General features: G+C 45.3%; 49 protein-coding genes (1 of these 49 running past the window's edge). 3 read left to right on the plus strand and 46 right to left on the minus strand.

Features of this window, described 5'->3' with window-relative positions; all coding sequences use genetic code 11:
* The 23 genes from H171_RS11740 to H171_RS11850 form a co-directional block, all read right to left on the minus strand.
* On the minus strand, positions 1 to 326 hold the beginning of the coding sequence (locus H171_RS11740) for an extracellular solute-binding protein (protein ID WP_207655189.1). Its footprint begins 1150 nt before the window's first position; only the first 326 of its 1476 coding nucleotides appear in the window; its start codon is at positions 324 to 326; its stop codon lies off the left edge, out of view.
* 62 nt (positions 327 to 388) lie between these two features.
* Positions 389 to 1276, minus strand: a complete 888-nt coding sequence (locus H171_RS11745; protein ID WP_100305313.1) for a carbohydrate ABC transporter permease — start codon at positions 1274 to 1276, stop codon at positions 389 to 391.
* A gap of 10 nt (positions 1277 to 1286) precedes the next feature.
* Positions 1287 to 2207 (minus strand): ABC transporter permease, encoded by a 921-nt coding sequence (locus H171_RS11750; RefSeq protein WP_100305314.1) that lies wholly within the window; start codon positions 2205 to 2207, stop codon positions 1287 to 1289.
* Between the two features lie 17 nt (positions 2208 to 2224).
* Entirely contained in the window at positions 2225 to 2545 is a 321-nt protein-coding gene (locus H171_RS11755; protein ID WP_100305315.1) for a DUF4387 domain-containing protein, read from the minus strand.
* A gap of 18 nt (positions 2546 to 2563) precedes the next feature.
* A complete protein-coding gene (locus H171_RS11760) occupies positions 2564 to 3928 on the minus strand; it encodes an acyclic terpene utilization AtuA family protein (RefSeq protein ID WP_100305316.1) in 1365 nt (454 codons plus the stop codon).
* A 122-nt stretch (positions 3929 to 4050) separates the two neighbouring features.
* A complete protein-coding gene (locus tag H171_RS11765) occupies positions 4051 to 4359 on the minus strand; it encodes a PTS sugar transporter subunit IIB (RefSeq protein WP_100305317.1) in 309 nt (102 codons plus the stop codon).
* A 301-nt stretch (positions 4360 to 4660) separates the two neighbouring features.
* Positions 4661 to 5482, minus strand: coding sequence for a BKACE family enzyme (locus H171_RS11770; RefSeq protein ID WP_100305318.1), 822 nt, complete (start codon positions 5480 to 5482; stop codon positions 4661 to 4663).
* A gap of 51 nt (positions 5483 to 5533) precedes the next feature.
* The gene (locus tag H171_RS11775; RefSeq protein ID WP_100305319.1) at positions 5534 to 6205 is read right to left on the minus strand and encodes an aspartate/glutamate racemase family protein; all 672 of its coding nucleotides are present in this window, start codon (positions 6203 to 6205) and stop codon (positions 5534 to 5536) included.
* Positions 6202 to 7647 carry a four-carbon acid sugar kinase family protein gene (locus H171_RS11780; RefSeq protein WP_100305320.1) on the minus strand — a complete coding sequence of 482 codons (1446 nt, stop codon included), beginning with the start codon at positions 7645 to 7647 and terminating at the stop codon, positions 6202 to 6204. Before H171_RS11780 ends, H171_RS11775 begins: the two co-directional genes overlap by 4 nt.
* Positions 7632 to 8996, minus strand: a complete 1365-nt coding sequence (locus tag H171_RS11785) for an apiosidase-like domain-containing protein (protein WP_100305321.1) — start codon at positions 8994 to 8996, stop codon at positions 7632 to 7634. The genes H171_RS11780 and H171_RS11785 overlap by 16 nt, the downstream gene beginning before the upstream one ends.
* Positions 8989 to 10254 carry an alpha,alpha-trehalase gene (locus H171_RS11790; protein WP_242976944.1) on the minus strand — a complete coding sequence of 422 codons (1266 nt, stop codon included), beginning with the start codon at positions 10252 to 10254 and terminating at the stop codon, positions 8989 to 8991. The genes H171_RS11785 and H171_RS11790 overlap by 8 nt, the downstream gene beginning before the upstream one ends.
* Positions 10255 to 10259: 5 nt before the next feature.
* Positions 10260 to 11090, minus strand: a complete 831-nt coding sequence (locus H171_RS11795) for a carbohydrate ABC transporter permease (RefSeq protein WP_100305322.1) — start codon at positions 11088 to 11090, stop codon at positions 10260 to 10262.
* 14 nt (positions 11091 to 11104) lie between these two features.
* Positions 11105 to 11983: a carbohydrate ABC transporter permease gene (locus tag H171_RS11800; RefSeq protein WP_100305323.1), complete on the minus strand. Its 879-nt coding sequence runs from the start codon at positions 11981 to 11983 to the stop codon at positions 11105 to 11107.
* 335 nt (positions 11984 to 12318) lie between these two features.
* A complete protein-coding gene (locus H171_RS11805; RefSeq protein ID WP_100305324.1) occupies positions 12319 to 13728 on the minus strand; it encodes an ABC transporter substrate-binding protein in 1410 nt (469 codons plus the stop codon).
* 142 nt (positions 13729 to 13870) lie between these two features.
* Positions 13871 to 14902 (minus strand): response regulator transcription factor, encoded by a 1032-nt coding sequence (locus H171_RS11810; RefSeq protein ID WP_100305325.1) that lies wholly within the window; start codon positions 14900 to 14902, stop codon positions 13871 to 13873.
* A 3-nt stretch (positions 14903 to 14905) separates the two neighbouring features.
* Complete coding sequence (locus H171_RS11815; protein ID WP_100305326.1) at positions 14906 to 16675, minus strand: sensor histidine kinase; 1770 nt, start codon at positions 16673 to 16675, stop codon at positions 14906 to 14908.
* An 84-nt stretch (positions 16676 to 16759) separates the two neighbouring features.
* Positions 16760 to 18775: a beta-galactosidase gene (locus tag H171_RS11820; RefSeq protein WP_100305327.1), complete on the minus strand. Its 2016-nt coding sequence runs from the start codon at positions 18773 to 18775 to the stop codon at positions 16760 to 16762.
* Positions 18776 to 18787: 12 nt separating this feature from the next.
* Entirely contained in the window at positions 18788 to 20791 is a 2004-nt protein-coding gene (locus H171_RS11825) for a glycoside hydrolase family 127 protein (protein WP_100305328.1), read from the minus strand.
* Between the two features lie 11 nt (positions 20792 to 20802).
* The gene (locus H171_RS11830; RefSeq protein WP_100305329.1) at positions 20803 to 23454 is read right to left on the minus strand and encodes an alpha-L-rhamnosidase; all 2652 of its coding nucleotides are present in this window, start codon (positions 23452 to 23454) and stop codon (positions 20803 to 20805) included.
* A 42-nt stretch (positions 23455 to 23496) separates the two neighbouring features.
* A complete protein-coding gene (locus H171_RS11835; protein ID WP_100305330.1) occupies positions 23497 to 24972 on the minus strand; it encodes an FGGY family carbohydrate kinase in 1476 nt (491 codons plus the stop codon).
* 1 nt (position 24973) lies between these two features.
* The gene (locus tag H171_RS11840; RefSeq protein WP_100305331.1) at positions 24974 to 25903 is read right to left on the minus strand and encodes a transketolase family protein; all 930 of its coding nucleotides are present in this window, start codon (positions 25901 to 25903) and stop codon (positions 24974 to 24976) included.
* Complete coding sequence (locus H171_RS11845; protein ID WP_100305332.1) at positions 25900 to 26727, minus strand: transketolase; 828 nt, start codon at positions 26725 to 26727, stop codon at positions 25900 to 25902. The genes H171_RS11840 and H171_RS11845 overlap by 4 nt, the downstream gene beginning before the upstream one ends.
* A gap of 1 nt (position 26728) precedes the next feature.
* Positions 26729 to 28129, minus strand: a complete 1401-nt coding sequence (locus tag H171_RS11850; protein ID WP_100307503.1) for an L-fucose/L-arabinose isomerase family protein — start codon at positions 28127 to 28129, stop codon at positions 26729 to 26731.
* A gap of 164 nt (positions 28130 to 28293) precedes the next feature.
* Here H171_RS11850 and H171_RS11855 point away from each other — a divergent pair, with 164 nt between their 5' ends.
* The gene (locus tag H171_RS11855; protein ID WP_100305333.1) at positions 28294 to 29301 is read left to right on the plus strand and encodes a LacI family DNA-binding transcriptional regulator; all 1008 of its coding nucleotides are present in this window, start codon (positions 28294 to 28296) and stop codon (positions 29299 to 29301) included.
* A gap of 74 nt (positions 29302 to 29375) precedes the next feature.
* Here H171_RS11855 and H171_RS11860 read toward each other — a convergent pair whose 3' ends face one another.
* From H171_RS11860 to hypB, 4 genes are all read right to left on the minus strand, one after another.
* A complete protein-coding gene (locus tag H171_RS11860; protein ID WP_100305334.1) occupies positions 29376 to 30428 on the minus strand; it encodes a DUF5692 family protein in 1053 nt (350 codons plus the stop codon).
* A gap of 81 nt (positions 30429 to 30509) precedes the next feature.
* On the minus strand, positions 30510 to 30851 hold the full coding sequence (locus H171_RS11865; RefSeq protein WP_100305335.1) for a hydrogenase maturation nickel metallochaperone HypA: 342 nt from the start codon (positions 30849 to 30851) through the stop codon (positions 30510 to 30512).
* 20 nt (positions 30852 to 30871) lie between these two features.
* Complete coding sequence (locus H171_RS11870; protein ID WP_166433616.1) at positions 30872 to 33562, minus strand: FAD-dependent oxidoreductase; 2691 nt, start codon at positions 33560 to 33562, stop codon at positions 30872 to 30874.
* A gap of 71 nt (positions 33563 to 33633) precedes the next feature.
* Positions 33634 to 34302 (minus strand): hydrogenase nickel incorporation protein HypB, encoded by a 669-nt coding sequence (gene hypB, locus H171_RS11875; RefSeq protein ID WP_100305337.1) that lies wholly within the window; start codon positions 34300 to 34302, stop codon positions 33634 to 33636.
* Positions 34303 to 34618: 316 nt separating this feature from the next.
* Here hypB and H171_RS11880 point away from each other — a divergent pair, with 316 nt between their 5' ends.
* Positions 34619 to 35320, plus strand: a complete 702-nt coding sequence (locus tag H171_RS11880) for a FadR/GntR family transcriptional regulator (RefSeq protein WP_100305338.1) — start codon at positions 34619 to 34621, stop codon at positions 35318 to 35320.
* A 306-nt stretch (positions 35321 to 35626) separates the two neighbouring features.
* Here the strand turns inward: H171_RS11880 and H171_RS11885 are convergent, their stop codons facing one another.
* The 7 genes from H171_RS11885 to H171_RS11915 form a co-directional block, all read right to left on the minus strand.
* Positions 35627 to 36631: a LacI family DNA-binding transcriptional regulator gene (locus H171_RS11885; RefSeq protein WP_100305339.1), complete on the minus strand. Its 1005-nt coding sequence runs from the start codon at positions 36629 to 36631 to the stop codon at positions 35627 to 35629.
* A 100-nt stretch (positions 36632 to 36731) separates the two neighbouring features.
* Positions 36732 to 38729 (minus strand): heparinase II/III domain-containing protein, encoded by a 1998-nt coding sequence (locus tag H171_RS11890; RefSeq protein WP_100305340.1) that lies wholly within the window; start codon positions 38727 to 38729, stop codon positions 36732 to 36734.
* Positions 38730 to 38801: 72 nt separating this feature from the next.
* On the minus strand, positions 38802 to 39611 hold the full coding sequence (locus H171_RS11895; protein ID WP_100305341.1) for a PTS system mannose/fructose/sorbose family transporter subunit IID: 810 nt from the start codon (positions 39609 to 39611) through the stop codon (positions 38802 to 38804).
* On the minus strand, positions 39601 to 40389 hold the full coding sequence (locus H171_RS11900) for a PTS mannose/fructose/sorbose/N-acetylgalactosamine transporter subunit IIC (protein WP_100305342.1): 789 nt from the start codon (positions 40387 to 40389) through the stop codon (positions 39601 to 39603). The genes H171_RS11895 and H171_RS11900 overlap by 11 nt, the downstream gene beginning before the upstream one ends.
* 28 nt (positions 40390 to 40417) lie before the next feature.
* Complete coding sequence (locus tag H171_RS11905; protein WP_100305343.1) at positions 40418 to 40909, minus strand: PTS sugar transporter subunit IIB; 492 nt, start codon at positions 40907 to 40909, stop codon at positions 40418 to 40420.
* Positions 40910 to 40931: 22 nt separating this feature from the next.
* Entirely contained in the window at positions 40932 to 42122 is a 1191-nt protein-coding gene (locus H171_RS11910; protein WP_100305344.1) for a glycoside hydrolase family 88 protein, read from the minus strand.
* Between the two features lie 47 nt (positions 42123 to 42169).
* On the minus strand, positions 42170 to 42604 hold the full coding sequence (locus H171_RS11915) for a PTS sugar transporter subunit IIA domain-containing protein (RefSeq protein ID WP_100305345.1): 435 nt from the start codon (positions 42602 to 42604) through the stop codon (positions 42170 to 42172).
* A gap of 373 nt (positions 42605 to 42977) precedes the next feature.
* Here H171_RS11915 and H171_RS11920 point away from each other — a divergent pair, with 373 nt between their 5' ends.
* Positions 42978 to 43868: a polysaccharide deacetylase family protein gene (locus H171_RS11920; RefSeq protein ID WP_100305346.1), complete on the plus strand. Its 891-nt coding sequence runs from the start codon at positions 42978 to 42980 to the stop codon at positions 43866 to 43868.
* A 194-nt stretch (positions 43869 to 44062) separates the two neighbouring features.
* On the opposite strand, the gene H171_RS11925 is transcribed toward H171_RS11920, so the two are convergent.
* The 12 genes from H171_RS11925 to H171_RS11980 all read right to left on the minus strand — a co-directional run bounded on the left by H171_RS11925 (position 44063) and on the right by H171_RS11980 (position 57593).
* Complete coding sequence (locus tag H171_RS11925; protein ID WP_100305347.1) at positions 44063 to 46021, minus strand: FAD-dependent oxidoreductase; 1959 nt, start codon at positions 46019 to 46021, stop codon at positions 44063 to 44065.
* Between the two features lie 88 nt (positions 46022 to 46109).
* Complete coding sequence (locus H171_RS11930; protein ID WP_100305348.1) at positions 46110 to 46877, minus strand: 3-ketoacyl-ACP reductase; 768 nt, start codon at positions 46875 to 46877, stop codon at positions 46110 to 46112.
* Positions 46878 to 47011: 134 nt separating this feature from the next.
* Positions 47012 to 48040 (minus strand): zinc-dependent alcohol dehydrogenase, encoded by a 1029-nt coding sequence (locus H171_RS11935; RefSeq protein WP_242976945.1) that lies wholly within the window; start codon positions 48038 to 48040, stop codon positions 47012 to 47014.
* 14 nt (positions 48041 to 48054) lie between these two features.
* Positions 48055 to 49425, minus strand: a complete 1371-nt coding sequence (locus H171_RS11940; RefSeq protein WP_100305350.1) for an oxidoreductase — start codon at positions 49423 to 49425, stop codon at positions 48055 to 48057.
* Positions 49426 to 49446: 21 nt separating this feature from the next.
* Positions 49447 to 50286 carry a sugar phosphate isomerase/epimerase family protein gene (locus H171_RS11945; RefSeq protein ID WP_100305351.1) on the minus strand — a complete coding sequence of 280 codons (840 nt, stop codon included), beginning with the start codon at positions 50284 to 50286 and terminating at the stop codon, positions 49447 to 49449.
* A 9-nt stretch (positions 50287 to 50295) separates the two neighbouring features.
* Positions 50296 to 51309, minus strand: a complete 1014-nt coding sequence (locus tag H171_RS11950; protein WP_100305352.1) for a LacI family DNA-binding transcriptional regulator — start codon at positions 51307 to 51309, stop codon at positions 50296 to 50298.
* A 106-nt stretch (positions 51310 to 51415) separates the two neighbouring features.
* Positions 51416 to 53074 (minus strand): dihydroxy-acid dehydratase, encoded by a 1659-nt coding sequence (gene ilvD, locus H171_RS11955; protein ID WP_100305353.1) that lies wholly within the window; start codon positions 53072 to 53074, stop codon positions 51416 to 51418.
* Positions 53075 to 53122: 48 nt separating this feature from the next.
* Positions 53123 to 53827 (minus strand): ABC transporter ATP-binding protein, encoded by a 705-nt coding sequence (locus H171_RS11960; RefSeq protein WP_100305354.1) that lies wholly within the window; start codon positions 53825 to 53827, stop codon positions 53123 to 53125.
* 3 nt (positions 53828 to 53830) lie between these two features.
* Positions 53831 to 54598, minus strand: coding sequence for an ABC transporter ATP-binding protein (locus H171_RS11965; RefSeq protein WP_100305355.1), 768 nt, complete (start codon positions 54596 to 54598; stop codon positions 53831 to 53833).
* On the minus strand, positions 54598 to 55464 hold the full coding sequence (locus tag H171_RS11970; protein WP_100305356.1) for a branched-chain amino acid ABC transporter permease: 867 nt from the start codon (positions 55462 to 55464) through the stop codon (positions 54598 to 54600). The genes H171_RS11965 and H171_RS11970 overlap by 1 nt, the downstream gene beginning before the upstream one ends.
* Positions 55465 to 55476: 12 nt before the next feature.
* Positions 55477 to 56349: a branched-chain amino acid ABC transporter permease gene (locus H171_RS11975; protein ID WP_100305357.1), complete on the minus strand. Its 873-nt coding sequence runs from the start codon at positions 56347 to 56349 to the stop codon at positions 55477 to 55479.
* Between the two features lie 26 nt (positions 56350 to 56375).
* On the minus strand, positions 56376 to 57593 hold the full coding sequence (locus H171_RS11980; protein ID WP_100305358.1) for an ABC transporter substrate-binding protein: 1218 nt from the start codon (positions 57591 to 57593) through the stop codon (positions 56376 to 56378).
* Positions 57594 to 57671 lie beyond the last annotated feature (78 nt).

Raw genomic sequence — 57671 nt, forward strand, 5'->3', positions numbered from 1 at the left:
TACATCAGATCCGGAATTTCGCCGCTTTGAAGCAAAAGACTCATGCTTTCTGAATAAGTACCATCAGAGATCGGAGCCAGTTCCAAATGTACTTCCCGGCCAAGCTCTTTTGATACACCGCTGCTTACTGCCTCCAGAAATTTTACAGAAACTTCATCATCTGCTGACAAATCCTTTATTACTGCCTTAATTGTTACAGATGAAGAATCATTCGTGCTGTCCTGAGTGCTTTGTACATTGGATCCGGAATCAATCTTTTTTCCGCAGCCAGCCAGGGACAGTACTGCCATTCCCATAACTAATAAATATGATATTGTTTTTTTCATTGCATACCCTCCATATGATTTATATAATTTTTTCTATGCCTTCCCGCAAAGCAAACGATTATCTACTCTTTCACACCTCCTGACATAACACCATTGGTATAGTATTTAAGAATAATTGGGTATAATAATAAAATTGGTACAACAGCCACTACAATGGTTGCTGCTTTTAAAGAAGCGTTATCCAGTTGTGCAATATTATTATTAGCTAATATATTGGATGCACCGACAATTACCTGTGAATCTGAATTAACAACAAATTGCCTTAAAAGCACCTGTAAGACCGTATGATTTTTGCTGGTTAAAAAGATACTGGATTTAAAAAATTCATTCCAGCGGAACACCGCATAAAACATTCCCACCGTAATTAATGGGATTCTGCATAAAGGTATCATGATCTTAAATAAGATGTTATAATGCCCAGCTCCATCAATTCTTGCAGCGTCCTGAATGGAAGCCGGAACCTCTTCCATAAATCTCATTAATATAATTAGATAATAGACATTTACACTTCTGTAAATAACCATGGAAAACAGGTTATCCAATAGATGAATATGTTTCATCAGAAAATATTCCTGTACAATGCCCGGCTCAAATATCATCATAATAATAAAGAAATACATAAAGACTTTTTTACCAACCAGTCCCGGCCTAGTTAAAACATAAGCCGCACTGGCTGTCAATATAATATTTAAAATTACACCGGCAACCGTAATAAATAATGAATTCAGTATACTTCTGATTACAATAGGCTGTCCTAAAATAACCTGGTAATTCACCGTGGAAAATCCTTTGGGCAGTATATCATATCCTTTCAGGCTATGAACTAAATCCGGTTGTGAAAGAGATCTTGCCAGGATATTCAATAATGGAACTAACATACATAACGCTAAAAGCATCATAATAAAGCCGCATAGAAGTTTACCAATTGATATCTTCTTTCTTCTTTTCATATCTTTCCTCCTACCATGCACCCTTACCAGTCAGCTTTTTAGAAAACAGATGGGTTGAAACAATTAAGAGTGTACCGATTACACCTTTAAACAGATTCGCTGCTGTTGCTAAGGAATACTGGGAATTTTGCAGACCTATCCGATAAACATAGGTGTCTATGATATCAATCTTAGAATTAACTGCAGCATTGGTAAAGTTCAGCACCTGATCCAGACCTGCATTCATAAAGAAACCAATATTCAAAATTAAAACGGTAACCATTGTTACAGCCAAAGCCGGCAAAACGATACTTCCAACAATCTGAAAGCGGTTAGCCCCATCTATTTTTGCAGCTTCATATAGAGTTGGGTCAATCCCCATAATTGCCGTTAGATATACAATGGAATCCCACCCAATGGATCTCCAGGATTCCGATGCCAGCAGAACCCATCTTATTGAACTTTTGCTTGTTAACAAATTTACTTTTTCGAAACCAAAACTGGTCAGAACGCTGTTTAAAATCCCGGTAGAAGGAGATAAAAATTCAAACCATATTCCTGCAATTACAACCCAGGAAAGGAAATGCGGCAGATAAGAGATCACCTGTACACCCTTTCGAAAAGGTCCTGCCTTAAATTCATTTAACATAATTGCAAAAATGATAGGCATCGGGAAAAACAGGAATATCTTCATCGCACTGATTATCAAAGTATTTTCCAGTATCTGAAAAAATACCGGAGTCGAAAATAACTTTTTAAAATATGTAAATCCTACAAATACATTATCACCCTTAATCCGGTAATCATAAAAGGCCAGTTTCATGCCAATGATCGGTATCATATGGAATACAAAGAAATATATTAAAGTAGGCAGTAAGGTAAGATATAAAACCCTGTCCCGCCAGATGCGCTTTAACTTTGATTGTGCCCCCCCTGCTTTTTGTTTTGCCATCACCCGACACTCCCTTTCTAAATGCTGACGATTAATTCACTTAAAGGTGCATGTTGTTGTGCCCCATAAACATCGGTATCGTAACAAGTACCTGATGATATTTTTCTCGCAAATGTAATTTTAAACCCCAATGCCTTGTCATAAAAAACAATTTGTGTGATCTTATCTTCAGTCAACCGGTACAGACTGCAAATCGTAGCTTTATTTATAATATTACTGTCTTTTATTTTTTGATAAATCACCGGATCATCAAAAAGCACATCCAACGTAATCTCAAAAGGTCCACTGTTCTTTGAACGTATTACTTTCGCACAATCATATAAACTGCATTCCGCCATTTTTATCTCCTCCTTCCATTACATATCAGGGTATTCAATGGGAAACATCTGACAACTATCTTCTACTTCCATTAAGTGGTAAACGGAAAATTCATATACTGGACCAAATGGAATATCACTTGGCGCGAATGGGAAAGCCAGATTTCCGGCAGTTGATTTTCTCCCGATATAACCATAATGAAGTAAACTGGAACGAAGCGAACCGCATACTGCATCGGCAAGTTCCTGGGATTTGGCAATTACCTCAAAAACGATTCCGACTTCATGGGGTAATTCCTTCGAAGGTTCCAGCTCTCCCATTACACCATTCATTCCATAATTAATAAAGTGAATCGTATAATCCTCCTCCGGTATATCCGAATAATACGTTCTGACCTGCTCTTCCGCAAGTCTCTCTATTTCCTCTAACCGTGATATCATTAGAGAATCTCTTACACCAGCTACCACAAAGGTTCTGTAGGCAACTTTCATGGCTCCCTCTAATTTAATACAGTAAGGATCTGATTGTTCAATCCTGCTTCCGGTTACAAATACGCTCTTTTCGTCAACCTGGTTAAATTCACAATCTTTTAAATTTAAAATTATTCCCGGACCATGAAGGATATATGGATGATCTTTTTCATAAAATGTGTGAGCTGCCACGGAAAGAGGAGTGCAGATTCTTTCATCAGATAATGGTGTAATCAAAAATCCTTCCTCTGTTATGGTTCCAAGCATACAGTCTTTTGTAGTTCCCGGTACGGCACAAAGGGCTGCGCACTCAAGAATCTTGCCGGCATGATATCCATAGCTCAGCGGAAATCCGTGATACACGGCTACTGCCGCAAAGGGAGATGGGTCATAGGCCCTTCCGCAGATTATGATATCAGCTCCCGATTCTAATGCTTTTACAATCGGTTCATGCCCCATCTGAGCCACAATACCATTGGTTAATTCCAGCCGTTCTTCCGTCAGTTCTTTTACAGAAAGACCCAACGGCTGAACTTTGCCATTATGTAATTTTTCTTTTACCACTTCCTTAGGAATATCCGCCCATATGATTGCTACTTTTTGTGATTGCAATGCATGTTCCTTAAGAATTTCTTTTATAATATTCCAGGTCCATTCAACATGAACGCTTCCCCCGCTTCCTCCGGCTGACCCGATGATTACCGGAATCTTAGCTTTTGCCCCCTCCGTAATCATGATTTCCAAGTCTTTTTTACAGGCTTTTTCACTTACAATTGCTACTCCGGCACCTAATTTATGCGGTCCTGCATCGGTACTTCCCGCATCAACAACGATTGCATCCGGTTTATAAGACATTCCTTTTAGAAAAGAGGACTTGGGATATCCATAACCAAGGATTCCACAGGGTGCCAGTATTTTTATTTCTTTCTTCATATGACCTCCAGAATTCAATGTACTATTAAAGCTCATAAGTTTATTAATCTAATTGTTTAACAATTAGATTATAGCACAATTATCCATCAAGTCAATCATTTTTGATCTTTTTATATCCTTATTTACCAACCAAATTTTTCTGCCATATCATTAAAGATTTTTTCACCGTTCATCATCCCATAGTCTTTCATATAAATAACCTCAACAGGAATATCCGGGTATTTTTTCACTATGGTATCCTTCATATAACTTACCTGAGGCAGTAAAATCACATCACTGCCCGGAGCTGCCGACTGCAAGCTATGAACAGAATAGGCTTCGCACTCTGTACCTGCATAGCCTTTCTTTTCTGATGCTGTGATAATTTTCTTGCACAGCATACTGCTTGACATACCGCCGGCACAGGCAAGTGTTATTTTAAGCTTTTTCATATTTCTACTCCCTTTCTTCTCTTTGATTCATGTCCTGTTTAATTAGTAATGCATTGACTTATCTCTATTATATCAGCACCCCCATGCTCTTTCAATTTTTCCATCAAGCTTATCACATTCGTTTACAAATCTGTGAAACAGCGATTCAACCGCAGAAGGAAGTATCTTAGTGTGAGTTTCATCGGTGAACTCCTTGATTAAATGTTTTAAAGGCAAAATAAATCCAGATGCTATAATTACCTGGCATCTGGATTTATACGTAAACCACTACTCCCACTAACTCCGGTTCTCAGACCTGTTGTTATAGGGAATGAATATTCAGCATGGCCCTTATTTCATCAGGGGAAGCAGGCAGCATTTTCTTCTCTCTCACGATGCCTGCTGCCGCCTCTACCAGCTGAAGATTCGTGTCGGCTATGATTTCCCGGCTTAAATACCTGCTGTCTTCAAATCCGATCCGCACCGTGGAGGCCCCCAGATCGAGTGCAGTTTTTATAATCTGGAAATCTGTCCGATGGGCATGGGTAATTCCCCACAGGATGTTCTCTTTCTCCGGAAAGAATTCGTCCAATGCTTCCAGCATGGACTTTAAGGTACGGACCGTGGCCGGAGCTGCTCCCATATGTCCCAGCACGATGCTGAACAGAATTGGGTCTGTAAATTCATACTTCATGGACAAATCCCTTGCGGTTTTAATCATGCCGATCTCAAAAACTTCTATCTCCGGAGTTTTATGATGATTAAGAATCTGCTCCACGCAATAATAAACATCTTTAATAGGATTGATATAAACCTGATCTCCCAAATTCACAGAGCCTACATTCAGGGAATTGGCTTCCACCCAGTCCGCAAATACAGGTGTGCAGCGCTCTTTTATGGTTAAATCCGATACCCCTCCCGTAGATACCTGGATGACAATATCGCTTTCCGAACGGATATACCGGACCGTTTCCTCCAACAGGGCTAAATCCGGTGTCAGCCTTCCATTCCCATCCCTTACATGCAGATGCACCATCCCGGCTCCTGCCCTGCTGCAGGCAATGACATCCTCTGCGATCTTCCTGGGATCGATCAACGTATCATCTGCAGACACCGGTGCAACGGATATCACTATTTTTTTCATACAGCTCTCCTGTTCCTTTGTTATAAAGTCATTGGTTATAAGGGGCATTGGTTATAAGGTTCCTTTTGAAATAAGGGCCGCCTTCAGGGCCTTTGCTCCAAATCCCGGGCTGGAAAGCACGGTTTTCCCATACAGGTCAGCAATATAGCTTTCACAATACGCCATGGAGCCCTGGGCAAACAGGATCACATCCGCCTCTTTCGCAGCCTTTCCGGCATGCTCTGCCATCAAGACCTTAAACTGCCCCTGATCCAGACCAAACGCACCATCCACCAGCACCTCCATCATCTCCACATGCTTCCCCATTTCTCTTGCAACCCGTAAAACAGTTCTTTTGGTAGGCTCCAGAGTGGTAGGAAGTGTTGCCATCACTGCGATTTTCCTGCCCAGTCTGACCGCTTCCCTGCACATCTCTTCATCCACTCTCACAATGGGCACCCCCAGATATCTGGCTGCATCCTGCACGCAGTCGGCAACCTCACCCACAGAAGAGCATAGGTTCAAAATTGCATCCGCCCCCTGCTCCACCGCCTTCATATACATCCCTATCAGCCTTGCCGCAGGTGCTGCTGTGACATAACCTTCTTTCCTCACCTCCGCCAGAATGGTGGGATCCTGAAAGCTTATGAGCTCCGCTTCGCTGCCTAACTGTTCCCTGACTTCTTTTTCCACAATTTCAACCAGCTCCGGAGTAGTGCTGGTATAAATCAAACCAATTTTCATAATGAATCCTTTCTTTGTATCATTAGCAGCTCCACAGCCTCACGGAGCGTAGTCACCTCTCCCACATTCCCCGGAAAAATGACATATGGCAATCCGGGAAACTTGCTCTCTTCTCCAATGCGCCATACCGGAACTCCCGGACGGATCTGCCCCAGAACCTGGGCACGTTTCACCCTGAGAGCTTTGGTTCCAATGTCACTGGAAGTAATGCCTCCTTTTGCAATGATAAATGCCGGTGTCACTTCCAGCTTCTCAACCAGGGACATCACCGCCTCCGATATCTTTAACGAACGAAGCAGTGCAGCTTCCTTTGTATCATTTTCTATGGAAAGCAGGCGGCGCTTTGTATAAACGACCACGGTTTTCCCTTCACGGACCGCATTTTCACACACAGTCCGTATCCGTTTAGCCTCCCGTTCCAGTCCTCCAGCCACCAGCACCAGATCAGAATCCATTTCAACAAACTGAAGACCAGCCGTCTTTTTTAATTCTTCCAGCTGCATGGTGGTTTTCTCCGTATGAGAGCCAATCACCACAATCCCTGCCGTCCTTCCGGCCTCAGTTATCATCTCATCTTTCGTAAGAAGGGGTTTGTCACTGATATTGCCAAACGCTTTTACAAAAGCCGCAGCCGTCCGGAAGATGTAATGCTTTCCCTTACCCATGGCACGGTAAAGAGCAATGCAGAAAACCTTAATATCATATTCATCCACCGCATTTACGATGATTTTCTGAAAACCCTTTACAGCAAGCAGCTGCTCCGTGATTTTATCCAGTTTCATTCCCCTTAAATCTTCCAACGAAACGCAGACAACGGAATCCGCCCGAAACCTTCCCTCTGTCTTCTCTTCGATATATTCGGAGAGGTTGGAAGACTGATATCCAAACGTCTTATCCCCGGCAAATTCCGTCTCTCCCGCCGGAACCAGTTCGTCCCCATATTTAACATAATGGACATTATCAATGGTAAAGCGTCCTCCTTCCGCAAAAAAAGGACACAAAATTTCACCGTCCACCTTCCACGGGTTCTGCTCTTCTAAAACCGCCTTCAACACTTCGGTCTCCAATGGATAATGACCGCGCAGGGTGGAATCCCCGCGGCTGACAATCAGATATTCCCGTCCCATCTCTTTTGCGGTCCGGTCTGCCCGCTTTCCAATTTCCTCATGGGCCTTTGCCGTCTGTTCTGCCGTAAATCCCCTTGAATTAGTCAAAATGAAAAATAATTTATTTTTTTCTTCAAAACCACGGCCTATGCTTTCCAGAGACCAGTCCGTGTAAACGGATAGATCATGGACTGTTTGTATCCCTGTGGGATCATCATCCAAAACAATAATTTTTCTGGTATCAGCATCGGCTTCTGCTGTCAGCAGATCATCCACCTTCCTCTTATCGTAACGGGGGTATGAATGTAATATCTCACTGCTTATTCTTTTTTCCATCCGTCTACTTCTCCATGTATATCTTTTTCTTCCTGCAACAGCAGCACAATATCCTTTGTTTCATCCCTGGCAGGCGGTGTTTCCGTAATTTCAGGCTGCCCGCTGACGGTCTTAATATAGCTCTTTCCTCCTGTCGCCGGACAAAACCAGAATACCATCATCCGTTTTTCCTTATAATCTTCCAGGGAAAGCTTTATTTCCCTTCCCGTATAAGAATAAGCCATTAAAAAGTCTTCTCCGGCAAATACACTGATCCGACCGTACTTTTCTCCCTGTTCGGACCGGAGCAGCTGCTGCGCCGGTTTCCCGTGAACAAAGCCGACCGACTCCATTAAATCTTTTAAATGCTTCATTTGTGAACTTCCGGTATGATGCAGGCCGTCTTCCCATAAAAAGTTTACGCCAAAGCTCCCTTCTTCTGATAAATCACGATGAAACTGCATCACCGCATTATGTCCGTAAGTATGGCCTGCTGCCCCGGCAAACACATCCCAGTAGGCGTAACGCCTGACGTCTGCAGCCTGCCAATAAGGCTGGGTCTTATCATGAAGTCCCTGCAGAATCCATTCATAAGAAGGCTCACCGTCCAGAACAGGTTTCACAGGCAGCCTGATATAGTCGCCTTCCACATAACGCCAGCAGTCTTCACCAAAACAGGTTTCTGAGGGCCGGTTGTCATCCCATGATCCTAACTGATCCTGGTCATATCTTCTGTGTCCTGACTGGAACAGATTAAAATCCAGCCACGCTTCATTGTGGAACCATTGGGAGGAATCCGTCCTCCCGAAGGGATGGTAAGTAACCAGACGGTCCGGCTCATCCTCTTTCATCATTTTTCCCATGGAACAGAAAAGCTCACGATTGACATCGCCTCTCACATCGCCGCCCACGATCCAGATCAGATTCGGGCAGTGGTGATAACGATCCAGCACGAATTTCATGAAACTCTTTAGGTTCCCCATATTTAAGGATCCGTTTTTTACAATATCGCTACCCCATACCGGCAGAATTCCCAGATATAATCCCAGCTCTTCTGCCATTTCCATTACCCGGTCAATATGTCTCCAAAAGGTTCCGCAGGTGTTGATTTTTGAGAAATCACCATCCATCAGCGCCGTATCTCCCCCCAGATTCCTTTGGTCAGCCGTATGCAGAAAGTCTGCTAAAATCACATTATATCCTTTTTCCTTCCGGTTTCTCAAATACCGGTATGTCTCCTCTAAGGTCAGCCGTTGAAACATGAGCCAGGCAGTATCGGCCAGCCAGAAAAAAGGCGTGTCCCCATTGGTAAAATACCGTTTGTTTTCATGCACCCGCAGAAGTCCGCTCTCCCAGGGTTTCTTATCCATGCTCTTTCTCCTTTTCCAAGTCAGCCAACATGTTAATCGCCAGGAGGTTCCAGTTTATAAAACCGCCGTTTACCACCGGATCTCCGTTGATCGGATTGTAATATTCATGCATACATCCCGTCTTTTCCAGATCCGTGCCCAGAAGCTTTAAAGAATTACGGCAGATTTCTTCTGCCTCTTCCCGGTATCCATAAGAGAGCATGGCCTGAAACACCACATAATTGGCTACCAGCCACACAGGGCCAAGCCAGTTGGAGGGATTATTGGTCGCTTCAAGATTAAACATCTTCTCATCCTTTGCCAAAGTGGCGATTCCAAAACTGCTGTGAAATGTATTCTCATCATGATAATGACTGACCAGGCTCTTTGCCTGTTCCTTTGTTGCAAAACCAGCATACATGGGAATAAATCCGGACCATACCCTTATTTTAATGGGAAGGGTCTTCCAGAACACCCCAAGGCCTTCGTGGAACCAGTCAAATTTTCTGGTCCTGATATCCACATCCACAGAATAGAAGAACTGATCCCTTTTATCCCAGCACTCCTCCTGTATGGACTGTATCAGGGCTTTCGCCCGGTCCTCCCACTCCAGGGCCTCACCGCTTTTTCCGGCGTTTTTCAGAACACACCCGTATGCCTGCATTTCCAGAACCATAAATGAATTCAGGTATATATTTGCTGTGGAAAATTTCGGACGTCCGAAGGAAGCGGGATCATTGTCCATCCCTATCATAATGTCATCGCACCAGACAAACAGCCCTTTATCTTCCATAAAATAATTTCGGTAATAGCAGTCAAAGTATGCTTTCAGCCCGTCTAAATACTCCCTTGACCAGGAATAATCCCCCTGGTATTCACTGATCAGACGCAACTGCTGGCAAAGAAACGGCTTATGCATGTTCATTTGCACGCCTTCCTTATGCTTCATGTTTAAATAGGGCTCCGGCCACCGGTCAACCTCGATCATCATGGGAATATAGCCATCCTCCAGCTGATGATCCATAAAATTCTTCACATTTCCTCTGGCATGGACCAGAATCTTTTCCTGTAGATCCTCTGAAAAAGAATCCATGATACCGAATAATCCGTAAACCGACCAGTAGGTATCCCAGTCCCATAAATTTCCGTCATAGACACTGCCCGGATCAATAAAGGGATGGCGGATAAATCCATGAGGCTCTTTTAAAAGCCCGTTTACATGACCTGCCACATAATCTTTTATCTCCTGCGCATAACGCATACTTTCCTGATCCATCATCCTGCTTATCCTTTCACCGCTCCTGCTGTCATCCCTTCGATTACCCTTTTGTTCAGAATCATATATAAGATCAGCATAGGAATCACACACATAGACACGGAAGCAAAAATCGCTCCCCAGTTTTTCGCTCCAAATTCATTCTGAAAATACAGAAGACCGGTTTGAACCGTCTTCAGCTTTTGGTCACTGATAAATGTCATGGAAAAAATCAGATCATTCCATTTAAAGAAGAACTGCAATACTAAAACCGTAACAATGGCATTCTTCATCAGCGGTACCACCACATACCACATCAATTTGTAGATACCGCATCCGTCAATCACCGCTGCTTCCATAATCTCATCGGGAAACGACCGAAGATAACCGGTGGTCAAAAGAGTCGACAGAGACAGGCCGAAAGCCGTGTATGTAATGATCAGGCAGAGCCTGCTGTTTAAAAGGCCCATGCCGGAATAAATCTGAAATAAGGGAATCAGGGCAGTTGCCACCGGAATCATGATGCCAAATTCAAAATATTTTCCAACGACCCCCTTAAGCTTCCATCTCATCTTTGTTACCGCAAAACTGACAGTTACCGTAAACAGTACAATAAAGAATAAGGAAACCACCGTACATATGAAGCTGTTTTTAAAAAAAACGTCCATATTTCCTCTTGTCCACGCCTCTATGTAATTCTGGATATAGAAGCCCGAGTTTAACGCATATGCCGGCTTGCTGGTCCACTCACTCTGCTGTTTTAAGGAAGCGGTCAGCATCCAGAACAGCGGATATACTTCGATCACCACAAGACAAACAATGACTAATTTAATTGCAATTGATTTAAATCCTTTTTTCATGCTCGATCTTCCTCCTATTCTTTTACATCAAACCTGCGGATGATGGACGATCCAAATACGCACAGCATGAATATGAACAGCGCAACCACACTTCCGTAACCCACCTTGTTATAGGTGAAGGAAACATTATACATATACATGGACAGGGATCTTGTGGCCGCTCCAGGTCCTCCGTTAGTCAGTGCTGTCGCGGATTCAAACATTTTCACCGTTCCGGAAAAACTGAAAATCAGACAGGTGATGATCATTGCATGCAGCAAAGGGGCCAGAATATGACGAAACAGCTGCAGTCCGCCTGCTCCATCAATTTTCGCCGCTTCGATTACGTCTCCCGGAATATCCAAAAGCGCCCCGTAGAAGATAACGGCATAAAATCCCATGGCCACCCAGATATCCATTACGCACAAGCTTCCCAGGGCCGTTGAAGCCTGGCCGATCCAGGGCTGTACCAGACCGGTCAGACCCAGGGTATCTAAAAGGCTGTTTAACAGTCCATAATTTGGCTGTATCTCGTAAATTTTCTGGAACAGCTGCCCCACTGCCACGGTGGGCAGCACAACCGGAAAAAATACCAGAGTACGGATCACATTCTTAAAACGTTTCAGCCAGAAATAAAACATCAGAGCTAATAAAAGCCCCATACCTACCTGCCCTACCATTACAATGGATATATATTTCAGATTCACAGCCATAGATGCTTTAAAGTTGCTGTCTCCCAGCAGACGCAGGAAGTTGTCAAACCCGCAGAACTCCCATTTCAGCCCCGGAGACCCGGAATAAAACGAGTAATACAAAGACCATATTACAGGCAGAATGACTATGACAGAATAGACGATCAATGCAGGTAATACGAAAATTGCAATTGCCGTTTTATTTTCCAATACCTTTTTCATAGAAAAACCTCCAATCCCTTTCCATTTGACGCTCCCGCATGCCAGACGGACTTAAACAATCCGTTTTGCTGCCGGATTCGGGCCAAGCGGATATTCGCAATCCGCTTCGCTACTTGCTTACAGTGTCCCCGATTTGCGGGGGAGGCCCTGCCCCGCTCCATCGGGCATAACCGAATAGAAGCTATCGCTGCTTATCAGGTGGTGCTTGTACTCCACCTGAATATCTTGATTCGGTTAAAAAAAGGGGTGCTGGATTCCTTTTCAGAACTTCACAGCACCCCGTATCTTATCTTACGGCTTATCAGGCCATCCGACTTATAGAAGTTAAATTCTTACTACTGGCTCATATCCCAGGCTTCCTGAATGGACTTCATGTAATCCTCTGCCGATAATTCACCGGTTAACAAGGTCTGGATTCCGTCTTTTGCCACATTCTGAACTTCATTGCCCATGGTTGCTTCAAACCATGTAAAAGCACTTTCCGCATTGTTGATGGTATCAAGAACCATTTGTGTATAACCACTGGCGCCTTCTGCAGAAACCGTATAATTATACCCCTTTACGCTCCCCTGCAGCTCCATGGCCAGATCGCCCATATTTTCTGCGAAATATTTCATAAACCAGCCGGTCGCCTCATCATAGTTCTTCTGGCTGAAGGAAAGAATATTGCCGCAGTTCATGGAATAACTGCTTTCATCGCTGACATAAGGATCTGCGACGGGCACGTTGAAGAATCCGATTCCGTCTTCTCCTGCCAAATTCTGGGAAGCATCATTTAAGTTGCTTGTAAACCATGAGCCGTTATAGAATATGGCTGCCTGTCCGGTCATGAGCATGGAGCCCGCGGTGTTCATGTCTACGGTATTGACACCTTCACCGAAATATCCGGCTTTTGCCCAATCCTGTATTTTCTGGGCGGCCTTCACGTAATCCTCATCCGTATATTTGGATATTCCTTCATCTGCTTTTGCCATGGCATCAGCTCCGGCAATTCTGACGAGATAAGAATTTAAAAGTCGGGTTGCACCCCATTTATCCGCAGCACCGCACGCGATCGGCTGGATTCCCGCTCCCTTCAGCTTTGCAAGCACAGACTCGAACTCCTCCCAAGTGTTCGGAACCTGGCAGCCTGCCTGTTCAAACAAAGCCTTGTTATACCAAAAGCCTTCCACATTCATTCCAAGAGGCAGATCATAAATATCGTCCGTTCCTGATAAACTTTTCAAAAGAGAGACTGCTGATGGATTCAATGCGTCTTCACAGTTAAAATCCTTCAGCACCTTTGAAACATTTACCAGCTTTCCTGCTTCGATCAGGTCTACAATCGGTTTGCCTGATTCGTATACAAACATATCCGGAAGATCATTGGAAGCCACCAGGGTAGACACCTTCTGTCTTAGGTTATCGGAAGACACCACTTCATAATCCCATGTGAAGTTAGGATTCACCTCTTTCTGGTATTTCTCACAGAGAGCCTTGATCAGCACGCCGTTATCATTGTCTTCCGCCCAGATCGATAAAATTTTCATGTTCTTTGTAAGCTTGGGGTCCTCCGCTGTGCTGGGTTTTACTGAGTCAGCCCCTGCAGCAGGTTCTGTTCCCGCTGCGGATTCCGTTTTTGCTGCGGATTCCGTTTCTGCCCCAGTCTGTCCGCCGCCATCGGATGCCTGTTTGTTTCCGCAGCCGGTCAATAAGGTCGTCATCATGGCTGCAGCCAGGATTCCTGCTAAAACTTTTCTCTTCATTTACTACCTCCCACATGCTTCATAGTTTTTTGTTTGATAGATACATTTTAACAAGGAACTTCTCCATATACTAGTCAGTCATTTCTTTGTTTTTGTACACTTTTTATATAATAATTATCATTTATATTTTCTTATTGTGTATTTAATCCCTTCTTCTGGTATGTCCTTTATATTCGTTCGGCGTTATACCCTGATACTTCTTGAATATCTCACAAAAATACCGGTAATTATAATATCCCACCTTTTCACTGACTTCCATCACCTTCATGCCCTCATCCAGAAGCTCTTTTGCCTTTTTAATCCTCAAATCCGTTAAATACTTAACATAACTCATGCCCACTTCATTGCGGAATAAAATGCTTAAATAAGCCGGATTCATGTTCACCAGCATGGCAAGCTCATTTAAGCCGATGTTGTCCGCATATTTCTCATCAATAAACTGCAGAAGCTTCTGAATGACACGGTGGCTGCTTCCAACCTTTTTTCCAAGAAAAAGCTCGCTCATCTTACGGATGAGGGACAGGCAGTACAGCCTGCATTCTTCCTCCCCATGGAGTTTTTCCACATCATGATGGGTAATCTGACAGACAGCATCCGGGTTCGTTTCCTTAAAAATCTGGACCAGCATGGACATGATCTTATATATCTCCTGTTTATACTGCTCAAAATCAGGGACCGTTTCCCTCATCACCCGTAAGATTCTATCCATTCCCTCTTCCAGCCCTTCCGCTTTTCCAATAAGCACCATATCCACAACACGGTCTGTCTCACGTATGATCCGGTTATATGCGTATTGGGGCGGATTGTTCCTTTTTTCCACTTCCTGCAGCACTTCCTCAATTTTCTGTATGGTAACCGGCTTATCTATATAATTCACCACGCCCAGGGTAATGGCCCTCCTGGCATATTCAAACTCCGTATAACCGCTGATCACCACATAACTGGCTTCCGGCAGAAATTCCTTGCAGCTTTCGATCAGGGAAAGCCCGTCCAACCCGGGCATCCTGATATCTGTAATGACAATGTCCGGCTTCTGCTCCTGTATGACGTCAAGAGCGTCGATTCCATTGTAAGCATATCCCACCACCTCGCACTGCAGCTTCTGCCGTTCCAGAATCGCTTTGATCCCCTCAACCACGATATATTCATCATCTGCAACCACCATTCGATACATCTGTTATTCCCCCTCTTTTTCTGCATAAAGCGGCACTCTTACGGTGACCTCCGTTCCCGCTCCCGCCTCACTTTCAAAACAGATACCTGCCTGATCCCCATAGAACAAGGACAGCCTCTCCCTTATATTCTTTACTCCGTAGCCTTCATCCAGAAGGTTCATGTCCACAATTCCAACCCCATTATCCTTGATTTTAAATACCATAACTTCCCCGTCAAGACAGCCGGATAAGTGGATGCTGCACCCACCGCCAAGCTTCGGCTCCAACCCGTGATACACCGCATTTTCCACAACCGGCTGCAGAATAAACGTAAGAATTTTCCGGCTGATCAGGGATTCCTCTATCTCAATCTTCAGTTCAAAACGGTTGTGGTAACGCATGTTCTGAAGCTTCATATACGCTTTTATTTTTTCAATCTCAGCACCGACCTCAATCAGCTTTTCTCCTCTGTTCAAGCTCAGCTTAAACGTATCCGAAAGTGCAAGCACCATATCCGCGATCTCATCCGCATGCTTAATTATCGCCATAAAATAAAGGGAATCCAGGGTGTTGTACAAAAAATGAGGGTTGATCTGCGACTGCAGAAGTAAAAGCTCCGCCTCCTTTTCCTTGATTTCAGAATGAAGGAGTTTTTCATGCAGGTCCAGATTATTGTTTACCGTGTTCTTAAACTGGGTGCCGATCTTTCCTATTTCCGTCTCGTCAAACTCCTCTTCAATGCGGAAAGTTCCTTTACTGACCACGTCAATATTCTTTTTCAGCTGTTCCAGAGGAAATGTAATGACCTTGGAAATCCCGTTGACAAACAGGCAGCATATAATCAGCATACCCATACATACCAGCATGGAAATCCAGGCGATATAATTGCTGTCACGGCTTAATTCCTCTCTGGCAATTACATTGACCACTTCCCAGTCACCCTTTTCATTGTGCACTTCACTGAATAAATACTTACCCGTCTCACCTGAAATATAATCCTCCAGAACCTCCTGCTTCACGTCCGTTCCTCCGTGGAAGTAGACGAGATTCCAGTCAGGTCTGCTTACAGACCGGTTCTCGTTCTTATCAAAAATCATATACCGGTTGGTTACATATCCCTCATCCCCTTTTCCAAACGCGGAAAGAAACATGCTTTTTTTAATGTTAAAGACCACATACCCCATGTCTTCCCCATGTTCCGTATTTTTTAAAGCTTTTACCATGGAAAATGTTTCATTGTTATCATCAAACAGCACATTGTACCCGTAAAATACCTCTTTCCCCATTTCCCGGTCCGCCACACCGACCCAGTCCATAGCTAAAATATCCTCATTCTTATGATACTTAAGCATCTTGCCATTCTGCAGGGTCAGCTTGCTGTAAAAATAGATATTTCCCCTTTTATGAATGGTTACCGCACTTTGAATGTATTTATTCTGCTCTGTCAAATCCCTCAGCGTATGATTTAAAACAACATCATCGCGGCTGGAAAAATAAGTACTTTTCTTTTGCTTCTTCGTCATAATTTTTTTAAAATTCTGATTGTTAAGCAGGGTCCTGGAAAGGTCGACTATATTCTGCAGCTGAATGTCGATGATGCTGCCGGATACCTCTAAATTGTATCTGTGGGAATTCTGGTAATTGCGCTCCATGGTCCTTTTTGAAAAAATAAAGGTCATGCTGCCAACCAAAGCCACTGCCAGGATTAGGCAAATCAGCATGGAAATCAAAATCTGATTCTTGATGCTTCTCTTTTTCCACATTTCCTCCAACCATAATTTCCACCGTTTCATAATTCCCCTCTCCGCTTGCTATGCAAAAATAAGGAAGAACCTTAAATCCGGTGCTCCCTTATTTCTCTTTTCTAATGCTTATCCTTACACAATGACCTTAAAATCATTCCGCCCTAAGATTATCTCCTGTTGAAGCTTCTCTTTTGTCAGAAAATCGGTTTTTCCTGCCGGAATGCTGACAGCTTTCTCCTGTCCGGAAAAATTAAACAGGAAATAGATCTGTTTCCCCTGCCAGATCCTGCTTAATACCTGCACTCCTTTTGGAGCTTCCATCTCATCCTTCCATCTGCAGACAGGACCTAACAGTGACTTGAAAAGTGTCCTCCATGCCGGATCTTCCAGATCCGTTCCCACATAACAGGCCGTTCCGTCCCCATAGGAATGTTGGGAAATCACCATAGAGTCCTTCTTATAAGTTTCCTTGTAAGTTCCCAGGGATTCTGCTTCCCCTGCCAGCAGCTCGCTCCACGCTTTGTCCCTAGTTTCCACCTCATCTTCCTCAGATGCCATACAGATGCCCAGTCTGGTCCGGTTGCTGTCAAATACCGGCTCAACCTCCTGCACCGTAACTCCGAATACTTCGTCAAGATGGGCTGGAAGAGGTATGGTATACCCCAGGTTATCCTCATTTTTAACACCGGTCAAAAAGGTGGCGATTAAAATTCCGCCCTGTTTTACATATTCCCTGAGCCTTCTTGCCGTCTCTTTTTTCAGAACAAAGGAGGCCGGAAGCACCAATGCCTTATACTCCTGGAAATCACGTTCAAGGGAAATCACATCGGAATGTATCCCAATACGCTCTAAATTATAATACAGCTTCCCGGCAAAATCCATATAAGAAAATTCAGGCTCATTGACAGGCTTTATCTTCAGTGCCCAATGGCTGTCATAATCCAGCAGAATCCCTACTTCCGAGCAGAAAGATGCTTCTTTTAAAGGTTTCAGCTGGTTTAACACAGCGGCAGTTTCCTTCATTTCATAATACCGTCTTCTAGGAGTCCCGTCTAAATCCACGATTGCATAGTTTAGCTGCTCTGCCCCCGCCGGAAAGCTGCGGAACTGATAGTGTAAAAGTAAATCGGCCCCATTGGCAAATGCCTGAACCACCGCCTGCTTCAATGCGCCGGGTCCGGGCTGCAGCCGCCCCGTCCCGCTCAGCCTGTGGCCTCCGCCGGACATAAATTCCATGACCCAGAATGGCAGGTCAGGCTTCACCCCTCTGCCAAATGCATAGGGGAAGGAATCCACCCAGGCGTCCCGCAGATTGGGATAATAATCAAAGGAATAGAAATCTAACTGTTCAAAGCCTTTAAAATAGTCAATGCTGTTGGTCACAAGTCCCGTTCCATTAGTGGTCACCGGATGGGAAGTAAAAGCCTTCAGAATATCAGCCTGAATGTTTTGAAACTCGATCTGGCATTCACTGGAAAACCGTTCAAACTCCAGACGAACCGTTGGGTTTTCATAAAAGTCCCGTATCTGGATCTGCGCCCCCGGCTCAATGGCATTGACCGGCGGGTTGATCTGTTCAAAGGACCGGTACTCCTGGGACCAGAAGATGGCACCGCTTCTCCTGTTAAAGGATTCGATCCCGCCGTATTTCTGCTTCAGCCAATTCTGAAACTTCTTCCGGCAGTTTTCGCAGGTACATCTTCCCGTTCCTTCCTGGGCCAGTTCATTGTCAATCTGGAATCCTGCCACATAGGGATTCCTGCCATATTGCTTTCCAATGGCTTTTGCGATGCCGGCACAGGCCTTCCTGTATTTTTCGTGATTATAGCATCCATGTCTTCTGCCTCCGAAAGGACGTCGAATCCTCCGGTTATCCTGATATAACATATCCGGCCATGCTTCCACCATCCACGCCGGCGGACAAGCCGTAGGCGTTCCTACGATCGTACGGATGCCTGCCTGTCCCAGTTCCTCAATCACCGGGTCCAGCCAGGAAAAATCATACTTACCTTCCTCGGGTTCCATCCGGCACCAGGAAAACTCCCCCATTCGGACCGTATTGATTCCCGATTCCTTTATCAGCTTTAAATCCCATTTAAGCTCTTCTTTGCTTTTATGTTCCGGGTAATAGGATACTCCATATAACATTGACCTGCCTCCTCATCCTTGCTTTTCGCTGCCGAATCTGTTTCTGACTACAGGCATCCAGATGCGCATCTCATCCAACCCCCGGTTATCCCAGGCAAAATAAGGAATCATGTGCACCGGGACCGGTTCATAGCCTTCCTCAGAATAATCCTGGTAAAGGGAATTTCTATCATATTCCGGTCCATGAATTTTCTTCAAAAACGTGGCCCCAAGCCCGGTCACCTTCCGGCCTTCTATCTCAATCTCCTCCGGCTTAAACCGTACGTCTGACGGAACAAACAGATCGTCAATGGTTTCCGTCGGAGCGTCCATGCCTTCCAGACAGTATACCAGTGGCCCCCGCTCCACAGCTACCTGATTGCAGTTTTCTTCCACCAGAGCATGGGAGCAGGTCAGACGGGGCTTCATCCCTAAATCCAGGCTGATCACGGTATGTTCCGGATCCTCTATTTCCACGGTCAGATAGCTTCCCCTGTCCGCGTTCAAAAGCTTCCTTTCCCAAATGGGCTTTTGCCCGTTTTCGGCCTTTTGCACCCCGCTTTCTCCCCGCATCCAGGACGGGATCCTCAAATGCAGCTTCACCGGCACATTCTTCTTCATGTCTTCAAAGCGAAAGGTTATCTTTCCGTCATATGGGTAGTCCGTTTCCTGAACCAGAACACCTTCAAAGCCATTCATGAGTTTCATATCCGACCGGCTGGCACCATATAATACCGGATAAATGCCAGTATCGTCTACGGTGTAAGCGTATTCACTCAGCTGGGCAATCAGCCTAGCCAGGTTAGGCGGACAGCAGTAGCTTAAAATATATTCCGTACGCTCCTGTCCCCAGATCAGCTCATAAGGGAGTTTTTTTGCCCGGCGCAGCATGTTCTCATAGAAGAATCTCTTCCCATCCAGGCTGACTGCCGCCAGGTTCCCATTTAAGACCATCCGTTCCAGAACCTCCGCATACTCCTCTTTTTTCTCCATGCAAAACATGCGGTATGCCCAATATACGCCTCCCACAGAGGCACAGGTCTCATTGTAAGCAGTCACATTGGGTAGCTGGTATTCATATCCATAAGCCTGATGGACCAGCTGGTGGGTGAAAAAGTTTCCATATGGCGACGCACCGTTATACAAAGCACCGCATCCTCCGGTTATATAGAGCTTCTGAGTCACAAGGCTGTGCCATACTTTATGAAGGACCTCCGTAAGTTCCGGATCTTCCTCTTCCAGGCATAAATCCGCCACTCCTGCATACAGGTAATTGGCTCTCACCGCATGGCCGATGATTTTATCATGCTTCTTAAGAGGAAGTCTGTCCTGGTTGTCATCCAGTCCTTCCTTTACGCAGTCACGCAGCTCCACTGCATCTTTCAGCAAATCCAGATACTCCTGCTTTCCCGTTGTCCGGTACAATTCGGCCAGCCCCATGTAATGGGAAGGACATACAGCAGTCTGCGCTTGCCTGCTCTTCCTGGCCTCTTCATACAGATGCTTTAAATATCCGGCGGCTTTCTCGGCAATCCCAAGAAAGCTGTCCCGACCTGTCACACGTTGATACAGACAGGCCGCAGTGAACAGATGGCCGAAATTATAGACTTCAAATTCATTTATATCACCAAGTCTTGCGGCCTTCCCCTTCTTCTCACTGATAATCTGTTTTGTGGAAATATATCCGTCAGGCATCTGTGCCCTGCCGATCAATCCAACATAATCCTCAAGCTCTTCCAAAAGCTGCCGGTCATCTCCCAGAACCGCTGTATAAACAGCAGATTCCATCCATTTATAAAAATCACCGTCACCAAATACAGTGCCGTCAAAATCACCGTCTGATTCACCCGCCGCTATCTTAAAATTTTCCGCCACATGGCTGATGTCTTTACTCTCAAACATTTTTCGCAGATGGGGGACCGTAGAGTTCATACAGGTGTCAAGCCGTTCCTTGTATAATCCGCCTGTCCATTTCACCGCGGGAAAGGGAAGACCGCAAACACGGGCAAAGGGTGATTTTTTTAAATCTGTCAGCATCGTTCTCCTCCTCACTGTTTTCTGTAACATATTTCAAAGCTGCCGGAGCCTGTTTCGGCCGTCATACATCCAGCCTCAAGCTGAAAAGCAAGACCAGCGGTTTCAGACGGCACCGCCCCTTTTTCCAGGCGTATTGTAACCGCTGCATTGGCAGGCACGGTAAATGCAAGCCTTCGCTCTCCCGGCGTCTGCGTTTTTTCCCAGCTGACCCGGATCATTCCAAGAGCACTTTTATATGATCCTTTTGCATATGCTAAGGCGTCACCTGTCTGGGGGCTGATGATGATACGCCGGTATCCGGAACAAGCCTCATCCGTTTCAATTCCCAGAACAGAGCGGTACAGCCATTCTCCCACCGCTCCATAGGCATAGTGATTAAAAGAGTTCATATCCGGACTCCACATGGTTCCATCCGGCTTTAAGCCGTCCCAATGCTCCCAAATAGTGGTCGCCCCCCTCTTGACCTGATACAGCCAGGAAGGAAAATCTTCCTTCAAAAGCAGCTCATAGGCCTTATCCGCATAACCATTTCCACTTAGTGCATGCAGGAAATAGGGCGTGCCCACAAAACCGGTCACCAGATGTCCTCCTTCTTTCTCAAGGAGTGTAACCAGCTGCTCAGCCGTCTTCTGCCTGTATGCTTCCGGAACAAGATTAAAATGCAGAGCCAGAATATGGGCGGTCTGGGTCATAGCCGTCATGCTTCCGTCACTTTTAAAAAATGTGCTCTGAAACTTCTTTACGATTTCCCCATACAATGCTTCATACTCTATAGCATCCTCTTCCCGCTGAAGAATCAAAGCTATTTTCGCAAACAGTCCTGTCGAGTATGCATAATATGCGGTACAGGTCAGATCATTGGGCGTTGCTCCGAAATAGCTGCCCTCCTCTGCATCAAGTGCCACCCAGTCTCCAAACTGCAGCTTATAATTCCAGATATGATCCCTGGTATGTTTTCTCATGAACCCGATCCATTGCTTCATGCTGTCATACTGCTCTTCCAATATGAACGTATCCCCATACATCAGATATAAGTTCCATGGGTTGATCACGGCCACATCAGCCCAGGCTGCCGCGGAATGGGTGCCCTTTGAAAGCAGCCAGTCGTCTTTTTCCCTGCCGCTTATGATGTCCGGCACAACATGGGGAACTCCCCCTTCCGGCGTCTGGTCCGCAGCCACATCTTTCAGCCATTTTCTGAAAAACGTATAGGTATTCATCAGATAACAGGATGTACGGCAAAAAATCTGTGCATCTCCCGTCCAGCCCATTCTCTCATCTCTCTGGGGGCAGTCCGTGGGAATATCCAGAAAATTTCCTTTCATGCTCCACTTAATGTTGCTGTGAAGCTGGTTTACCAAAGGATTGGAACAGGAAAATTCTCCGGTTTCTTCCATGTCCGAATGCAGGACGCAGGCCGCCACATCTTCTTCCTTCAGTTCCCCCGGCCAATCCAGGACATGAACATACCGAAAGCCCTGGAAGGTGAAATGGGGATGATAGTTTTCTTCGCCTTCTCCTCTGCAGATATAGCGGATTTCTTGTTTTGCCGACCTTAGATTGGCTGTATAAACATTACCTGAAGAATCCAGCATCTCAAAACATTGAAATCTTACCTCTTCTCCTGTCCTTCCCCGCACCTTAAACCGTACCCAGCCCGTTAAGTTTTGTCCGAAATCAATGACCCGGTCTCCCTGTGGAGTCTGAAAAATACTCCTTGCCTCCAGAGTCTCTATGACCCTCACCTTCGAACCTGCCTGGGCGGTCAGAGCACTCTTTGGAAACTCTGCCGTTTGTACCCCCTTCCAGCCGTCCGCGCGGTAACCAGGACAGTTCCAATTCTCAATTTCCATGCCGGCGTCATAAATCTCCCCGTCATAAATCTCAGAAAAAGTCACAGGACCCTCATGTCCCAGCCAGCTTTCTTCCGTAAAAAACGTCTCTTCTCTTCCGTCCCGGTAGCGGACCACCAGCTGCATCAGAAAAGACGCCTGGTCTCCGTAATTATTGCGCAGATGAAGAAAGCCCATTTTCCCTTTATACCATCCTGCACCAACCAAAGCTCCCAATGCATTGGCTCCCTGTTTCAGCAGATCCGTAACCTCATAGGTCTGATAACACAAATGCTTCTGATAGGAGGTCCAGCCAGGGGTCATCTCGTCCAGGCCCACCTTATGTCCGTTTATATAGAAATGATACAGCCCCAGTGCTGTGGTGCATGCATAAGCTTCCAGCACTTCACCGCTGATTTCGATCTCCTTTCGCAGATAAGTGCTTCCCGAGGAGTCTTTATCCTCCGGTCCTTCCGCAGTAATGAACTGCGCCTTCCACTGGTCTTGTTTTAAGACTGCAGTGACAAAAAACGCCGGTTCACTGAAGCTGCTTTCTTCCTCTCCATCCTGCACCTGTACCCGGACAAAATATTTTTTACAGGAAGCGGGACAAAACCCGGCCGCCTCCACATGGATGGACTCCCTGCTCTTAACCCAGCCGCTTTCGTAAACTATGGTTTCAAAGACATCATCCACGGCAATCTCCAGCCTGTACGCCTCCTGGTTTACATTTTTTTTGTCACTGCAAAGAATCCAGCCAAACCACGGCCTGCCGTCCAGACCCACCGGATTTTTCAAATATTCAATTGTTAATTCCGACACTTTCAGCATGCTTTCTCTCCCATTCCGTTATCGTTGTCCAGTCCACTGTGTTTAAGCCAGAATCTTCCTGACTGTTTCTCTCCAGCCCTCATATTTCTTAGCTCTAACTTCTGGCTCCATACATGGATTATATTGCTTTGCTTTCATTTTTTCAAATATATCTTCCTGATAGACGCCGAGGGAAAGGCCTGCGGCGAAAGCAGCTCCCATTCCGGAGAGCTCCTTTGTCTCGGAGACACGCACACTTGTCTCCAGAATGTCGCTTTGAAACTGCATCAGGAACTGGTTTTCCGTGGGTCCTCCGTCCACCCTCAGTTCTGGTATGATGCAGTTCATGTCCTCACACATAGCCTGGATTACGTCGGCAATCTGGTAGCCAATGCTTTCCAGTCCCGCCCTGACGATTTCCGCCCGGCCTGTGGTCCTTGTCATTCCGCTGATGGAAGCGGTGGCACGGCTGTTCCAATATGGCGCTCCTAAGCCGGTGAAGGCCGGGATTAAGTAGACCTTATCATTTTGGTCGGCAGCAGCTGCAATCTGCTCCGTCTCCTCCGGGGTGGAAATCATGTTCATCTTTTCTTTCAGCCAGGTAATCACCGCGCCCGTATAATTGATGTTACCTTCCAGAATATAGTTCACCTTTCCGCCCATGCGCCAGGCTAAGGAAGTCACTACTCCATGGGTACTGAACACCGGTTCGTTTCCCGTATTTATCATGATGGAAGATCCGGTTCCATAAGTTGCCTTTGTCATGCCTTTTTTTAAACAGCCCTGGCCAAACAGCGCGCCGTGGGAATCCCCCATCACGCTGTGTATGGGAATAGGTGCGTCAAACAATCCCTCAAAGTCCGTCATTCCAAAGCATGAGTCCGAATCGGAAATTTCCGCCAGCCACCGGCTTTTTAAACCGAATATTTTGCAGAGCTCCTGATCCCAGATCAAATCCCTGATATTAAAAAGCTGCGTCCGGGAAGCGTTTGAAAAGTCTGTTTTATAAGAAGTTCCGCCTGTCAGACGGTAAACCAGCCACGTATCCACAGTTCCGAAACACAGCTCCTCCTTCTCCGCCCGTTCCTTCAGACCATCAACATGTTCCAGAAGCCATTTAAATTTTGAAGCAGGAAAATAAGGGGAAAGGATCAATCCTGTCTTATTCCGTATGATTTCCGGATCAACGGTCTCTTCCATTCTTTTGCAGATGTCCCTTGACCTGGCGCATTGCCATACGATTGCCAAGGCTTGCGGTTTCCTTGTTTTCTTATCCCACACAAGAGCAGTTTCCCGCTGATTGCTGATTCCCAGACCGGCAATCTCATTTTTAGGAACCCCTGATGTTTCCATAAGCTTTCGTACCACTATTAACGTGTTTTGGTAGATTTCCTCCGGATCATGGGAAACGTAACCCTCTTCGCTTACGATCTGCCTGTGGGGCACATCCTCCCTTTTTACCAGTTTCCCATGCTCATCAAAAAGGAGAGCCTTCGTTCCCTGAGTGCTCTGGTCCACCGCCAGAATATATTTTGCCATATTAAATCAGCTCCCTTGCCTGTTTTGCGATTCCTTCTGCAGTAAGTCCGTAGTACTCGAATACTTCTTTAGAGGTTCCCGTGATGACAGGAGCGTCGGGAAGAGCCAAATTGATCACCTTCTTTGGGCAGTGGGCTGCGATTACCTGGCTGACCATGGAGCCCAGCCCTCCATATGGGGAATGCTCCTCCACAGTAATGATTGCTCCAGCATGTTCTGCCGCATGTAATACTGCTTCCTGGTCCAAAGGCTTTACACAGTACATATCAATAACGGATGCTGAAATTCCGCTTTTCTTTAACAGCTCTGCGGCCTCCAGCGCCGGCTTTACCATCTCCCCGCAGGCAATGACTGCAATATCCGTTCCCTGGGTAAGAACATTGGCCCGGTCCAGCTCAAAGGGGCAGTTCTCCTCCGTGTAAATGTCTTCCACCGCATTTCTCCCCACCCGTATGTAGGCAGGCTTCTGATCCTTTAACAATTCCTCAATCAGCCGTTTTGTCTGGAACCTGTCACTGGGCAGATAAACTCTCATATTGGGAATTGCGGCCATAGCTGCAATGTCTTGAGCGGAATGATGGCTCATTCCCAGAGCTCCATAACTGACCCCGCCGCTGATTCCGATTAAAGTCACGTTCGTGTCAGAATAGGCACAGTCTATCTTCGCCTGCTCATAACTTCTGGTAGACAAAAAGCAAGCCGGAGAAGCAGCAAATGCCTTCTTCCCGCATTTTGCCAGTCCGGCCGAAATGCTGACCAGATTCTGCTCCGCAATTCCTGTTTCCACAAACTGCTCCGGGTAAGCCTGGGCAAATGGGGCCAGGGATGCGCTTCCCCGTGAATCGCTGCACAAGACTATGATATCATGATCTTCCTTTGCCTGCGCTGACAATGTCTCACATATCGCCTGTCTGTTGGGTATTTGATTCATACTGCCGCCTCCCTTCTCATTTCCAAATCAGCCATAATGGTCTCATACTCTTCCCCAGTGGGCACCCTATGATGCCAGTCCGCCTTATTTTCCATAATCGGGGAACCACACCCCTTAACCGTGTTGGCAATCAGAACGCTGGGCCTTCCCTTTACTGTCTTTGCCTGTTCAAATGCGTCGTTCAGTTTCTCCACATCGTTTCCATCCGCCACGTCGATTACATGCCAGCCAAAGCTTTTAAAACGATCATCAAGGTCATCATGTCCCATGACCTCCTCTGTATTCCCGGAAATCTGGAGGCGGTTGCGGTCCACAACGGCACAGAGATTATCCAGCTTAAACTGGCTGGCAGCCATGGCCCCTTCCCATACTGATCCTTCCGCCAGCTCTCCGTCGCCCATAACCGTATAGACCCGGTAGGTCCTCCCGTCCATCTTTCCTGCCAGAGCCATTCCTACACAGACAGGCAGTCCGTGGCCCAGTGAGCCGGAATTCATCTCAATGCCCGGAAGCTTGTTGTTGGGATGCCCAATAAACCTGGAGCCGAATTTTGAAAAATTCTTTATAACTTCTTCCATAGGGAAAAAACCTTTTGCCGCAAGAACTGCATACAGAGCTTCCACGGAATGTCCTTTGCTAAGCACAAACCGGTCCCGGTTCTCATCTTTCATCTGCTCCGGGCTTATGTTCATCTGGCGGAAATACAGCACGGCCAATATATCCATGACGCTCATATCTCCGCCGATGTGGCCCCCTTTCCCTTCCATAATCATATCAACCACCGATTTTCTCAGTTCATAGGTCTTTGCCTTTAGTCCATCCATATCATTCTCCTCTTAAATAGGCCCTGATCTCTTCCTCGTTGTCATCGTATAAATCCGGTTTCACGCCTATGTACTTGCAGGCTTCGTACAAGACCGGAACAATGTCCTTATGGATTCCTACACAGTGATGAATATAAGGCCCTTCCACCAGCTTTGCTTCCAGCTTCTTTAAGTTCGCTACCTCTACCCATACATAAGTGCCTTTCGTATATGGACCATCAATTCCCTTCGCCTTTCCAAGTAAAAGAGAGTATTCCCCGTTATCCCCGTCGAACCGGCACAAGGTCATCTCACCATGCTTTGCCTCTGCCTCCACAGCTCCCGGATGATTAAATGCCAGGGGGTAGCCCAGGGTCGGCTTTTCTTTCGCAACGGAAATAGGCCATGGACCACAGTGCTGAAGCAATTCTCCATTTTCGTTATCCGGATGTCTTACGGTCCAGTCCGCAAAAAAGCTTCTGCATTCATCCATGCCCGCCGCCTCTGCCATAACTGCGGTAACCGCCCCGTGAATGTCTGTCTCACAAACCACCGGGATTCCTTCTTCATTTAACAGGGAATTGGCTCCGCAAGGCATAATGCCGATTTCTCCCTGAAGGGCATTCCAGCACTGAATGGCAATCGCATTGCAGCCGTACTTAACCGCCAGGTTTTTCATGGCGGCCTTTAATGCCGCGACATTTAACAGTGCCTCTTCACTGATTTTAATATTCATGGACTCTTTGCAGCCCTTTATTATCTTTTCAACTTCTGTCCTCTCCTCTTTTACCTGTCGTATCTCGGAGGTTAATTCAGGCATAGGAATAGGGGACAGCTGTATGTTGAACCGTTCCAGCAACTCGCCTTCGTTGCACATGGTGGTCCAGAAATCAAAAGGCCTGGGGGCTATCTGCAGGATTCTTGTATTTTTAAATACTTTTACTACGTTACAGACCGCCAGAAAATCACGGATTCCCCGCTCAAATTCCGGGTCCGTCAGGCGGCAGTTTGTCAGATAAGTAAAGGGAACCTTAAATCTTCTCAACACCTTTCCTGTGGCAAAGAGGCCGCATTGACTGTCCCGCAGGCGAATACCATTCTCGTCAGGCCTCTCGTCCCTGGGTCCCCAAATCAGGACCGGAACTCCAAGCTCCTTTGCCAGTCTCGCGCAAACGTATTCTGTTCCGAAGTTGCAATGAGGGAGAAACAGGCCATCGATTCCTTCATCCCTGAACTTTTCAGCTATGATTTTTACATGGCTGTCATCGTAGAGAAGCCCTTCTTCGTTCATATCCGTAATGTCCACGAAAGAAACTCCCAGTTCCTCAAGTCTTCCCGCCGTCAAATTCCTGTACTTTATTGCATCCGGGGCGCTGAAAATGCTCCTTCTTGTGGGGGCGAACCCCAGTTTTATAGTCGCCATAAAATCCATCCTTTCTGCTGAACAATCTTTTCATCTGTATAAATTATACAGATTACTTAACTTAATTTCATTATGATATTCAGTATTTATTAATGAATTTTTAACTTAATTATTGCCTTTTTCCACTTAATAGACCATAATAATATCTATCAGGAGGTACATGTATGGGAATTACCGCAAAAGAGCTGGCTAAAATATTAAACCTTTCAGCTGCCGCCGTATCCATGGCATTAAATAACAAACCAGGCGTCAGCACGGAAACAAGAAGGAGGGTCATCGAAACAGCCCAGAAGTATGACTACGATTTGACCCGTCACACATTTCGCCCAAGGGACGTGAGCAGCATTTACTTAATTATTTATAAAAAACACGGAGCTATCGTTGGAAGCAATCCTTTTTTTCAGGAGCTTTCCGAAGGAATCGCGGCCGGTTGCCAGAAAAACAATTACAAGATGGAAATCCGTTATTTATACGGAGAGGAAGGGAATATTGAAAATCGATTAAAAGATATGCTCTACTCCGGCTGTACAGGAATCATCCTTTTGGGAACCGAAATGACACCTGAAGATTTTCTTCCTTTTCGGGCGCTCACGATCCCGATCGTCTTACTGGACAGCTATTTTGAAACGGTTCCCTGCGACAGCATCATTATCAACAACATCCAGGGGGCTTTTCTTGCCGCTTCTTACTTAATAAAAACCACAGGAAAACAGCCTGGCTATCTCCATTCTTCTTACCCGATCGGAAATTTTGCAGAACGGAATTCCGGCTTCTTTAAGGCAATTCACACCTATGGAATGGCCGCCTCCAACAGCATTGTCCACTCGGTCACTCCTTCCATAGAAGGAGCTTATGCGGATATGCTGGAAATCCTTAAAAGTCAGGAACCTCTGGCTCCCTGCTACTTTGCTGACAATGATTTAATCGCCCTGGGCGCCCTTAAGGCATTGAAGCAGCATGGCTACCGGATACCGGAGGATATCTCTATCGTGGGCTTTGACAACATCCCTGCGGGAATTATTGTAGATCCAGCCCTCACTACCATTCATGTCCCTAAGCATTATATGGGAAAAATGGCTGCTAACAGACTCATCAGCCGCTTGGAGGAGCCTGATGCCACCTCCGTGAAACTGGAAATTGCCACGACTTTAATCCGGAGAAATTCTGCCTAAAGCAGAAGGAAAAAACAGCAGGAAACGATCAAATCCCTGATTATTCAGTGATTTTTCGTTTCCTGCCGTTTCATTTACTCTGCCAAAGCCTTAATCTCCTGATACTTCTTATGATCCGTATATAACTCTCCGGTATATGGATTTTTCCTTGTCTTATACATTCTGTGAATCATATATACAAATACTCCGATATTTGCAAGAAGAGCCAGTAAACTCATAATAAATAAAAAAGTAGTATCCGGTGATACCCCTGCCACCGGTTGGATTCCTGTTCCGGTCAAAACCGTATACCCGTCAGAGGAAAGCATTCCTTCCTGTATTGCTGCTTCTGCAATAGCCTTACTGGATCGGGAATGCACCAGAAAACTGCTGGCATCCTGAAATACCGGAAACGTCTGGGCAAACATACACCACAGTGCCAGCGTTTGGGCACGATGCTGCAGCCATGCCCCTTTTCCCACTGTAAATGCACAAATAGTAGGGGCCAGTAAAAGTGCTAATCCGCAATACCATGCATGAGTCGGAAGGCAGTTATAGGTATAAGCAAAATTCCACAAATCATAGGCGATTATCCAGAACCACATCATATCGGGCCAGAGCATATCCTGGCTTTTATCCCTACTGGTCTTCTTTCGGATACAGATTCCAAACCAGCCTGTAATGGTCACAATATTTAAAAGACCTGCGATCCCGTTCATGACATTCCATGGACCGCCGATATAGTACTGAACCTGATTGTTCATATACTCCATAACCGGTGTCACATACTGGCTTACTTCAAAATCGCGGAAACAGGCCTCCAGGATATTGATCGCCAGAATTAACGGCGGGAAACACAACGCAATTTTATTATGCTGCAGCTTTTTGATATGACGGATACACCAAAAACCAATACACCCCGCTGTTGAAGAGTAAACCTTTGCCAGATGAAACCAGTCCATATAAGATGTATCCTTTAACGTTGTCACCCATAAAACGGTTAAAACAACAGGAAGCACAACAAAGCAGCCAAACCCCACCCATTTAAAACGGCGGCTCAATTCATTTGCGGCAAACAATGATATAAACACCCCAAGCCATACCAGTAAAACCAATATTGTCGGAACACTTTCTGAAAACACAAACATTCCCATTCCTCCTTGTTTCACTCTTCTATTTCTTTACTATTCCTTTTTCCAAAGCCTCCGTCATTTCAACCTTAGAATCCTTTAGTTACACACGATTTCCTTAATTATCATGTCGTCGCCCTCCAGGATTTCCATATCCATACTGCCGCAGTCAGGGCAATTTAAATCACTGTAAACGGCGTTAAATACCCTGCCGCAGCCTTTGCATTTCACAATACCGGGAATGACGATAAGCTCCAGCTCTGTTTTTTCCATAAAAGTCTTATAGGAGGCTGCGGGCCAGCTTTGCTCTAAGTATCTGGGCACAATACCGGAAAGCTCTCCAACCTCGATGACAAGCTTGTGGACCTCTGTTACATTCTGCTCCTTTACAATACGCTCAATGGTGTGGACCATAGAGTTTAATACACCAAGCTCATGCATTGTTGCCTCTCCTTTTCTCGTTAGCTTCTTCTGCCAACGCTTTCTTTAAGGGTGGTTGCAGCAATTTTTCCGGTACGTACAATTGCGTTGGCGGCTATCTTGACAGGAAGTTTTTCATAGGTATTGGGGACAGTGTCATAGGTACGCTCCAGATGAATTGCATCAAATTTACATTTGGTCGTACACATGCCGCAGCCAATACACATATAACTGTCGATTTCTACCGCACCGCATCCAAGGCATCGCTCCGTTTCTTTCTTTAACTGCTCCTCGGTGAAGGTCATGCGTTCATCATGGAAGCTGCCTTTTTTCTCAGGAGAATGGCCTGGTCTCTGGCGGGGAGTCGTATCAAAATCCTGTAAACCGATGGCAACGTTATTTTTATCAAACGCATGGTATTCACGGCGGTCACGGCCATATACAAGAGACTGTCCCGGCTGTACATATCGGTGGATAGAGATTGCACCTTCTTTTCCGGATGCAATGGCATGGATAGCAAATTGAGGCCCGGTAAAACAGTCGCCGCCGACAAAAACGTCCGGTTCTGAAGTCTGTAAGGTCAGACTGTCCGCTTTGGCAGTACCGCCGCGTCCAAGTTCAACCTTACTCTCCGAGAGAAGTCCGCCCCACTCGATGGACTGGCCAATGGAAAGCAGTACGGTATCAGCTTTTACAGTGATCGTATCATTTTCATCGTACTTTGGAGCGAAATGCTGGTCATCATCGAATACACTGATGCAGCGCTTAAATTCTACACCGGTCACCTTTCCATCTTCTGTCAGGATGCGCTTAGGCCCCCAGCCATTATGAAAGGAAACGTTATCTTCCTCAGCCTCTGTAATCTCCTCCGGTAATGCCGGCATTTCACCGGGACTTTCCAGACAGTAAAGATTAACAGCAGCAGCCCCCTGTCTTACCCCTGTACGGGCTACATCAATTGCTACATTCCCACCGCCGATCACAACTACATTTCCGGAAAGCTCTGCCTTTCTTCCAAGGTTTACATTGCGAAGGAAATCAACGCCGGAGATAACCCCTTCTGCGTCCTCCCCCTCAATGCCAAGACTTCTGCCGCCCTGTGCGCCGATCGCCAGATAGAAGGCTTCGTAACCTTCTTTCCGAAGTTCATTAAGAGTAATGTCTTTTCCGACTTCAATTCCGGTTTTAAAGGTAACACCCATTTCGCGCAGAACGTCTATTTCGGCATTAAGAACCTCCTTTTCCAGGCGGAAGGAAGGAATACCAAGGGTAAGCATACCGCCGAGTTTTTCTTCCTTTTCAAATACGGTTACCTGATAACCATCAATTGCCAGGTAATATGCACAGGAAAGACCGGAAGGACCGGAGCCGACCACTGCAATTTTATTTCCAAGGTGATAACGCATAGGAGGGATATATCGGATCGAACCATCCAGCTCTTTATCCGCAATAAATTTTTTGATTTCATCGATGGAAACCGGTTCATCAATATCTCCGCGGGTGCATTCGCTTTCACAGCCGTGAGGACAGATACGTCCGCAGACAGCAGGGAAAGGATTTTCTTTCTTTATCAGCTCTAATGCTTCATGGTAGCGGCCGGAAGCAGCAAGCTTTATGTAACCCTGTACGGAAATATGAGCAGGACAGGCAGTTTTACAGGGAGAAGTTCCTTCTTCTGCAACATCTTTACGGTTCTCGCGGTAATCCACATTCCAGTTGTTTTCTCTCCAGATATGGTCACGTGCGGTAGGTTCTGCCTTTATGGCAACAGGTGTTTTGGAACAGAGTTTTTGGCCAAGTTTTAAAGCATTCACCGGACAATTTTCCACACATTGTCCGCAGGCTACGCAGTTTTCCTTTTTTACCTTGGCAGTGAAGTTGGAACGTATGGAATCAGGTGTATTAAAAAGTGTTGCAAGACGCAAGGAGAAGCAGGAGCAGCCACAGCAGTTGCAGATTGCCGCTGATTCACCGAGTCCGTCGGTATGGGGCATTTCATGCATCAGGCCATTATTTTCTGCAAATTTAATAATTTCTTTTGCTTCCTCCCGAGAAATCTGGCGGCCTCTGCCTGTTTTTATATAATATTCGGCACCTTCGCCCATCTGGATGCAAATGTCTTTTTCCAGATGACCGCAGCCCTCATCCAGTACACGGCGTGACTGGCGGCAGGAGCAGTCAGATACTGAGAACGTATCATATTTATCCAGGTAATAAGAGAGACGTTCCCAGGGCTTTGTACCGGAGATATCCTTGATGGCCTCTTCCACAGGAATGACACGCATCATTGCCATGCCTTGCGGGAATTTTGCTGCCATAGGCGCCAGACGCAGCCTGGTATATTCTTCAAAGGCTTTGCCGATTTCAGGATGTTCGTTAAGCTGTTCACGGTTATTTACCATCATTTCTAACATACCGGGGGCAAATATATTCACAAAAAACCGTTCTTTATGATCCTCCTTATCCTTCCATACTTTGGCGACTCCTGTGTAGGCCAGCTGCTCTAAGAGGGCCTTTGTCTCTTTTTTACTTTTTCCGGAGCGTTTAGCCACATACTCGAACGTACGGGGTTTACGAAGTCCGATAATCATAGCAATATCAGCCATTTCATCTGTTACAACACAGTTAAGAGCGTAGTATTCGGGAGAATTTTCATCGATTTTGTTCATGGCTCCGGCAATACCGCCTACCATCTTCGCCAGTCTTACAATTTTAGGTCTTAATTCACTCATAATTTCCTTTCCCGCGCTTGTCTTGCGCAATTGAAGTTTATGAATACCTTTTTATGATAGTTATGCTTTTATTATTCACACCAGGATTTTACTGCATTGCTTAACCAGTCGGTCCATTCCTTTATACCTTCATCTTTTAAGGCACTGATGGGTATGATCACAGCATTGGGATTACGAAGTCTAATATTAGCTTTGCATTTTTCCATATCAAAATTAAAATACGGCATTACGTCCATCTTGTTGATCAGTATCACATCGCAAATAGAAAACATCAGCGGATATTTAAGAGGTTTGTCGTCTCCTTCCGGTACGGAGAGGATCATAGCATTTTTTACTGCCCCGGTGTCAAATTCTGCAGGGCAGACCAGGTTGCCTACATTTTCTAGTATTACAAGGTCAAGACCGTCTGTATCAAGCCCCTCTAATCCCTGGCGTGTCATTTCCGCGTCCAGATGGCACATACCACCGGTATGTAACTGGATAGCCTTTGCACCAGTTTGCTGAATGGTACGGGCATCTACATCAGAATCAATATCCGCTTCCATAACACCAATATTAAGGTCGTTCTTTAGGGCATGAATCGTACGGGTTAGGGTAGTGGTCTTACCGGCACCGGGACTGGACATCAGATTAAGAAGAAAGACCTTCTTATCCTTTAATTCTTCACGAAGCTTTCCGGCTTGTATGTTGTTGTCAGCAAAGACACTTGTTTTTATCTCAAGAACTTTAAAATCTTCCATGTGTCGCGCTCCTTTCTTTTCATTCTTTTTTTGGGCATCTGTTGGCTCAAAAGTCACTTTTGGATTTTTTCCATTTCCTCAAAGGTCTTTCAACCGTCTTAATTCAGGAATGTTTTCCCTTTGTATTCTGGCTCAGCCAGATGAATCGCTTAGTTTATTTTTTAACAATATTATTATAAAATATTCTATGGAAACTGGCAATATTGTAAAAAATTATTGTCATTATTACTTATTTATTTGTTGAATTTTTGTAAGAATGTATGATAAAATGGTATTGATTTCTGGTATGGCCAGAGCCAGAACGAGGGGGGAAACGATGGAATTTCAGAAACTTAGCGCTTTGAGCTTAAAAGAAATGTTTATTTGTCAGATTCGGGACATGATTTTATCAGGGCATATCCCGGTTGGAAGCAAATTACCTCCTGAAAGGGAGATTGCAAGGCAGATGCAGGTTAGCCGTGCAGTGGTTAACAGTGGGTTCGCAGAACTTGAAAAACAGGGCTTTTTGGAAGTACATCCAAGGCAGGGGGTATTTGTAGCAGATTACGGCAAGAACGGAAATATCAATACCTTAAATGCCATTATGGAATATCACGGAGATACGCTTGGTCAAGCAGAAATTTTCTCAATCCTTGAAGTACGCCGGGCATTGGAACATCTGGCAACGGATTCAATTGTAAAGAATTCAGCGAATGAGGATATTCTTGGACTGGAAGGATTATTAGAGGAAGTTGCAGATGCCACTTCGATTGAGGAAACAGTCTCAGCCACCTTTTCTTTTCATCACAGACTTTCCGTTATCAGCGGAAACAGTATTATACCTTTGATTTACATATCTTTTAAACCAGTTGTAACACAGCTTTGGAAGCGCTTTTGTCTGCGCTACGGGAAAGAGGCACTATACGATAGCGTACTTTGTTTATATAAATGCCTTAAAGCGCGTGATGCCGAGGCGGCAAGAAGATGTACCGATAAACAACTGGATGAGGCCTTGGAAGGTGGGCATCAGATATATTAAGAGAATACAATAAGAGAGTTCGGATAAGGATCCCAAGTTAAGAATAAAGCCACAAGTATTTAGTCTTGTGGCTTATGCTTAAGTGGAGATAGTGGGATTCAAACCTATGACTCTTGAATGTCATTTAAGCATTTCTCTGGGTTTGCATTTTTGAAGATAGTTTATTATTATAGGAAGGATAGATTTCGCATAGTCAGCATTATCTTTACACAGTCCCGCAAACACGCTGATGCTGTTATCAACCGTAATAACGCTGCCTTCTTCGTAAGCCCATTTGATTTCTGATAACGGCTCAACAAGGCCGTTTTACAAAGTCGTTTCTCTCCACTTCACGATATTTTTGAACACAACTTCACCTTCTACCCGCCTGCCCTCCAGCAAGTCTATTAACTCTTCCATAGCTCTTACACCGACCTCATAAGCAGGAGTGATAATAGCCGAAATAGCAGGGGTTGTCATCCTTGTCCACCCCTGGTCATCAAAGCCAATAAGGCCTAATGTTCCAGGAAACAGTGACATGTAGTCCGGATAGTTACGGACAGCCTGATATACTGCCTGAAGCAGTCCCGGGCTGGCTACATAAATTAGAGTTTTTTTACTAATATCCACAACCTGTTTCAGCATTTCAAAAACCTCAGCAGACTTGATTCCCTCCTGAAGGTAACGGGTTCCCCCTTCCCTCCAGGCATCCTGAAGGGCATCTTTATAGCCCTGAGTATTCTCAAAGCCTGTGCTTAGGTCTGCTTCCCCGTCTGATATCATCAGAAAATCATCATATCCCTTTTTGATACATTCTGTGATCACCTGATATACACAGTCATAATTATTGCCTTTCACATATCTCCCCTTAAAATCATATGGTCTGGCATCAAGATAAACGATGGGCTTTTTTTTCTTCTCCAAATCACTGGCCAGCATTCCAAATCGATAGGTCGACTGGATGATAAACCCTTCAGCACCAAGCTTCAGCATACGTTTCACATAGTCCTTTTCGTGTTGGAAGGCCAGTCCACTGTTGCCGATCATAATCTGGTACTCCTGGGTACTGGCCGCATCCTCTATGCCTTTTAACGCTCTGGCACTATATGGTTCCGAAGCATCTCCCAGAATAACCCCTATAAGTCCGCTGCTCTTTGCCTTCATCGCTCTTGCAGCCGCACTGGGTTCATATCCTGTCTCATCAATGATATGCTGGATTCTATGCTTCGTATCCTCGGACATCTTATTAGTCTTGCCATTAAGATAGAAGGATACCGTTGTCTTAGAAACACCTGCTTTCTCAGCAATCTCATTAATTGTCAGCTTTTTCATTATAACCTCCACGACCTGATGTCTCCCCTAAATGATTCGGGGTTAATTTAACCTTATTAATAATATACCATAGATAATCCTTTCGTGGAAAGGGTTTCCATCAAATTCTTAAACGGTAAAGGGTTCTTTTTCCTTTCTTGATGTGGATGGCTGCAGCTTTTGCATAGATCTGTGTATCCCTGCATTTATATAATTTACCGCCGCGGCAGGTCTCCCTATTCCAGATAAGAAGGATCCAGGACTCCTGTTCTGATAAAATAAATTCTTTCGCTGTCACGGTCTCATAATCTGCAGGCAGCGGATTGCCCGTCTGATGTACCGCAGCATTCTTTAACAATACCCCGGACCCTCCAAGACATGTCCAATCCGTATGACGGTTTATAAAGTCAGACTCCTTGACCAGACATCTGCTGTCAGACAGTTGATTGTAACGGCTGGAAACAAAGCATTGATGGGATCGGAACATATCGGATCCCCACAGGTTCATTTTTTCGTTCCCATTCTTAAGCTCCCACTGCCGTCCGGCATCGTCCAAAGCCGAAGGGACTGCCTCCACCGAACTATCCAAATGGTAGTATTCCTTCACCTGATGGACACCGGTGCAGCAAATGTCATTTACAATCAGCCAAATCCCGCAGTCTACCGCCATTACCTTGCGCATGATCAGGCAGTGATCTCCCTTGGACAGAGTTCCGTAATAGGCCATTTCTCCATACCGGACCGCTCCTTCTTCTCTGTAATAATTTTTCATACATTGGCCAAAGCTTTCATACTCCCAAGAACCTGCCGGCCTTCCAGGAGACTCCTCATCCACTGTACAGACGTTATGCGCCTGTGCACTTTTAAACAGGACCCGCAGCGGCTCTTTTTCCCTGTACGAATACCTTCCGCTGTCTATAAGAAATGGTTTTCCTTTATAATAAAGGGAAATGTGGGTCAAATCCGCATGTCCGTGGCTGCTGCCCAAAGGTCCGCATTTGATATAAGTAAAATGGCTGTCTTCTTCCCAGCCGCTTCTAACGTAAATATTTCCCGTATCTGCTGCATTCAGCGACTGAGATCCGGGTTTTACCGCCTTTAATTCTTTATAACTGCAGATGCCTTTCCGGCCAAGCAGCCAGGCGCTGTCAAGATCCATATCATGATATCCGCCGTACTTGTACCTTCCGTCACCTGTAAGAACCGCAGCCTTCACCAACACATCCCGCACATCGGTAACATCGCTGTCGCACTGGGCAATCTGGCAATGATCCGGTGCTGTGCTATAAAGAACATAACGGCTCATGGCATCGATATTTTTCAAAAGCCATTCCTTATCTCGGGTATTTGAAAATAACTTCATAAAAGCCAGAAGTACTTCTATATGGTACATTATTGACTGTTCCCAGTGGGATCCATCGGGTAGTACCTGAAGTTCCGTCTGATGCTCCAACTCCTTCCACGCCCATTGTTCCGTTCCATTGTCTGGCAGATATTCCTTAAACCAGAGATACCCTTGACATATGGCTGTGGTTTGCAGCACTCCCCAATTGCTCAATGAATACTTTTCCATATACCTGATGCGCATATAATCAAACTGCTGACTCATGCTTTCCAGTACTGTCTCCGCTTCCTCCTGATCCAAAAGTCCTCTTCCAATCATCTGAATCAGAAGAAACTGCCAATGCATGCAGCGGATTCCCGTGTCAATGGTCCTTGTGGATTCCGTGCCCTCCGGAACAATGGGATTGGTACGAATCCAATGTTTTAAATACCACTTGAGCTTTTCTACATAATTTAAGTCTTTCGTGAAGCAGTATGCCAAAAGAAGCTTATGAAGGTATTCATGGCGGTTCAGCATGTAAATCCACTCTGGATCACCGTTGGGGCTGATATCCCATTCCATATTCTCCAGTGCATATGGAATGGGGCATGGTTCCATATCCCATTTGTCTTCAAAAACAAATACTTGCTTTAAAAGCCGGTCCGCCTGTTTTAAAACTGTCATTCTCTCTTCCCGGCAGTTCATTTCCATATATTCCGTAACATAGACCGCATCATATTGTTTCATATGCTCTTCTGCACGCCTTTTCAGGTTTTCAAATCGTTTATCCTGCATGCTATTACTCCTTATATTCTTACCAACAACTGCAAGGAGGTGCCTGGCCGGCACCTCCTCTGATGTATGAGATTATGCGATTAAATGTAAAAGTGAAAGTACAACTCCCAATATAATAGTCAGAATGACCAGTTTGTATGTGGTCCATTTCTTCTCTTTAATCAGATAGAATATCAGGCCTGTGTACAGAACCGGAAGAAGTTTTGGTGCAATTGCATCCATCATTTCCTGTACAGCCACAATCTTCTGCTGATCACCAGGCATGTTTGCCACATACTGGATGGGGGTCGTAAGCTTCACAAAATTTACAGCCAGTCCGGAGATAACGGTCACTCCGATCATACTGGCAATATTGGATATCTGTTCCATTTTGGAACTTAAAGTACCGATAATATTGGTTCCCAGCTTGTATCCCCACATGCCGGTAAGAACTTTTATGGCCAGCAGGATTACGTTCATAGCTGTAAAGAAAAGAATCGGTCCCATAATCAGTCCATCCTGAGCAAGGGAAGCCCCTATGGTTGCAAAAAGCGGTGCCAGGCAGAACTGAGCCAGGGAATCACCGATACCTGCTAACGGTCCCATAAGGGCCATCTTGATATTACGAATTTCCTTTGAAGGAGTGTGATTCTCCAGCATTACCAGATGCAGGCTGGTAATAAACGGGATGAAATGAATATTTGTATTAAAAAACTCAATATTTTCTTGTAATGCTTCCTGCAGCTTATCATCATCACCCTTATACATCTTACGTAAGGCCGGAAACATTACATTGGCATAGCCAAGTCCCTGGTAGTTTCCATAATTAAATCCGTTTTGCAGGAAGTATGCCCGCAGGGATGTTTTTAAATAATCTTTTTTCTCTAACTGATTATATGCCATCTTCAAATTCAACCTCCACTTCTTCCACGGACCCGCTGCCGTTCTTACCAGCATTGAAAAATACAAGCAAAGCGATTGCAGTACCTATTACCGCTACGCCCATTACCGGCAGATTCAAATAAGCAATGGATATATAGCCGATCAATACAAACGGAATCAGTTCCTTTTTTGCCATGACATTAAGAATCATAGCAAATCCGATTGCCGGAAGCATCTTTCCTGCCAGACCCAGACCATTGCTCAGCCATGCCGGAATAAGGGAGATTACCTTTTGAAGTCCCTCTGAGCTGAAAGCACCGCCAAATCCTATAACAAAGCCTACCACTGCGAATACGCATACCGTCGCATTTGCCGCAATGCGGAATCCTTTGAAGTCCTTCTTTTTAAGAGCTTTGACTGCATAACTGGTAAGTGTCGTTGTGAACGTGTAGGTAGCAGTGATCACAAACTGGAATGCTACCGCAAAGGGAAAGGAAAGTGCCAGGGCAGACCCCACGTCGATCCCCGAATCCTTCATGGTAATCGCTATGATGGTTCCAACGATACCAGGTCCCATGGGATTAGGCGGTACAGAACCTCCCTGGGACACACCAAATCCCATAAATGCCAGTTCCCCCACCGCTCCCATTGCAAGTCCTGTTGGCAGGTCACCCAGAATCAGACCTACACCTGCGGCCATTACCAGACATCTGTTGGTATAAATACCGAACAGCATGCCTGCAAGACAGAACGCTGTCCATAAGCCGATCAACAGACACTGAATGATACTGATTGTCATAATAATTCCCTCCTTGACTTTCTTTTTCTTATAAGTATTTATTCAAATCCACTTTTATCGCTCCGTCGTCTCCGGATGCAGTGGTCTTTGTATTAAACCGAATGCCGTAATGGTCACGCAGTTCCCGCAGAGCTTCCTTATCTTCCTGCCCCAACGAAATATACTTGCTCACTTCCTCTTTCCCCGGTCCGTGGTGAATATTGCCTACGTTGATTTCCTTTACCGGTACGCCTCCCGCCACCAGCTTCCGGGCATCCTCAGGTGTTTTACACACGATGAATATGGTCTGCTTTGGAGAAGCCTTCATGATCACATCACATGTATGCTGGATAGAAAAGAATCGCATGGCAACGGATTTGGGAACCACTGTTTTCATCAGCGTCTGCTGCATGGGATCCTCACTGGCGGAATCATTTGCCACAATTACGGTATTTACTCCCAGTGCTTTTATCCAGAGCTGCCCCTGTCCGTGGATTAATCTTTCATCGATTCTGAATGATACTATATTAGGTACTGCCATTAAATTGTTCCTCCTTGAATATTTACCAGTACAGGTTCCAATCTTTATAAAACCGTATCAAAGCTTCCAGATAGTAATAGTCTCCCCAGATATTTCCTTCATCAACACCTTTTCCTGAATGCCAGGAATAAACCCCATGAAGAAGGACCGGTTTCCCCTCACCAGTATCCGGGGTTGCGTAATGTTCCATCAGGGAGCGTAAAATGCGGTGCATTGCATATTTATAGGTTTCCTTATCGTCGTCTGTTTCCGGCAGATATTTTAGCATCTCATGAATGCCACACACTGCCACTGCCGCTGCTGAAGAGTCCCTGGGCTGGCCGGAACCATCTGAAAATATCAGATCCCAGTAGCACACGTCGTCCTTGGGAAGACGATTTAAAAAATAATTCGTTATTCCCTTAAACAGGTTAAAGGCACTGTCATCTCCGGTATACTTATAATTCAGCGGGATTCCATATATCCCCCATGCCTGGCCTCTGGCCCATGCGGAATCATCGCTGTATCCCTGTCTTGTCACCCCTTTTAAAGGAGCCCCGGTTACCGGATCAAAATAAAAGGTGTGATAGGCAGAGGCATCATCCCGTATCACATTGTTGCATGATGTCTCATAATGGCGCCTTGCTGCAGCCTCATATATATTGTTTCCCGTAACCTCCGTTGCCCAGTGAAGCAGGGGTATATTCAGCAGACAGTCAATAATCAGACGGTAATTGTCCCGTGTGCCAAGCTCTCCCCATGCCTGGATGAAACCGCCTTTTTCCTGAAATCTCTCCATCAGCTTATCTGCGGCCATAATTCCCGCTTTCTTCCCCTCTTCCGAGCCCGTCAGCTTATAACCGGCAACGCAGGAAAGACTATATAAAAAACCCAGATCATGATGATCCAGTTCCAATCGTTTCTCCACCCGGTTCAAAAATGAAGCTATATTCTGCTCTGCCCGAATACGAAACTCCTCATCGCCTGTATATTCGTAACACAGCCATAGCATCCCTGTCCAAAAACCGTCGGTCCACTCTATATTCTCAATAATACCGTATGTATGATCCTTTGTGGCCGGCGATGGAAATCTTGTACCAAAATAGTTCATATTGCAGCGAACCTGTTCTACTATCTTGCTGATGGCCTTCTCTACTTCCTCTTTGGAAAGAAGGGACGCTCTCCTATATTCCTGGGCTTTGCTGATTGATTCTATCTGGATTTTCTTTATCATGCTAATTCTGCTCCTCTCCTTATTAATGTATCCCCTGTTTTTCTTAACTATAATCCATCCTCAAATTCAGGCTCTCCGAACTCATTCTCTAATTGGTCCAGGTCAGCCAATCCATCCTTTCCCGACTGGATAAGCGCTGCTGCCAGCTCCTCAAGATCATACAAAGACCTTGAAAATACTGCCTCTACAAGAGCAGCCATATTCACACCTGCTATTACCTTAATCTTACGGTCCGGATTCTCTGCCTTTATGGCCGCTCCCATCTTAAAAGGCGTTCCTCCTAACAGATCTGCAAGAATCAGAATCTCATCTCCCTCCAGAGATTCCATTGCCTTTTCCATAGAATTTTTTAAATCTTCCGGGCTTTGGCCTTCTACAAAATCAATACCAACGGTGTGATCCGGCCAGCCCGCCACCAACGCCACGGCACTTAGAATGCCAGTTGGAAAATGTCCATGCCCTGTTACAAGGATTCCCATCATTTTGAATACTCCTTTTCTATTTGGTTTACCTTTATTCACTATTTTGTACATGTACATTGCTTTTATATATGATTTTAGTAAATTGGTTTACCTAACCTAAAGTATAATATCACAGATAACCCTTGTCAATATAAATCTTATTTCGGCTCTTATTTTTCATATTTTCAACAATTTTTTATAATTTAATTGTACATATCGTACAATACTCTTTTCTTTTTCAAGGTAAACTCATTGATTTATTTTCTTATTTGTTTACTTGCATTCTTAGTAAACCTATGAAATAAAATCTACTAGAGCACAATAAGTATAATAAATATGTATTAATCCACACTTTAGCCATACAATTGTTATAACAACATATAGGTGTAAAATTTTGGAACGAATAAAAAAATATAAAAGTATTCTAAAAAATATACTATTGATCATTACTTACAGCTTATTATCTATTTCCATAATCAAAAGTATATATAAAATCCATACGGTCACTTCTGTACAGCCTGCTGATGGGATTTTAGTTCCGATTATAATGTATCATCAAGTAAAAAACAGTGGTTTTGGAAATGATGTCATTAGTCCCGATGAATTTGAAAGAGATTTAAAGTATTTAAAAGAAAATCATTACAATACTATAACAATGACACAATTAATAGATTATGTTCATGATAAGAAGGAATTACCCCCGAATCCAGTCATCCTTTCTTTTGATGACGGGTATCTTAGTACTTATTTAAATGTTTATCCTTTGGTAAGAGAATATAATATGAAAATAGTTTTATCTGTAATTGGAAAAAGCGTCGATGATTTTTCGAAAGTATGTGATGAAAATATTGAATATTCTCATGTGACATGGGATGAAGTAAAAGAAATGCAGCATTCCGGACTTGTTGAAATACAAAGCCATTCCTATAATTTACATAAAATTTCTAAAGGACGCTATGGATGCTGCCAAACGGATAATGAATCATCAGAGAACTATGAAGAATTTTTATCAAATGATTTAAAAAAGCTGCAGGAAGAAATTTTGTCTGTTACAGGTTATAGTCCAAATACATTTACCTATCCATATGGTAGATATAACGATAAAATAGAAACTATCATTAAAAACCTGGGTTTTAAAGCGACTCTGACTTGTAAATTTGGGGTAAATGTGATAGATAATGATCCCGATACTTTATACAGTCTAAAGAGAATACGTCGCGCCCATAATCAGAGCATTCAAAAAATGTTAAAAGAGGGAATGGACACTGTGAAATTAAACAAGTAAATTCGCAGGTACCAGAAGACCAACAATTTTCGCTTATAGTACAAATAATAAAAGGTACACTCTCAGAAATGATAATGTACCTTTCCTTATTTGTTTTCCCATCTAAATCCCCCCGTACAACCATCACTATCAGAGCACTTTCCTTCTTATAATGGTGGTACAGGGCTAAGCACCTGTAATATAGTAATATATTACTAGTAAATATTTTGATTTTCTCTGAACTGCCTCCACACATTCTCAAAGAAGTTATCGTCTTCAGGAATCGTTCTTACCTTTCTCCATTCAAATTCAGCCTTCCCATTTCTATAAGAAACTTCCTGTATCAAATCTGCACTGCTGCCGTCATCAAGGCAGAATGTAAATTCTTCCGGCAGCCTGGGATCTGGCTTTTGTCCGCTAAGATCCGTGTAAAGAGCGCTGCCTCTGCTCCTTCCTTGATGATCAACATAATCTTTCATAGCAGAGAGATACACAAACTGGCTGATAAGCATATCTCTCAACCGAAAGGCGCGCCAGAGCTCCTTCCCGTCTCCCGTCCAGGCGAAATCACCCAAATGCAAAAGTTCCTCTTGAACCTCCTTAATGGCCGGTTCAATCTTTTCGGGATTCCGTATGGCCGCTCCGAACCTGCTCATACGGACGGCTGCACGGTTCCAAAGCTCTCTCACTTCGATTCGCCTTTCTTTCTCACCCATAACCTGCGATACCATCTTTTCCGCATCATATACCGCTTTTCCGGCAATTTCTATAAAACTTTCGTCCGTATTATCAGGCTCTCCCTGTCTCCTGGCTGCTATGTACTGCGCAGCTCTTGTTGAACCGACCTGGCCGGAATTCAATGCGCTTCCGCCCGGGCGATAGACACCATGGCTTCCGCAGACCTCGCCGGCTGCAAAAAGTCCCTCCACATCCGTATGCCACCATGCATCAGCCGCCAAGCCACCATTATTGTGCTGAGCACACACTGCAATCTCAAGAGGCATTGTCCTTAAATCTACTCCTCTTCCAAGATAAAATTCCACCGCCGGCATATTCATATGGCTTAATCTCTCTATCGGTGTCCCATAGCATGCGCCTGCCCGGCTTAAATATTCAAAGGCCTCCTGATCCAGATTTTCAAAGTTCACAGGTTCCCTGCCGGGATTCTCGCGAAAATCAAGAAATATCCGTCTGCCTCTGCTTCTTTCCATGGATACCAAAATATCAATGATCGAACTTCCTCCTGATAGTTTTCTTACGTCAAAAGGCCATTGATATCCTTTAAGAAAAATACTGCTGAGCATTGCATCGCGGTTTTCAAAGAATTCCGTTAAAAACTCACGCTCATCCTTTCCATTTTCATCCGTGGAAAAGAAACGGGGAAGCGCCTGCATATAGGTTCCCGATACGTTCCAGCGCGGATGAATGGACGCTATCCCATACTGCCATTCTGTCAGGTTTTTCCCTTTCGCCCCCGCTTCAAATGCCAGACCGCTGGATCCATAATGTCCGGCCGGATACACACTGTCCGCATACATCCCGGCCGGCCCGCCGGTGGCAAACACAATATTTTTACAGGAAAAAAGTACAAAACGTCTTTCTTCATCATCCGGGCAGCTCAAATCCAGACAAAGCAGTCCATACACCTTTTTTCCGTCGGAAAGAATCTTAATTACCTGCATTCTGTCAAATATCTTAATATTTTTTTCCCTGACAGCTTGTTCTAAGCACTCTGTCATCTGTTTTGAAGTGTATGGACCTACACTTGTCGCACGGCATCTGGGATCGTGGTCCGTCTTGTAGCCAACGAATTCCCCCCACCTGTTCTGGGGGAAGTTCACGCCAAGGTTAACAAGCTTTAGAAAACATCTGGCAGATAGTGCCGCTTCACACAAGGCAATGTCGCCGTCCATACACTGGCCGCTAAACAGAGTATCTGCCATATCTCCCACGCTGTCAGGATCATTCCCGCAAAGCGTCAGCTTATAATAGGTCTGTTTATCAGAACCGGTGTTGCGGGAGGTTCCCGCACCCACATGATCGGTTACAATTGCAATATCTTTCTGGCCTAAAGCCCACAGCTGATCTGCCGCATTGAATCCGGCTGCTCCGGATCCCACGATAACTGTATTCATCTGATACAACTGTACTTTATTAAACATCTGTAGTTTCATCTGGTCCGCCTTTCTTTACAGAATTAATGGGGCTGCTGCCAATTTCACATTCTGCAGCAGCCCCATTCACATGGTTTTATCAGGCTTATTATAACCTCTGGATATGAAAGCCTCCATCTACATCAATATAATTTCCGGTTGTATAGAGGAATTTATCACTGCAGAAAACGCTGACCGCATTGGCCACGTCCTCCGGCATCCCCCACCTGGTAATCGGGAATGCGCCCCGCTCAATAAGGGTATCATACTTTTCCTGCACCGTACTGGTCATATCCGTAGCAATAACTCCCGGGCGGATCTCATGGACAAAAATGCTTTCTCCTGCAAGACGGTCCGCATAAAGGGTGGTCAGCATAGATATGCCTGCTTTAGAAACGCAGTACTCTCCTCGGTTTGTACTGGATACAACGGCAGAGCAGGATGAAATATTAATGATGGTTCCCCGCTTTTTCCCCTCTACGGGCTGTTTCAGCATCTGGTTTGCAACTGCCTGTGTCAGAAACATATTTCCTTTTGTATTGATGCCTATAACACGGTCAAAGCTTTCTTCTGACATCTCCAGCAAATCCGCCCTTACATTTGGGGCAACACCTGCATTATTGATAAGTACGTGGACAGCACCGTATCTCTCCACCGTTTTTCTGACAACATTCTCTCTGTCTTTAGAATCTCCAAGATTTCCCTGAACATATGTATATTCAATCCCGGCGGCTTTAAGCGTGTTCATATTTTCCTGATTTTTATCTTCGGCAGAAGTAGCCATGATGACCACATTGTAGCCGTCAAGGCCCAACTGATAAGCAATGGCAAATCCAATGCCGCGGCTTCCTCCTGTTACAATCGCTGTTTTTTTCACTTTCTCTTTCACCTTTCATCTGTTCGCCCATGCTCTTTGGGCATAAAGGTATACCCGCAGGGTGTTTCATCTGTTCGCCCATGCTCTTTGGGCATAAAGGTATACCCGCAGGGTGTTTCTCTTCCTTCGTGTCTCTAAGGATGTAAAAGGACCTTAATACTGCCCGATTTCCTATCAAGGCAAGTTTCAAGAGCTTTCTGAATATCATCAAGAGGAAAATGATGGGTGATCAGAAGTTCAAGGTCTAATTCTCTGGCAACTTTAAGTGCAATCGGGAAATCCCAGCAGTATCCCTGAGCACCCTGAATTTTAATTTCATGGGTGACAAATCTGCTTGCAGGAATATTGATCTGCGGATTCTCAAAGATTCCAATAACAGTGGCCAGGCCATTTTTCTTTAATGTCATCATTGCCTGTAAAAATGATGCTTCCAGGCCAACACATTCGAAACTCTTATCAACGCCCTTTCCAGTTGTAATCCGGCGTACCTCATCCTCCAGATTTGTTTTTCCCGAATTAACCGTTATGGTGGCGCCAAGCTTTTTCGCTGCTGCAAGCCTTTCATCAGAAAAGTCTGCAATGATGACTTCGGCAGCTCCGCTCTTTTTGCATATGGACGCAATCAACATTCCTATCGCGCCTGCTCCGATAACAAGAACTGTCTCTCCAAGGCGGATATCTGCTCGGCGCACCGCATGGGTTGCCACGCTCAAGGGTTCAATCAGGGCACCTGTATCATAAGTCAGGTATTCAGGAAGCTTATACACATATGGCTCATTGATCAGAATATAGTCAGCCATTGCTCCGTCGCCATTTCTGTATGTAAACGATATATTCTCACAATATCCGTAATCCCCATGACAACAGGCATCGCATGTTCCGCAGACAATACAAGGTTCCACCGTTACCCGGTCTCCCACAGACACATTGGTAACGTCTTCTCCAATCTCAACCACATCTCCAGAAAATTCATGCCCAATGGTCATCGGAAGGGGGGCGGAAGGGTGTTTCCCTTTAAAAATGTGGATATCACTGCCGCAAATGGCACTTGATTTTATCTTAATCAGAACCTGGCCCTTTTTCGGAGACTGAATATCCCTTTTTCCGATGATTGCTTTCATGGGCTCGGTTACTATCCCAATTCTGCTGGTTTTTACACTCACTTCTAAGTCCTCCTTCATTGGAAACTTTTCTCACGCATCGAAGCTTCCTCTCTGTACTCCTTATAAAAGCCCGCGTAGATTTCGCTGTCTTTGATGACGCAGCCGGTTCTTCCATGGTCTCTCATAATCTGAGTGCATTTTGAGCAGGTGACGCAGCACTGCTTCGGATCCATTTCTCCTTTCAGAAGAATATCGCGGGGAGCATCCGGATATGCAAAGCCGGAACGTCCCATACCCACAAATTTACAGCTTCCGTCAGCCAGGTTCGCTGCACCCGCATAAGGAAGGAACTGCCGCAGCCATGTATAACCATTTCCCACAACAGGCACATCACCTGCGGCTTTCTGAATCAGCCGCGTAAACTCAAACAGCCGTTCCATGCTTTCAAGGGGATGTTCATCCGGAACAGGGATTCCCATGCTGGACAAATCAAAAGGCCTTGTAACCTGAGGATAAATATAATAGGGATTTCCGGCTGAATTGCTCAAAAGGTCAACGCCCTCTTCCACCAGCATCCGCACAAGAGCCAGTGGCTCTGTGGGATCAAATTTCCACATATCTTCCTTGTCACAGCCAAATCCATAGGGATAAGGATGTGCATCAAATACATTAAAACGGCAGGCTATAATAAAATCATCGCCCACAGCTTCCCGGACGGCACGGATTGTCTGGAGAAGAAACCGGCTCCTGTTTTCAAAGCTTCCGCCGTATTTTCCCTCTCTTGTGTGGCTGGCAATTAACTCACTCAAAAGATACCGGTGGCAATTCTTTATATCCACGCCGTCAAAACCTGCTTCCTTAGCCAAAACCGCACTTTCCACATAATGAGCCGTTAAATTGTCCAGATATTCATCGGTCACGACAGGTCCATCTTCCGCAAGCCCGACTCTCGGATCCAGAATAGGGTCATGCTGGGGAACAATAGGCGCTCCCTTATGACCTTCCGGTCTTGAATAGCGGCCGGAGTGTGTTAACTGTAAAATATTCAGTGGTTTTTTTCCATTGCGGGCAACTGCCGACTGATTGCACCGTTCAACAACCGCCTTAAACTGTGGCATATTCTCCTTGGTCAGCATCATCTGGAGCGGATTGGCCCGTCCTTCCACGACAACCGCACAAGCTTCCCACCAAAGTAATCCCGCTCCGCCTTCCGAAAACCTCTTGTATCTTCTTTCAACAAGCTCAGATGGAGAACCATCGGGATTTGAATCACAGCCTTCCATTGGAAGAATTGCAATTGCATTGGGTGCAATCCGTTTTCCTACCTTTACCTCGGTACGAAGCGGAGATAAATCTTCGCTGAATTTTATGTTTACACCAAGAGAATTTACTTTTTCTACAACCTCATTCAATGTTTTAAAATTAAACTTTTCATGTGACGCCATTCTTCAGTCATCTCCTTATTTTTAATGCCAGTCATGCTGCTTCATATAGAGGATTCCAGATTTGGCAATCTCATCCGCACTCTTTTGCGGCTGAACCCAGCCGGCGTCAAAGCCGCCGGGCGCAAATGTCTCCATTGTGATATGACCTTTATAATCGTATCTTTGCATTAACCCCCATAAGTCCTTCCACGGAAAGAATCCCTGACCCGGAACTCCTCTGTTATTTGAGCAGGCATGAAAATGATACATCTTTTCTTCCTTCAGCACGGCTTCAAACGCATCTGTGATGCTGTCTTCCTCAATTCCGGCCTGATATGTATCAAAATGTACCCCTACGTTTTCCTCTCCAATATCGGAAACAAGCTTTAACGCCTGAGCTGCTGTATTGACAACGCTGGTCCGATACCGGTTTAAAGGTTCAAGAGCAAGCCGCACACCGCATCCCTTAGCTATGGCAGAAACTTTACGGATACCCGTTACTGCAAGCTCCCACTCCCTTTTTTCATCTTCCTCAGAAAGCCGGTGTTTCTTCCCTCCACCTGTATACAGAGGGCCGGCAAATACTTTTGCGGATACTGCTTCCGCCGATTTCAAACATTCCGTCATATATTTCATTGTGTTCTGCCGGATCGTCTCATCAAAATTGGAAAGATCACGCCCAGCTCCAAGTGCGGCGCAAAGGCTCACTTCCATATCCAGGGAACGGATTTCATCCATAAGTTTCTTCGGAATCTCAGGAACAGTCATGGGGAGTTCCACTGCCGTAAATCCCATCTTAAATGCTTTTTCAGGCAATCCTGCACATTGAAGTCCCAGTTCATTCTCCCAATTCCAAAGATTAATTCCCCAGTAGCTGCTCATATATATCTCCTATCTTGTTGAAGCCCGTATAATTAAATCTGTCTCCAACAGCTCTTTTAAAGGCTGGGGGAGCACTCCCTTCTCATCTTTATATTGGATTTGATGGATCAGATTATTGGTCGCCCTTACACCTATATCATAAAATGGCTGTGCCACGGTGGAAAGCGGCGGCTCCACCATCCCTGAAAGAGTTACATTGTCAAAGCTGAGTACAGAGACGTCTTCCGGAATACGGATTCCCATCTCATGAAGGGCATGAAGAATAACAAATGCCTTCGGGTCGCTGGTTGCAAAAATCGCATCCGGCCTGTTTTCCGAGTTCATCAAAGCCTGTGTCATGCTGTAGAAGCTGCTGCTTCCTGTAGCCTCCCTCATAACAAGGGTTTCATTATAAGGGATGTTATGATCTTCAAGTGCCGCCCGGTAGCCCCGATAACGCTCATTATACAAATAAAGATTCTCCCGCCCCAGAGCCAAAGCAATTTTTTTATGTCCGGATCCGATTAAGTACCGGACTGCATTATAGGCCGCTTTAAAGTTGTCTATGGCAACAATATCTATTTTTCCCTCGTCCTTGGCATAAAAGCGGTTGATAAGCACAAGGGGGAATCCTTCTGTGCGGAGGTTTCTTATATGGATAGAGTTTGGAAGCATGGAGCCTACAATAAATCCATCCACCAGACGTGATTTCATAGTAGATATATAGTCTTTTTCAACACCGCTGTTCTCGTCGGTATTGCATAGAATTACCGTATAATTTTTTTGTCTTGCCGCATCTTCGACTCCTCGTGTAATCATGGGAAAAATAAGGTTCTGGATATCCGGAAGCATAAGGACTATGGTATTGGTCCTGCCCATTTTCAGACCTTTCGCCATGACGTTTGGGCTGTAGCCTGTTTTCTGGATGGCCTCCATGACACGCATCCTTGTGTCATCACTTACATAACTTTTTCCACTTAAAACTCTCGATACGGTTGTCGCTGAAACACCTGCCAATTCTGCAACCACTTTAATATTTGTCATTCCAATCACCTCAATATGTGAATTCCATAATATGGATCCTTTTCCCCAATTTTATCACACATTGTCAGAATATACACGAAATTTCAGCATAGTCGTTTAATTGCATTCAGTCGTCCCAAAATACAGTTGCTCCACGATGCGCTGAGGTACAATTTTTGCGATAAAGATTTAACCATCCCTTAGCCGGTTTATGAACGGGTTCGAATCGTTTTCTTCTGTCAGTAAATTCCGCTTCCGTCACATCTACTGTCAGCATTCTCGCCTCAACATCTATATAAATCATATCTCCGTCTTTAATCAAAGCCAGGTTTCCGCCTTCGTAAGCCTCCGGACTCACATGTCCTATTGCAAGACCGCCGGTTGCTCCCGAAAATCTGCCGTCCGATACAAGGGCAAGCCGGCTGCCTAGCCCCTTTCCGAGAACAGCCGCCATAAATGTCTCCATATGGGGCATTCCCGGGCTGCCCTTCGGCCCTTCATACCGGATAATTACAACATCACCGGCCACAATTTCATCCCTTAAAATCGCATTCCAGGCATCGTCCTGAGAATCGTAGCATTTGGCCGGTCCTGAAAATTTCCATGCTGCCGGATCTACCGCACTGAATTTGACAATCGCACTGTCCGTTCCGATATTGCCGTGAAGAACAGCAAGTCCACCCTGTTCATGGATGGGATTTTCCACAGAATGAATCACATCCATATCCTTATTTTCTGCAAGTTCCGCCTTATCTCCGATGGTGCCGAACATACCGCCTGCTGCCGTATCGATCTTCCCCGCTTTGGCAAGTTCCTTCACAACAGCCCCAAGCCCTCCGGCCGCATCAAATTCTTCCATTGTATCAGTTGGATGGTTGGGATAAATAGTGCTGATCACCGGCACTTCACGGCTGATTCTATCAAAGGTTTCCGGGACAATATCGCATTTTACCTGACGTGCAAGTGCCGGGATGTGAAGCAGGCTGTTGGTAGAACCTCCCGTTGCCATCATATAGCGTACGACGTTCTCAAAGCTCTTTTGTTCTATAAAATCACTTGGCCGCCGTTCTTCCTTTACTGCCTCCATAACCTTTTCAGCCGCTTCCCTTGCCATCTCATGCCACCGGGGGGTCTGGCTGCGGACACTGGCGTTACCGTGAGGAGAAAGACCAAGAACTTCGGCCATGGCGCACATGGTATTAGCCGTGCCCATAAAGGGGCAGGCTCCCGGAGTCGGACAGGCATTTCTCACAATACCTTTGTAATCCTCTTCGCTCATATCACCCGCAATGTAGGCTGCATAAGCCTGTTTTGTATGGGTCAAAGTCAGCATTTTCCCCTTATAATGACCTGCCGCCATGTATCCGCCTGTAAGCATGACGGTTGGAATATCCACTCTCAAAGCGCCCATGATCATACCCGGTACAACTTTGTCACAAGTTGCCATGATAATCATGCCTTCCAGCATGTTTAATTCTGCAACCGTCTCCACTTCACTCGATACCAGATCCCTGGCCGGAAGCGTGTAACGGTCACCTGGTGTATTGGAGCAGATTCCGTCACAGACACCGGTGATAGGAAGTTCCAGTGCAAGTCCACCTGCTTTATAGATTTCTTCCTTCATCTCTGCAATGACATCTTTAAAGGGGAAATGTCCCGGATTCATTTCATTCCATGAGTTTACCAGACCGATTATAGGTCTTGCCGCATCCTCAGGTGATATTCCCATCGCATAAAGCAGTGTATTACGATGATCCATTGATTCTTCATTCCACTGACGTATCATCTTTTTTCCTCCTGTCATTATCCCTAAACGATACCTGACGACGCTGTATCAGCCCCCCAGATAAGCTTTCCTTACAACATCTGACTTCATCAGTTCTTCACCTGTTCCGCAGATGTTTACCATACCGTTTTCAAGGACATATGCTTTATCACAGATAGAAAGCGCTTTTCTCGCATTCTGCTCTACAAGCAGCACGGTAATTCCTGAATCCCGGATCTCCTTAATAAGATCATATACCTGGTTTACAATAATTGGCGCAAGTCCAAGGCTGGGTTCATCAAGCAGCAAAATCCTGGGGTGCTCCATAAGTCCTCTGCTGATAGCCAGCATCTGCTGCTCGCCGCCTGAGAGAGTACCGGCAAACTGATGTTCTCTTTCTTTCAGAATAGGGAAACGCTTAAACTGCTCTTCGATATCTTTTTCCAGCTGTTTTCTATGATGTAAATACCCGCCGACCAGCAGGTTATCACGAATCGTAAGGCCAGAGAAGGTTTTACGTCCTTCCGGTACGTGTACAATTCCTTTCGCAACGATTTTGCTCGACTTGGAAGGTATGGGCTCCCCCAGGAATTCGATGCTTCCCTCAACCGGCTTCACCAAGCCGGAAATGGTCCGCAGGAGAGAGGTCTTTCCGGCTCCGTTGGAACCGATGATGCTGACAATCTGCCCTTCATCCGCTTCCACATGGACATTTTTCAGTGCCCTGACATGACCATAGGTGACGCTTAAATCCATTACTTTCAGCATTGCCATGTGTTATCCCTCCTCCTTTCCAAGATATGCCTCAATTACTTCCGGATTTCTCTGTATTTCTGCAGGGGTGCCCACTGCAATCGTCTTTCCGAAGTTCTGGACATGAATGATGTGTGAAATGGACATAACCAGCTCCAGCCTGTGTTCTATCAAAAGTATTGCAAATCCAATATCTTTGGAAAGCCTTGAAATCAGCTCCGTCAACTCCTGGACCTCTGTAGGATTCAGTCCCGCAGCCGGCTCATCTAAGAGCAGTACCTTAGGATTACAGGTCAGTGCTCTTGCAATCTCAATACGGCGCTGCATGCCATAAGCCAGGTTTTCAGGCCGTTCATTCTTATAGTCGGCCATTCCCACCATTTCCAGGTAATGTTCGCAAAGTTCCATTCCCCTCTTTTCCTCGCTTTTGCGCTTCGGTGTTGGCAGAAGGCCTCCGATCAAGGAATATTTCGACTGAGGATCAAATGCGCACATAACATTCTGCAGCACAGTAAGTCCTTTAAATAAGCGGATATTCTGAAAGGTACGTCCCATTCCTTCTCTTGTAACGAGATATTGTTCTTTTCTGGTTACATCCTTCCCATCCAGCATCACCGTTCCCTGATCCGCCGTGTATACATTGGAAATAACATTGAAAATAGTTGTTTTTCCGGCTCCGTTAGGTCCGATAATTCCATGGATCTCTCCCGCATCTGCACGGATAGAAAAATCCTGAATAGCCTTTACACCGCCAAAGCTTTTATAAATATTCTTAACTTCCAGCAAGCTCATCAGTCTTCCTCCTTCTGCAGCTTTACCCGGCCTTTTCCTCTTCTGAACAAATCTGCAAGCTCATACTCACCCAAAAGTCCCGAAGGTTTAAAGTTGATAATTAACAATACCAGGATTGCATAAATAATGCTTCTGTAATTTGCAAGCCCTCTTAACACTTCCGGGAGTCCGCTTAAGATCGTGGCTCCCAGGATAGATCCTGTCAGGCTGTTTACGCCTCCGAAGAATACCATAATTACCCAGTCGGCACTCTTCTTCCAGCCGAAAATGCTGGGATCCACGTATGTAATATAGAAAGCATACAGGCAGCCGCTGAAGGAGGTAAGGGCAACGCTCAAAAGAAACGATGTGATTTTGATTTTGGGAACGTTGATTCCCATGGCCTTCGCCGCAAGCTCATCTCCGCGGATTGCAACGCACTGGCGTCCATATTTGCTGTTTTTAAACCAGTTTACCAGCAGGATTGCAATGACTGCAAACGTAAATGCCATCAGCGCCGTGGTTTTTTTCGGAATACCGATGAAACCGGAGGCACCGCCTGTAAGCTTAGTCGTTCTGTTCAGCAGAGCGGTTATCGCCTCTCCAAAGCCAAGTGTAACCAGGGAAATGTAGTCTCTCCTCAGCCGCACGGTTGGAATACCCACCACAAATCCAATACCAACCGCGATAATAACAGCCGCGATACAGGCAAGAGGAAACGGGACACCCAGTTTTACGACAAAAATACCGGATACATAAGCTCCAACCGCCATGAATGCCGCCTGTCCAAGGCTGAACATTCCCGTAAGTCCTGTCAGAACATATACGCCCGAAACTGCTACAAGCGTAATACATATCTGCGTAAAAATATTCATGTATAATACCATTGTAAGTACCCCCTATGCCTTTTCCTGAATGTTGCAGCCGGCAATTCCGCATGGACGGAGCAACAAAAACACCAGCATAATAAGGAAAATAAATACCGGGGTGTATCCCGAACCCACAGTACTGATTAACAGTGTCTCAAGAAGCCCGAGAAGCACGGCTCCGATAATCGCACCCGGCAGGCTTCCCAGGCCTCCGATTACCGAAGCAATAAATCCTTTCACTACCAGGCTGCCCAGTGTCGGGTACAACGTATAGTTAATGCCCAGAAATACACCTGCAAGTCCGGCAAGAGCACCAGAAACAATAAACGCAAACTGAATAATCCGTGTAGCATCAATACCCATTAAGTTCGCAGTATCTCTGTCAAAGCTGACACTCCTGAGCGCCCTGCCAATTTTTGTCTTCTGAATAATATAAGCCAGCACAAGGAGTGCAACGGCGCTGCTGCAGAACATCAGGAGATCTGATGTAGAAACAACAACCGATCCAAATTTAATTGCCGCCTTTTTGAAAAACTGAGGATAGCTGTAAAAATTTGCACCAACTTTTAAAGTAACGAGTCCTTCATACAACGTTCCCAGTGTAATAGAGGAAACGAAAAAGTATACAGAAGAGCTGTTGCGCTGGATAATACGGCGAAATGCCACAAATTCTCCAATCAGCGCAATGCAGCCGCCTGTTACGATAGCAACCAGAATCGTCGGAATCAGCCCCAGTCCCCTGGAGGCTGCTAAAAAGTACCCAACAAACGCACACAGAGTCATGGTAGCTCCATGAGAGAAATTCGAAAACTTCAAAACATTAAATATCAATGAAAAGCCCGTCGCAATCAGCGCGTAGACAGATCCCGTCGCAAGGCCGTTGATTATAATCTGCAGTGACATGATATGCCTCCATCCATTTAAAAGCTTTAGTTATCTGCGCTGAATCTTTCCAACATCTTTGGTGTTGTCCCTTCATAGGTAAACATAACCATATCAAGACCGGTAGTCATATGAGTCTCTGGGTCAATGGAGATATTTCCGGTAAGGCCTTTAAAATCTTTTATATTTTCGATCGCAGTACGAAGTGCTGCAGGGTCATCTGTTCCTGTTTCTTCCAGACACTTAGCGGCAATTTTAACGATGTCATATCCAAGGAAAAATTTGTTGGTAGCTTCTACCCCTGTTTTTTCTTTAACCGCTGCAATCATTTTCTGAAGCTCTGGCTCCGTGTCGTCCACATTGTTAATGCAGTATACACCATCACTGCTTCCGCCAAGCATAGTGTTAAAAGGCGGACATGCATCCAGGCCGCAGATGATAGCGCCTTCATATCCAAGCGCACGTGCTGCCGTAACAATGTTTACAAGATCCTTGGTGTAGTTTGGAGCATAGATCGCATCAACATTTGCAGACACGATAGGGGACAGCAAGGTTTTAAAGTCTGTATCGTTTGCATTGTAAGCAACCTGCTGTTTTTCTTCAACCGTACCGCCATTTTCAGTAATTGTGGTAATGAAAGGTTCTTTCAAAGAAAGCGAGTAGGCATTACTTTCATTATAAATAACGCCGAAGGTCTTAAAGCCGTTCTTCATAGCGTATTTTGCCATAATGGCTCCCTGTTGGATCGCATTGGGCTGAAAACAGAACATGTTCTTATATGGAGTGCCATCCGCCTTAAGCTGTGCGCTGGGATCCATGGCAAGGCCCATAACCGGAACTTCATACTGCTCCGAGGTTTCCTTAATAGCCAGAGCGATATTTGCAACAGGCGGTCCTACGATAAGGGAAACCTTGTCAGAAGTAACCGCTTTTGTATATGCGTTAATCGCTTCTGTTACATCCGCCTTGGTATCATAGGTGTTCATAACAAGCTTTTTCCCTTTTACTCCGCCATTCTCATTGATTTCATCCACGGCCCACTGCGCTCCTGCCTCCACCATCTGGCCAAGGCTGGAAGTTGCGCCCGTAATGTCCTGGAGACATCCGATTAAGATTTCTCCATCCGTTGCCGTCCCCCCAGCTTTGGTTTCCGTTCCTGCTGATGCTGCATTTGCAGCGGTGGTTGAAGGCGTCTGGGAGCTTCCGCATGCCGCCAGATTGAATGTCATAAGACCCGCAAAAATAATTGCTATTGCTTTTTTCATATACACTTCTCCTTTTCTCTTTTGAAAGAATAAGCACCCCTTATCAGATACTTTCCTCCACTTTTCGTGATACTTTGA

It is taken from the genome of [Clostridium] celerecrescens 18A (assembly GCF_002797975.1).
GTDB classification, from domain to species: Bacteria; Bacillota; Clostridia; order Lachnospirales; family Lachnospiraceae; genus Lacrimispora; species Lacrimispora celerecrescens.

Coding starts and splice junctions, on each gene's coding strand:
- H171_RS11925 (WP_100305347.1), bottom strand. CDS start 46,021: ATGAAACTACAGATGTTTAATAAAGTACAGTTGTATCAGATGAATACA.
- H171_RS11970 (WP_100305356.1), bottom strand. CDS start 55,464: ATGGTATTATACATGAATATTTTTACGCAGATATGTATTACGCTTGTA.
- H171_RS11940 (WP_100305350.1), bottom strand. CDS start 49,425: ATGGCGTCACATGAAAAGTTTAATTTTAAAACATTGAATGAGGTTGTA.
- H171_RS11830 (WP_100305329.1), bottom strand. CDS start 23,454: ATGCTGAAAGTGTCGGAATTAACAATTGAATATTTGAAAAATCCGGTG.
- H171_RS11755 (WP_100305315.1), bottom strand. CDS start 2,545: ATGGCGGAATGCAGTTTATATGATTGTGCGAAAGTAATACGTTCAAAG.
- H171_RS11765 (WP_100305317.1), bottom strand. CDS start 4,359: ATGAAAAAGCTTAAAATAACACTTGCCTGTGCCGGCGGTATGTCAAGC.
- ilvD (WP_100305353.1), bottom strand. CDS start 53,074: ATGATACGTCAGTGGAATGAAGAATCAATGGATCATCGTAATACACTG.
- H171_RS11855 (WP_100305333.1), top strand. CDS start 28,294: ATGGGAATTACCGCAAAAGAGCTGGCTAAAATATTAAACCTTTCAGCT.
- H171_RS11915 (WP_100305345.1), bottom strand. CDS start 42,604: ATGATGGGAATCCTTGTAACAGGGCATGGACATTTTCCAACTGGCATT.
- H171_RS11890 (WP_100305340.1), bottom strand. CDS start 38,729: ATGCAGGATAAACGATTTGAAAACCTGAAAAGGCGTGCAGAAGAGCAT.
- H171_RS11790 (WP_242976944.1), bottom strand. CDS start 10,254: ATGATGGATCAGGAAAGTATGCGTTATGCGCAGGAGATAAAAGATTAT.
- H171_RS11820 (WP_100305327.1), bottom strand. CDS start 18,775: ATGTTATATGGAGTATCCTATTACCCGGAACATAAAAGCAAAGAAGAG.
- H171_RS11815 (WP_100305326.1), bottom strand. CDS start 16,675: ATGAAACGGTGGAAATTATGGTTGGAGGAAATGTGGAAAAAGAGAAGC.
- H171_RS11885 (WP_100305339.1), bottom strand. CDS start 36,631: ATGAAAAAGCTGACAATTAATGAGATTGCTGAGAAAGCAGGTGTTTCT.
- H171_RS11795 (WP_100305322.1), bottom strand. CDS start 11,090: ATGAAAAAAGGATTTAAATCAATTGCAATTAAATTAGTCATTGTTTGT.
- H171_RS11975 (WP_100305357.1), bottom strand. CDS start 56,349: ATGTCACTGCAGATTATAATCAACGGCCTTGCGACGGGATCTGTCTAC.
- H171_RS11770 (WP_100305318.1), bottom strand. CDS start 5,482: ATGAAAAAAATAGTGATATCCGTTGCACCGGTGTCTGCAGATGATACG.
- H171_RS11950 (WP_100305352.1), bottom strand. CDS start 51,309: ATGACAAATATTAAAGTGGTTGCAGAATTGGCAGGTGTTTCAGCGACA.
- H171_RS11880 (WP_100305338.1), top strand. CDS start 34,619: ATGGAATTTCAGAAACTTAGCGCTTTGAGCTTAAAAGAAATGTTTATT.
- H171_RS11785 (WP_100305321.1), bottom strand. CDS start 8,996: ATGGATAAGAAACCCTGGGAGAGCGGACTTCTGCGGGTGCATGAAAAC.
- H171_RS11780 (WP_100305320.1), bottom strand. CDS start 7,647: ATGGAAAAAAGAATAAGCAGTGAGATATTACATTCATACCCCCGTTAC.
- H171_RS11905 (WP_100305343.1), bottom strand. CDS start 40,909: ATGGCAGTACCTAATATAGTATCATTCAGAATCGATGAAAGATTAATC.
- H171_RS11965 (WP_100305355.1), bottom strand. CDS start 54,598: ATGAGCTTGCTGGAAGTTAAGAATATTTATAAAAGCTTTGGCGGTGTA.
- H171_RS11825 (WP_100305328.1), bottom strand. CDS start 20,791: ATGCTGACAGATTTAAAAAAATCACCCTTTGCCCGTGTTTGCGGTCTT.
- hypB (WP_100305337.1), bottom strand. CDS start 34,302: ATGGAAGATTTTAAAGTTCTTGAGATAAAAACAAGTGTCTTTGCTGAC.
- H171_RS11800 (WP_100305323.1), bottom strand. CDS start 11,983: ATGAAAAAGGTATTGGAAAATAAAACGGCAATTGCAATTTTCGTATTA.
- H171_RS11980 (WP_100305358.1), bottom strand. CDS start 57,593: ATGAAAAAAGCAATAGCAATTATTTTTGCGGGTCTTATGACATTCAAT.
- H171_RS11865 (WP_100305335.1), bottom strand. CDS start 30,851: ATGCATGAGCTTGGTGTATTAAACTCTATGGTCCACACCATTGAGCGT.
- H171_RS11960 (WP_100305354.1), bottom strand. CDS start 53,827: ATGGCAATGCTGAAAGTAATGGATTTAAGCGTCACCTATGGTCATGTC.
- H171_RS11750 (WP_100305314.1), bottom strand. CDS start 2,207: ATGGCAAAACAAAAAGCAGGGGGGGCACAATCAAAGTTAAAGCGCATC.
- H171_RS11860 (WP_100305334.1), bottom strand. CDS start 30,428: ATGTTTGTGTTTTCAGAAAGTGTTCCGACAATATTGGTTTTACTGGTA.
- H171_RS11870 (WP_166433616.1), bottom strand. CDS start 33,562: ATGAGTGAATTAAGACCTAAAATTGTAAGACTGGCGAAGATGGTAGGC.
- H171_RS11895 (WP_100305341.1), bottom strand. CDS start 39,611: ATGGCATATAATCAGTTAGAGAAAAAAGATTATTTAAAAACATCCCTG.
- H171_RS11900 (WP_100305342.1), bottom strand. CDS start 40,389: ATGACAATCAGTATCATTCAGTGTCTGTTGATCGGCTTATGGACAGCG.
- H171_RS11760 (WP_100305316.1), bottom strand. CDS start 3,928: ATGAAGAAAGAAATAAAAATACTGGCACCCTGTGGAATCCTTGGTTAT.
- H171_RS11910 (WP_100305344.1), bottom strand. CDS start 42,122: ATGATAAAGAAAATCCAGATAGAATCAATCAGCAAAGCCCAGGAATAT.
- H171_RS11745 (WP_100305313.1), bottom strand. CDS start 1,276: ATGAAAAGAAGAAAGAAGATATCAATTGGTAAACTTCTATGCGGCTTT.
- H171_RS11835 (WP_100305330.1), bottom strand. CDS start 24,972: ATGGCAAAATATATTCTGGCGGTGGACCAGAGCACTCAGGGAACGAAG.
- H171_RS11840 (WP_100305331.1), bottom strand. CDS start 25,903: ATGAATCAAATACCCAACAGACAGGCGATATGTGAGACATTGTCAGCG.
- H171_RS11810 (WP_100305325.1), bottom strand. CDS start 14,902: ATGTATCGAATGGTGGTTGCAGATGATGAATATATCGTGGTTGAGGGG.
- H171_RS11850 (WP_100307503.1), bottom strand. CDS start 28,129: ATGGCGACTATAAAACTGGGGTTCGCCCCCACAAGAAGGAGCATTTTC.
- H171_RS11775 (WP_100305319.1), bottom strand. CDS start 6,205: ATGAAAATTGGTTTGATTTATACCAGCACTACTCCGGAGCTGGTTGAA.
- H171_RS11805 (WP_100305324.1), bottom strand. CDS start 13,728: ATGAAGAGAAAAGTTTTAGCAGGAATCCTGGCTGCAGCCATGATGACG.
- H171_RS11945 (WP_100305351.1), bottom strand. CDS start 50,286: ATGAGCAGCTACTGGGGAATTAATCTTTGGAATTGGGAGAATGAACTG.
- H171_RS11845 (WP_100305332.1), bottom strand. CDS start 26,727: ATGGATGGACTAAAGGCAAAGACCTATGAACTGAGAAAATCGGTGGTT.